Source organism: Elusimicrobiota bacterium (assembly GCA_041660925.1).
Classification (GTDB): Bacteria; Elusimicrobiota; Elusimicrobia; order UBA1565; family UBA1565; genus JBAZUV01.
The window spans coordinates 115,343-173,013 of record JBAZVI010000008.1 but is presented as its reverse complement, the minus strand read 5'-3'; the positions used below and the strand labels follow the sequence as shown (position 1 = coordinate 173,013).

Sequence of the window (57,671 nt, the reverse complement as noted above, 5' to 3'; positions counted from 1 at the left end):
GGGCCAGTTCCAGGAGGTCCTGCCGGCGCCGGGGGCCCGGAAGACCGAGCCCCGCCGCGCGCACCGGCCGCCCCCCGGGGGGGCCTCGGCGCCGCTGGTGCTGCGCATCGCGCTCGAGCCCGCGCCCGAAGGGGTCCCCGCCGGGGAGCTCAAGGCCGGCGACCTCGTCTACACGACCATCACCGACGGGCGCGACGTCGCGCAGTACCTGGCCAAGCTCATCAGCACCCGCGTCGGCGAGGGTTCCGCGCCCCTGCCCGCGCCGGTGGAGGCCATCGAGCGCGGCCGCAAGGGGGAGTGCCACCTGCGCGTGCGCTTCTCCGCCGGGCTCTGCGGCGACGTCACCCTGCCGCCGGACGTCCGCATCAAGGTCACTCGCCGGGGCGCTCGCTCGCCCTGGTGGAAGCGCATCTTCGGGGGGTAGCCGGGAATCCCCGGAGGGGATTCTCGGCGGGGTTAGGATGAGGAGTTCCCGCCAAGGGAAGGAGTTCTTTATGGGTTCCGCAGGGCTTGTGGTCGTCGGGGCGCAGTGGGGAGACGAGGGCAAGGGGAAGATCGTCCATTGGCTCGCCTCCCGGGCGCACACCGTCGTGCGCTATCAGGGCGGCAACAACGCCGGGCACACGGTGGTCTTCGGCGGCAAGAAGTACGCCCTCCACAGCGTCCCCTCCGGCATCCTCGTCCCGAACTGCCAGGCCCTCATCGGCAACGGCGTCGTCCTCAACCTGGGCTCCCTGCGCGAGGAGGTCCGCGGGCTCGAGCGTTCCGGCATCCGGGTGCGCGGGCGTCTGCGCGTGAGCTCGCTCTGCCACCTCGTGCTGCCGCATCACATGCACCTCGACGCCCTGCGCGAGGAAGGCGGCGCCGGCGTGGGCTCGACGAAGCGCGGCATCGGCCCCTGCTACGAGGATAAGGCCGCCCGGCTCGGCATCCGGGTCTGCGACTTCCTCGACCGGTCGCTCTTCGAGGAGCTCCTCGAGAAGGTCCTGCGCGAGCGCGAAGGCGAGCTCACCCGCGCCGTGCCGCTCAAGACGGCCCGCGCCGAGGCGCTGGAGGGCTACGAAGGCCTGCGCGCCTTCCTCAAGCCCCTGGCCGCCGACGTCTCGCTGCTCGTGTCGGACGCGCTCGACGCCGGGCGTCGGGTGATGTTCGAGGGCGCCCAGGGCGTCATGCTCGACGTGGACCACGGCACCTACCCCTTCGTGACCTCCTCGAGCCCCATCGCCGGCGGCGCCTGCGTCGGCGTCGGCGTCGGCCCCACCCGCATCCGCGGCGTGCTCGGCGTGAGCAAGGCCTATACGACCCGCGTCGGTCTGGGCCCCTTCCCGACGGAGCTCGAGGGGACGGTGGCCCGCTATCTGCGCGAGGCGGGGGGGGAGTACGGCACCACCACCGGCCGGCCGCGCCGCATCGGCTGGCTCGATCTCGTCCAGCTCCGCCAGGCCCTGCGGGCCGGCGGCATCGACCGGCTCGCGCTCACCAAGCTCGACACCCTCGCCGGGGTCCATCCCCTGCGCGTGTGCGTCGCGTACAAGGTCCGGGGCCGCAAGACGACCGAGTTCCCCTGCGCGCGGCGCGACGCGTTCGAAGCCGTGCCGGTCTATGAGGACTTTCCCGGCTTCAGCGGCGGTTTCGAGAAGGCGCGGAGCTTCGCCGCCCTCCCCAAGGGCGCGCGCGACTACGTGCTCGAGATCGAACGGCGCCTGGGCGTGCCCATCCCCATCGTCTCCATCGGCCGGGACCGCGAGCAGACCCTCCTGCGCGGTCCCTTCCGGTGGCCTTCCTGAGGAGCGGATCTTGAGTCCGACCTCCCGCAACGCCCCCTGTCCCTGCGGCAGCGGCCGCAAGGCCAAGGACTGCTGCAGCAGCGGGAAGGGGGCCGCGGCCGGGCCGGACGCGGCCGCGGATTCTCCGCTCCTGCGCGGGGGCCTCCTCGCCGCCTTCGTCGCCTTCCTCCTTTGCCGTCTCTACTTCAAGATCTGGGACCCCGACCTGTGGTTCCATCTGAGCATCGGCCGCTACATCGTCCAGCACGGCCTCATCCCGCATGCGAACCTCTTCTCCTGGACGGACCCTGCTCAGCCCTGGGTCGTCCATGAGTGGCTCTCGCAGGTGCTCTTCTACGGGGTGTACTCCCGCTTCTCCGCCGGGGGCGTCCTCCTTCTGAGGATGACCGTCTTCCTGGCGGTGTTCGGCGTGCTCCTGCGCTCGGTCCGCCGTCCGGGCTGGGAGCTCCTGAACATCGGCGGACTGGCGGTGGCCGCGCATGCCGCCGCCATGCGCTTCAACGACCGGCCCGAGATGTTCAGCGCCCTCTTCATCGCCGTGCAGCTGCTCGTGCTGGAAAGGAGACGCCGGGGGGAGAAGGCTCCGCTCTGGGTGATCCCGCTCATCCAGGCCCTCTGGGCGAACATGCACGGTTATTATCTGCTCGGCATCGCGCTGATCGTCCTGTACTGGGCGGGAACGGCCTGGAGCGAGGGCCTGCGCCGCTCGCGGGACCTCGCGGTGCTGGCGGGAGCCGCTCTCCTCGCCTGCCTCGCGAACCCGCGCTTCGGCGCCTGTCTCCTGCACACCCTCCGCAGCGCCCGTCTCTCCATGGAGGCGAACATCCACGAGTTCGCTCCGACCTTCTCGAGCTGGGCGGACTTCCGGGAGACGGGCTGGTTCGAGATCGAGAAGCTGGCGGTCTGGCTCCCGGCGTTGTGCCTCCTGTCGAACCGCCGGCGCGTCCCCGCCGCGCACTGGCTGGTCTGGGCGGCGTTCCTCGGCATGTACCTCCGTTCCCAGCGCAACCTGCTCTTCATCGCCGTGCTGGCGTTTCCCATCGCTCTGTGGAACCTGCGCGAGGCGCTGGAGGAGTGGGTCGGCGCGCATCCGTCCTTCGCGCCGCGTCGGCTGAAGCCCGTCCTGGGGGTTCTCCTCGCGGGGGCCCTCCTCTGGAGCGCGCAGGATTTCGCGTCGGGCCGTTTCTATCGGAGAGGAGGATACTTCCTCGCGCCCGGGACGGGCTTCTCCTCCCTCCATTCTCCCGTCGGAGCGTGCGACTACGTCGTCGACGCGGGGCTCCAGGGGCCGGCCTTCAACAACTACGTCGCGGGGAACTATCTTCTGTGGCGCTTCCCGGACCGGAAGGTCTTCATCGACGGACGGGGGGTGGAGGCGTACGGCCGCGCGTTCTTCTCGTCGTACTGGGACATCGCCGGCGGGAAGGTCCCCCTGGCGGCGTTCACGGCGCGCTACCCCGTCCGCTACTTCCTGATCGACCCCTTCCAGGACCCCGGCGTCGTCCCGCTTCTGCGCGCCCTGGGGCGCGACCCGGCCTGGAAGCCCGCCTATATCGACCATGCCGGCGTGGTCTTCGTCCCCTCGTCCGATGAGAGGCCGATGACGCTCCGGCGGCCGGGAGGCGCGGGAGGGTCGCGCGAGCCGCGGCAGCTCGTCTGGGAGCACTACAACCTCGGCTCGATCCTGCTCTGGCTGGGGAAGGACGCGCTCGCGCAGAAGGAGTTCTCCGAGGTGTTCCGGATGGAGCCGGATTTCAGCACATGAGCGCCGCGAAGAACGCCCCCTGTCCCTGCGGCAGCGGACGCAAGTTCAAGAGCTGCTGCATGTTCCGCGCGCCGGAGTCGTCCTCGCCGGAGGGGGGGGTGTCCCGGTGGGCGTTCAGGGCCCTTTTCGGGGCCCTGGCCGTCGTCTATGTCCTGGCGCTGCGCAGCTACTTCGTCGGCTACTTCAACGACGACGCCTTCTATCTCATCGGGGCGAAGTCCCTGCTCCAGGGGCGCTATGTCCAGCTCCACGCCCCGACCGAAGCGGCGTTCATCCAGTACCTGCCGGGCTACCCCCTGCTGCTCGCCCCCCTGCTCGCGTTCTTCGCGGAGACGTCGGTCGTCCTCCAGCTCTACTCGATCCTGCTGCTCTGCGCGGCCCTCGTCCTGCTCGAGCGGCTTTGGCGCGCCTCCTCCTCCTCGGGGGTCCGCTTCGCCGCGCTGGCGCTCTTCGGCGCCAGCCCGATCGCCGTCTCCCTGTCGGGCGCCGTGCTCGCCGAAGGGCCCTATCTTCTCTGGACGGCGCTCGTCTTCACGGCGCTCTCCAGGGTCTGGGAGAGGGACGATGCGAAGACCTGGCTCCTTGTCGGGGCGCTGGCCGGCTACGGCGCCCTGCTGCGTCCCAACGGGATCTGTCTGCCCGTCTCCGCGGCCCTCGCCCTGCTCTTCTCCGGCCGGTTCCGCTCCGCCGCGGTCTGTCTCTCCGCCGGGCTGGCGCCCGTCGGCGGCTTCTATCTGCGCAACGTCTTCCACGCGGGGCTCGGGACCGTCTACCTCGGAGAGCTTCGGGCGCCCTTCGCGGGAGGGGAGGCGGGGCTGGCGCAGGCGTGGACGCTGGTCGGCGGCAACGCGTGGTTCTACCTCCGGGCCGTGTTCGTGAAGGTGTTCCTCTCCTGGCCGGAGCCGTTCGCGAGCGGAGTCCTCGGCGCCCTGACCGTCGCCGTCGGCGCCGCGGCGGCTCTCCGGGGTGCCCGTCGGGAGGGGGAGGCCGGCTGGGAGCGCTGCGCCCGCATCCATGTCGCGCTCTACGCCGCGGTCCTCCTCGTGTGGTTCAAGCAGGCGCCGAGGTATCTGCTCCCGATCCTGCCCTTCGTCTTCCTTTACCTTTTCCGCGGGCTGGAGTCGTGGACGCGCAGGCTGCCGGCGCGGGCGGCCTCCTCCGTGCTCTGGGGCGCGCTGGCGGCGGGACTCCTGCTCTGCGCCCCGCTGAACGTCCATCACCTGCGCGCCTCGCTGTACTGGGCGACGCCCGTCAACACTCCCGCGCTGAACACCTTCCGCTGGATCCGCGAGAACACGCGCCCCGACGAGGTCTTCGCCGCGGAGATGCAGGGACGGCTCTACCTGTACACCGGGCGACGGGGCTGGCGGATCCCGAAAGTCGAAGCCCCGCTCGAACTCGCGCGCTGGGCCCGGGGGTCCGGAGTGACCCGCATCCTGTCGGCCTCCGCGGACGCGTCCATGCCGACGGTGACGCGGACGGCTTCCGGTGAGGCCCTGGCTCAACCGCTCCTCGAGAGGCTCCTCTCCGACTCCCGCTTCTTCGAAAAGGACTTCACGGACGCGAGGGAGCGGACGGCGGTCTACCGGGTGCTGCCGTAGCCGCACGCCCGCGCTCATCGACGAGAAAACAGCTCTGAGCGAGGCGTTTCGGGTTTGGGTCTTGACAAATCAAGCGCCGGGGTTATACTAGTCGGGAAGGGAAGTTGCAGCGACAATGGCAAACCCGCACCTGAACAGGGTGCGTGCCGGACCTCAGAGCATCGAGGATGCGGCACGGCGCGAGCCGGGGGCGCAAAGCCAAGGGGCGTCACGGACGCAGCCCGGCTGCCGAAAGCAGCGGACCTGGCACGAGAAAGATTTGGCCCGGCCTCAGCTTGCTATCTTCGGGATAGAGGGGTAAGATAGTTGGCGAGGCCGGGCTCCTGTTTGGGCATGAAAAACATGGACGCCGAGAAGAACGCCGGCAAGCTCTGGGTGCTTTTGGGGCTTCTGGCGTTTTGTCTTATCGCGGCCCTCCCGCTGTTCGCGAGCCCCGTCGCGGAGGCCGCGGACGACGGGATCGAGTTGCGCGACATGTATAACCGGCCCGTCTCGCGCGCCGCGCTCGGCCGCGAGTTCCGCGCGGGCCAGCGCGCGCTCCTGCGCGAGGCCTCCCTGTCCAGCCGTGCCGAAGGCCGTCTCCTCGACCTGCTCGAACGGGGGGGGGTGCTCGACAGCGCCCTGAGGGTCCCGCACACTCCGGCTCCCGCACGCGACGCCTCCTCCGCCCTGGCCCCTTTGCGCGAGCCCCGGGTCCAGGCCGTCGTGCCGCCCGCGCCGACCGTCCTGCCGGTCCGCGCCGCCCGCGCCGAGCCCTCCCTCTCCGCCTTCCGTTCGCCGGACGCCCGCCTGTCTCTGCCCCTGCGCTGCTGAGGCCCGAGGCCTCCCCGGGCCTCCCGGCCCGGTCCCGCGCCCATCCTCGCCATACGGCATCGCGCCGGGCGCGCTCCCGAAGGCACGCACAGCCCCAGGGACAAGCCGCAGGACGACGCAAAAGCGTAACCACTATGCCACGCCGAGGCCTTATCATTTGCGCGCACGCGCGTATGGTAACGATCGCCCGATTGTTCCTCCTGGCGACCCTGGCCTCGTCCGTCCCCGTCCGGGCGGAGGAGCCCTCGGCGTCTCCCGTCGTCCCGGCGGCTGCGGCGCGGTCCGCGGCCCAATGGCGTCTCCTCGCGCGCGACCTCGCCCGCCCCCAGGGTCCGGAGCGCGCGGCGGCCGAGAAGGCCGTCGCCGGCCTCAAGGACGCCGACGTGAAGGCCCTGGTCGGCGCCATGCGCGGGGACCGCGACCGCCTCATCGCGGGGTCCATCCTCCACGGCATGGGCCGCCGCGCGACGGCGCCGCTCTTCGGACTGCTGGACGACCCGGACCTCTCCGTGCGCGCCGCCGGCCTCGTCGTCGACGCCGCCGGGCCCGGCATGGTCGAGGACGCCCCCCGGCTCCTCGCCTGCCTGCGCGGCCGCTCGGACGTGCGGCTCTACTGCGGCCAGGCCCTCGTCAAGCTCTCCGGTCCCGCGGCGAGGAAGCACGTCCCCGCGCTCGCCGAAGCGCTCTCCGACCCCGACGCCGACGTCCGCGCCTACGCCGCGACGGCGCTGGGCCTGGTGGGGAAGGGCGCCTCCGGGGCGAAGACGGCGCTCCAAGCCGCGGCGAAGGACGCCGACGCGTCGGTGCGCGCGGCGGCGAAGACGGCGCTCGGGAGGCTCCGTGGCTAACGGGACCTCCCGCCGTCCCGTGCTCCTGGCCGCGGGGCTGCTGCTCCTGTCGGCGCTCCTCTCGGCGCCCGTGCGCTCGGCCGTGCGCGTGCTCGGCACCGGCGGCTCGAGCGCGGGCTATGCCGGCCAGCACAACCTCATCTACGTCCCCGGCGTGGGGTACTGGGCCTTCTTCCGCATGGCCATCCCCTCGGACCGCGCGGTGTGGCGCTTCTCGAGGGACGGGCTGGACTGGAAGGGCCGGGACGAGAACGGCGTCTGGGGCGACCAGGCCGACGTCTTCCCGTTCCTGCAGATCGCGCCCGACGCGGCCTGGGGCAACCCGAGCATCTGGTACGCGCCCAACCTCAACCGCGTCTACGTCGCGGCCGCCGACGCCAACGTCAACATCGGCGGCGGCGGCTCGCTCGTCAGCGGCCGCGCCAACGACACGACCGGCAACAAGCTCTTCCTGCGCTGGGGCACGCTCGGCGCCGACGGCTCCATCACCTGGAGCCCCAACGGCATCCGGCGCCAGAGGATGGCCATCCGCGCGAACACCTGCCAGAGCGTCGAGAGCGGCAGCTCCCAGACTTGGGACCCGATCGCGCAGAGGACGGCGCTGGTCGTCTACTCGAGCGCGGCGGTGAACAACGACCAGGTCATGCTCTTCGCGGACGCCAACCGCAACCTCGCCGCCCTCGACGGCATGGGCACCGTCGTCCTGACCAACCTGTCCCGGGACGCCACCGACTACCTGCCGGGCGGCGCCTCTCCCGACCCCATGCACATCTACACCTACTGCAACGAGGTCACGGCCGGCTCCTCCGGCGTGGATATGTCGCTGGACACCCTCTCGCAGCCCGTGGCGGTCCCCGTCCTTCCCAGCGGCACGATCCCGCAGACCCTGTTCCTCTCGCGCCTCGACAACATCTTCGGCGACAACGGAAACGGGCAGGACGCGTCGTACCTGCGTCTGGACCGGACCCGCTATCATGTCACGCCGGCCGCGATCGAGATGGGCGACGCCACGAACACGGGCGTCAACCCCGACACCGTCGGCACGAACCCGCCCTACCTGATGGCCAACATCGACCAGCAGGACGGCTACAGCGCCTCCGCCGTCAACGAGGTCAACAGCGACTATGTCCACTTCGTCTACATCAACAACAACGGCCGGGTGACCTATCGCCGCCGCACCGCTCCGGCGACCTTCAGCACGATCACCGAACTGGACACCAGCGGCACGGGCGGCGTGGGCGCGCTCCCGCTGCTCTACCCCGAGGTCGGCATCACCTATCCGAACACGGCCTCGGTCGCCAAGCAGCTCTACTTCTTCTGGGTGAACAACAACCAGGACACGATGCGCTACATGGTCTGCGGCAGCACCTTCACCGGCACCAACCAGTGCACCGCCATCAAGACCTTCGTCACCGGCGCCGACCTCGCCTTCCCCAAGCTCGGCTTCTGGGGCGAGGCGAACGACCCGATGCCCATCATGTGGAACGACACGAACAAGGTCTACTTCGACAAGGTCATCACCTCGACCTTCCCCATCCCCACCGTCACCGTGCGCACCACCGAGCAGCTCTCCGCGCGGGACGCCTTCCTTAGTAGGCCCACCTTCGACCTCACCTTCACCGGGACCAACCTCGGCTACGGCATCATCCCCGCGCAGGGGAAGGTCCCGAAGTTCATCCTCCTCAAAAGCAGCGAGTCGCAGACCGAGATCGCGAGCACCTTCACTTATGTGAGCGACACCCAGTTCCGCGCGACGCTGACCCTTTCCACCTATGTGGCCGCCGGCTTCGACTACGACCTGCGCCTCATGATGCCGGACGGCCAGGAGTATCCCTCGCGCTACGACAAGGACCGCGCCCTTACCTCCGACGACCCGCTGTCGCTGGCCATCAACCCGCCGAGCATCACCAGCGTGGGCGACCTGGACCCGGGGACCAACGGCTACGTCTCGGGCGGCTCGATCCTGCGCAACGAAGGGACCGAGGGGATGTCCCGTTCGCTGCGCATCGCCGGCAGCGGCTTCATGAACTGGACCGGCGAGACGACGGCGCCGCTGAGCAGCGCCACCATCCGCCTCAATTTCATCAACACGGGCACAGGCCTCATAGAGCCCGACATCGCCGTGACCTCCATGACCTACTTCGGGGCCACCGGGGTCACGGCCTTCCTGCGCATCTCGACCGCGGCGGCGGCGGGCGCCTACACCATCGAGCTGGCCAACCCCGCCTCGGGCTACTCGCTGAGCGCGGCGAACACCTTCTACGTCACCGTGCCGACCGCCACCATCACCTCCCCGCCGCCCGGCGTCAGCCTCGGCTTCGACGTCATCCGCGGCACGGTGGGCTTCAACAACGTCGGTCAGTCCACCATCTCCGCGGCCGACGTGCGCATCATCAACACCCAGACGGGGCAGATCTGGAACGGCTCGGCGTTCCTCGACGCGTCGTCGTTCCTGACGCCCGAGACCATGTGGATCCCGGCCCAGCTCTCGGCGAACGCCACCGCCTACTGGCTGCGCAAGAGCGATCCCGGCGGCTTCGACGGCTTCACGGCGGGAGCCGATGGTCCCTACGAGATCGCGGTGCGCGGGCGCACCAACGACGGCGGCATCGGCGACCCCTACCGGACGGGCTTCGTGAGCACCTGCGCGGTGACCCTGGACCGCAACGCCACCACCATCAGCGTCCTGCGACCCGTGGCCGGAGCCACGAACACCGTCAACTCCATCGCGGTGGAGTTCAGCGACCTCGGCACCGGTCTCTCCACCGGCAAGCTCATGGTCCAGGACGCCACGACGAACCCCTCCGACCCCACGACCTGGGTCGCCTTCAGCACCGCGGGCAACAAGGGGCCCGTCGGTTGGCAGATCTGGATGTCCACCGATGCCACGGGCTCGCCGCAGAGCGTGTTCAGCCCGCCCCAGGTCGGCGAGACCATCGTCACCATCGACGGAACGGCGGGGGGCGGCACCAAGATCAAGCTCCCGGCCTGGGAGAACGGCCACCGCTACCGGCTCTCGGCGTTCGCGGCCGACGCCGCCGGCCACCAGGTGGACCAGTCCACGAAGGGGACGAGCGGGTACACCACCTTCATCTACGACATCAGCTGTCCCACCCTCACGCTGACCTCCCCCGCAGGGCTTTCCGACACGCGTGCGGGCGCCACTTGGGTGCGCAGTTTCTCGAGCATCGGCGGCGACATCCAGGACAACGTCGCCGATTCCTACGACCTGCCCCACATCTTCTCGCGCATCACCGAGGTCGATGCGGTGGGCACGCCGCTGCGCTACCTGCGCCCGAACGACCTCGCGCTCGTCAGCGCCGGCGGCGCCGACCCCGAGGCGATGTGGAAGGAGGTCGTGGTCTCGCTCGTCAACCCCATGGAGGACAAGTCCTGGAGCTGGGACTTCACCGGCGCCGCCTTCCAGGACGGCCTCATCTATAAGATCGAGAGTTACGCGTCGGACTCGGCCGGGAACTCCACCGGGACGAACACCGGGCCTCGCTACACGAAGTACCTGCGCCTCGACCGCACGGTGCCGAACATCCTCCAGGTCAAGATCAGCACGAAGGGGGTGACCTTGGCCCAGGACACGAGCGTTCTGCTCGACACGAGCTCCACGGTCGGCCTCTGGAACTCCTCGAACCCCCTGACGAGCATCCGCCTCTACCTCAACGACGGCACCGGCTCCGGCATCAAGGTCGCCTCCTACACCCTGACCTACAACGGCTCCTCCGGCAACCGCCAGTACAACCCCTTCGACGTCGCCAACGCCTCCTGGACGAGCCAGCCCGGCCACATCCTGCTGACCGCCGGCACGACGAGCTCGTACGCGGTGGCCTTCGCCTCCGCGGTGCCCTGGATCAACGGGCGCGACTACTTCTTCCATGCCCTCATCGAGGACGTCGCCGGCAACCAGACCGCCTGGGACTGGGGATTCATCTTCGACTACTCCGCGCCGATGCTCGACAGCAACGCGGACCTCAAGACCGACTTCAGCGTCAGCTCCGGAACGACTTTCGGCGGCCCCGTCGTCACCCTGCCCAACAACTTCACCGGCTACGTCGTCGACGAGCCCAACGTCATCGGCGCGCAGGTCGCCGGGGTCAAGGAGGTCCGCATCGGGGTCCAGCGCCAGAGCGACTGGAAGTGGTATCAGGAGCCGCCGATGAACTGGCAGGCCTCGCGCGCCGACCTCGCGGCGACGAGCATCGTGGGCACGACCTGGAAGCTCGACCCCCTCGGCGCGACGGGCGGCGACTTCTGGAACAGCCGCTCGACCGACACCTTCTACGTCTACGTCTGGGCCTTGGACAACACCAGCGCCACCTACGTCAACCAGACCTCCTCCATGACGCTGGCGACGGTGTTCCAGTGGGAGACGCAGGCCCCGACCTCGACGCTCATCATACCGCTCGAGGACACCTGGTACTCCTCGCACACGGGCTACAGCCTCCCGGTCATCATCAGCACCGCCGTCGACCAGCCGACCACGGGCCTGGGCTGGGGCACCGACACCTCCTGCTCGATGAGCGGCGGACCCTCGGGCGGCTGGCCCGGCGGGGCGCCCAACGTCTGTCTGGAGGAGGTCCAGATCGAGGACAGCGACGACACCCAGTCCTGCTGGGGCGGCACGTCCTTCGACAAGACCTGCGTGCAGGAGGCGTCCTGGCTCCCGATGTCGGTCACCCTGGGCAGCTACACCTACAGCACCGACATCGGCGTCGCGGGCAAGCTCTGGGAGTCGCTCATTACCGGCCGCAACTATCGCGTGCGCGTGCGCGGGAAGGACGCGGCGGTGGACTCCGGCTTCACCTGGAACCCCAACAAGGAGAGCCCGCCCACCATCATCAAGGCGCAGTGGAACGCGGGCTACCGCTCCACGCGCTTCTTCAAGGTGGACAAGCAGGCTCCGTCGACGGCCGTCACCTCGCCTCTCAACAACTCCCAGGTCACCGGCGTGCCCAGCATCACCGGCAACGCGAGCGACACGCACGCCGGGCTCGGCAAGACCTTCGTCGCGATCTGCCAGGATGACGGCGCCGGGAACCCGGGCACGAACATCTGCCTCACGGACCCCAGCGGCGGCTCCTTCACCGGCGCGCGCAAGTTCTTCGAGGTCTCCGGCGGCGTCTGGACCCTGCCGCTGACGGTGAGCTTCACCCCGAACCAGTACTACCACGTCATCGTCTACTCCTCCGACACCGTCAACAACGTCGAGAACCCGCTCAACGCCTACAGCGACAACAGCAACCACATCCGCTTCAAGTTCACCAACGTCGCCCAGTCGGGCGCGATCCAGACCCCCTCGCCCGCGCCTACGGGGCAGGCCTCCTATCCCTTCTACGCTCCCGCGGGCCTCTCCGCCCTCGTCGGCACGGCCAACGGCGACACGCACGTCCAGCTCCTCATCCAGGAGACCGACGGCTCCTGGGACTTCGACGGCGCCGGCTGGACCCAGGCCTCCTACGGAACCCACTGGATCCCGACCCCGGTCCCGCTCGTCCTCGTCGGCGCCGACTGGAACTACACCTTCCCGACGACCTGGCGCGTCAACCACAACTTCCGCGTCTCCCTGCGCGTCTGCAACAACGTGGCGGTCTGCGGCGCGGCGGTGGACAACCGCACCTTCGTCATCGACTCCTCGGGCCCGGTGAACACGCTCGTCCTGCCGGACGCGGTGAGCTCCGGCTACCACGGCAGCCAGCTCACGGCCCTCACCGTGAACATCAACGACCCGACGGCGCCCGCCCAGGGCGGCAGCCTCGACGCCTCCCAGACCTACTTCCGCATCATCCGGGAGAAGGACAACCGGGAGTGGTCCACCGTCTTCTCGACCTTCGTCACCCCGCCCGGCACGAACCTGCTCGCGGCCGACCAGGGCGGCGGCAACTGGACCTACTACGACGCCAAGCTCACCGACGATTCCCTCTGGGAGAGCGGCCTGCGCTACCGGGTCCGCAGCTACGCGAAGGACAAGGCGGGCAACTCCAACACGAACGCGGAGTCGGACACCCCGTACTTCCGCTTCGACGTGGACAAGCCGACCGCCGCCATCACCTCCCCGAAGTCGCACTCCATCATGAACCTGCTCGGGACCATCCGCGGCACGATGGCCGACTTCGACCCCGTGCTCGGCAACAGCGACTACGACCCCTCCGGCATCGCGGGCGTCGACATCTCCATCCAGAGCCAGCAGAACGGCAACTGGTTCAACGGCGCCAACTTCGGCGAGCTCAACCCCGCCAACCAGTGGCTGTCGGCGGGCGTCGACGTCGTCTACGGGACCTGGAGCTACACGAACGGGAACCTCGACCTCCAGGCGGGCAGCGGCTTCTACACGATCAAGGTCCGCGCGCGCGACCTCGCGGGCAACGTGCAGGCGGAGTTCGCGACCAACGGCTCCTCCTACACCTTCATGGTGGACAAGACGCCGCCCTCCATCTCGGTGACCCAGCCGGCTGCGGCCGCGCTGACCCCGGCCGACGCGGAGACCACGGGCATCCAGGGCGTCTCGCTCGACCCGCTCACCAACGGCACCTCGGCCGGCCTTCTCATCGGCGGCCTGGACATCCACCTCTGGTACCTCCAGGGCGCGACGAGCCACTACTGGAACGCCGTGGACTGGAACAGCGCTACGCCTCCGGACCCGCCGCTCCACGGCAACGGCACGAACTGGGTGCTCGCCCTCAAGCCGCTCGCCGCCGACTACCTGAGCCAGGGCGACCGCACCTTCTTCGTGACCGCCCGCTCCCACGACGCCACGACGCTCGCCGACGGGAACGTCTCCGTCTCCACCGGCAACGCGAGCCGCTGGACCTCGGAGCTCGCCGGCTCGACCTGGAGCTTCATCGTGGACGGCACGCCGCCGGTCTCGACGGTGACCTGGCCGATCAACGGCGGCTACGCGAACAGCGTCTCCTCCATCACCGGCACGGCGAACGCCGCCCTCTCGGGCCTGCAGACGATGTACGTGCGCATCACGACCGACCCCGCGACCGGTCCCGACTGGGACGGCTCCGCCTACTCCTTCGTCGGCGTGCCGAACTGGCGGCAGGCCCACGTCGTCGACGCGACGCACTGGGACTACCCCGCCGGCACTCCGGATACCCTGGCCGGCGCGTTCCAGAACGACACCCGCTACTTCGTCTACTCGAAGGCGAAGGACAACGTCAACCAGAACGAGACGGCGCCGCCCAAGTTCTCCTTCACCTTCGACAACATCCCGCCGACCCTCGCGATCTCGCGGCCGGCCTCCCCGCCGCCGAACGCGCCGTACTCGAACGTCCCGGCCGACCCCGTCCGCCAGCTCAAGCTGGCCTCGGGCACGGTCTCGGACGTCGGCACGCTCGCCTCGGGCGTCGCCGAGGTCTGGATCGCCGTCTCCTCGGGCACTTCCGAGACCCTGTGGTGGAACGCCGCCACCGGCCTCTTCGACCTCGGCAACGCGGACATCCAGTGGACGACGAACGTCTACACCGGCGGCGCCTCCTGGAGCACCTCGCCCGTGACCTGGGCCTCGACCGCGTTCCAGAACGGGGCGAGCTACCGTCTGCACGTGCGCGCCCGCGACCTCATCGGCAACTGGACCAACAACACCGTCAACCCCGCGGCCTCGACGCACTACCAGTACTTCCGCTACGACTCGGCGAAGCCCGCGGCGGTCGTCAACGTCCCCGGCAACAACACGAGCCAGGGCAACTCCTTCACGACCTTCTCCGGCGACGCGACCGACCCCAACGGCGGCGTCCGCTCCGTCTACATGGCCATCCAGCACATCTCCGGCACGGGCGGCCTCATCGGCTGGTGGAACTGGGGCACCGGCGCCTTCGACAGCGGCTTGACGCCCTCCGACCCGCCCGCCTCCCCGGGCTGGGTGATGATCTCCTCGAACTCCCTGTGGGACCAGATGTCGGTGACCTGGTCCACGCCCATCCCCGCGGGCCTGCTGACCTCCTCGAACACCTACCGGGTGGTGAGCGCGGCCTACGACCAGGCGAACAACCCGGAGAACAATCCGCTCTCCGGCGGCAACACCTTCCGCTACGACACCCAGCTGCCCTCCGCCGCGGTGACGGCGCCCGGCATCGACGGCTACTACAACGCGGTCGGTCTCGGTCAGCTCGTCGGCACGGCCGACGACGAGCTCTTCGGCGCCTCGGGCCTCGCGAGCGTCCAGATCCTCCTCAAGCTCGACGCCCTCCAGTACTACTGGAAGGGCACGAACCTCAACGGCGGCGCCCTCGGCGACAACTGGGACTCGGACTCGGTCAACAAGTACAGCAACTGGCAGGGAGTGGGGAGCTCGAAGGATTGGACGAAGGCCTTCCCGACGCTGCCGGCCCCCGACCTCGAATCGCGCCGCTACCGCGTCTGGGTCCGCGCGACCGACAACGCCGGCAACCCGAGCGTCACGCCGACCGACACCCGGCTGGACAACGGCTTCCGCTTCGAGACGGGCCCCGAGCCCGCGCACAGCTTCGTCTACGACAACGCCCAGCCCTTCTCGCGCGTCACCTACCCGCCGACCTACATCGGCCACGCGCCCACGACCATCACCGGGACCTCGGCCGACGACTTCGAGGGCGTCGGCGGCCGCGAGCCCTCGCTCGTCAACGACGTCAAGCTCATCGTCAAGCGCTCCGACAGCTGGTACTGGTCGCTCGCCAGCGGCCTCTGGACCGGCGTGCAGTCGTTCTCGAACGCCAACCGCGTCGGCCTCATGCCCTGGACCTTCACGGGCTTCTCGGGCTTCCAGGACGGCTACAAGTACGACGTCAACGTGCAGGCGCGCGACACGGCGGTCAACCTCGAGAACGCCTACAGCACCTACACCTTTACGGTCGACCTGACGACCCCCGTCGCGAAGGGGACCTTCCCGGCCGACAACGGCTACGCGAGCGTCGCGCTCACCCAGATCCAGGGCACGGCCGAGGACCGCTTCTGCTTCCTCCTCAACCAGGTCGACGCGGCCAATCCGCTCTGCGACCAGCCCACCGGCGGACGACACTTCCAGTCGGGAATCGACGCCTCGAGCGTGACGGTCGCGATCCAGGAGATGGTCGGCTCGAACCTCTACTGGGACGGCGCGGCCTTCTCCGCTTCGCTCCCGGTCTGGTCCACGGCGGCCTTCGTCGGAGACTCGAGCGGCACCTGGACCTACGCCTTCCACGCCAGCGCGCTGACCAGCCCTCGCCAGTATAAAGTCTCCTCGCGGGTGCTCCACGACCGGGCCGGCAACGTGCAGACCGTCATCACGACGACGAGCTTCATCTACGATACGACCCCGCCGACCTCGATGGCGACTTCCCCGAGCGGGTACCAGGCCAACATCTCGGCCATCACCGGCACCGCGCAGGACGACTCGCCCGGCACCCTCGACCACGTCAACCTCGCCATACAGGAGACGGAGTGCAGCGGCAACCCCTGCCACGTCGGCATGTACTGGGACGCTGCCGGCGCGAAATGGGACGTGCCGAAGGTCTGGAACCCCAACGGCGTCATCGGCGCGAACGTGAGCGGCACGACCTTCTCCTGGAGCTACGACGCCTCGGCGGTGCCCTTCGACAACCGCTCGACCTTCACGGTCATCACCCGCGCCGTGGACAAGGCCGGCAACGTCCACGACGAGGGCTCGGGCGTCGAGACGACCTTCAACCTCGAGACTCCGGCCCCCGTGCTCATCCTCACGAGCCCGCCCGGCCCCGACGGGATCAGCTACGTCCGCGGCGCGCCGGTCATCACCGTCATCCAGGGCACGGGCTACAACCTGCGCCAGATCGGCGGCGTGCGGCTGCAGCTCAACCGCCTGAGCGAGCCCGCGAGCTACTGGTACGACTCGGCGGTCAACCCGAGCTGGAACAACGATCCTTCCACTTATACCCCGGTCAACGTCAACATCGGCGCGAGTCCCATGACCTGGTCCTTCACGCTGGGCAGCCTGCTCGTGCCCTACCACACCGGGAACTCCTCCTACTCGCTGACCGTCACCGGCTACAACAGCGCCGGCGTCACCACGGTCCCCATCAACCGCCGCTTCATCGTCGACGACACCAAGCCGGTCGGAACGGTCACGAGCCCGGCGGCGGCGGCCTGCCCGACGGCTCCGGGCGTCGACGCATGTCTCAGCAACCTGCCCGGCCTCGGCGGCGCCCTCACCGACCCCGGCAACGTGGACGCGCTGCCCTCCATCAACACGGCGAAGATCCGCATCAAGCGCTACGACGGCAACTACTGGGACGGCGGCGGCTTCAACGTCTACAACGCCGTCACCAGCGAACTCTCCGTCACGACCACCCCGCTCGGTCTCGGCTTCAACTGGAGCACGGCCACGCTGGTGAACCCCGCGCTGCAGGACGGCGTCGACTACTACATCTACGTGTGGGGCCGCGACAAGGCCGGCAACCAGGAGAGCGTCGAGGGCTCGATGGGACAGTTCCACTTCGCCTACGACAAGAACCCGCCGACGGGCTACCTCCTGCACCCCTCCTCGGGCGAGGTCTACCTCAACCTCGACACCCTCAGCGGCACCTCGGCGGACCCGCCGGGCGCCTTCGGCAACAACATGCGCTCGGGCGTGGCGAGCGTGAAGATCCAGGTCATGTACCCCGACATCAACACCTGCTTCACGGGCACCGGCTTCACGAAGCTCTGCTCCGACCCGACGACGCAGCTTTCCGCCACGGGCCTGACCCCCTGGTCCTACACGAACACGAACCTGACCGGCAACCTGACCTCGGGCGCCACCTTCGTCGTCCTGGCCATCGCGGAAGACGTCGCCGGCAACGCCCAGACGACCTTCGGCATCCCCATCTCGAGCCGCACGGTCAAGGTGGACCTCAACCCGCCGACGGCGTGGTTCGTCCAGCCCATCCACACGAAGGCCTATCGCCCCGCCGACCTCAACGGCGGCAGCGCGCTCTCGGGCGCCGCCTCCGACGCCGAGGCCGCGCTCTACCCCTCGCGCGACGCGCTCAGCGGCGTCGAGTACGTGCTCTGGTATCTGCAGGGTTCGACGAGCTACTACTACATCGCCGCCTCGACGAGCAACGGCACGAAGTTCTCCTCGACGACCTTCGAGAGCGTGAGTTGGCAGGCGGCCAACAGCACCTCCGCCTGGACCTCCTATTTCAACGGCGCCGACTGGCAGTACGACAGGGCCTATCGCGCGAAGGTCCGCGCCCGCGACCGCGCCCGCAACTGGAACGGCGTCGTCGTCGGCAACCTCTCGGTCCCGAGCAACCCGGGCGGCGACACCATCGACTTCACCGTGGACGGCACGCCGCCGGCCTCGAAGGTTCTCACGCCGAAGAACGGCGAGTACATCCAGAACCTGAACACGATCAGCGGCACCTCCAACGCCGACCTCTCGGGGGCCGCGACCTACTACCTGCGCATCACCACGGGCCCCGTCGGCAAGGAGTCGTACTGGAGCGGGGCCGGCTGGGTCCTGGCCCCGGTCTCGCTGCCGGTCAAGATCACGGGCTCGACGGGCACCCTGCTCTGGGAGTACCCGCCCGGCGACGGCATCCACTTCGCGCCCTCCATCATCGAGAACGACGGCACGGTCTACACGGTCGGCTTCCAGGCCAAGGACAACGCCGGCAACCTCGAGGCGGGGAGCACGGTGACCATGGTCCTCGACCGCAACGGCCCGACCGTGAAGATCTCGACGCCGATGCTGGGCTGGCCGGCCTACAGCGCGACGCGCGGGCTGGCCCAGCTCAAAGGCACCTCGGTCGATTCCCCGGCCGGCGTCGACCGGGTCGTGCTCCAGCTCACGCAGACCGACGACGTTCCCAACAAGGTCTGGTACGCGGGTTCGGGCTGGATCGTGGCCGCATCGAGCTATCAGATCGTCAGCGGCACCGACAACTGGACCTTCACGGCCCCGACCTGGCAGGACAACCACACCTATAAGGCGGAGTCGCTGGCCTACGACATGGCGGGCAACCTCTCGGCGGGCGGCGGGCAGAGTCAGTCCGTCATCTTCATCTACGACGTGAACAAGCCCTCGAGCTCCATCACGACGCCGATCAACAACACCTTCTACGGACGCAACACCCTGCCGCAGATCCTGGGCACGGCGCAGGACTGGCATCACGGCGGGACCGAGAGCAAGTCCAACCTCGACCGCGTCGAGCTGGCCATCCTCGACGTCAGCAACAACTACTATCAGGGCACGCAGGCCGGGGGCTTCACGCCGACCCCCAACTACCGCGTCGCCGGCGGCATCGGCGGCAGCACCTCCACGGTGCTGAGCTGGGCCTATCCGAGCGGGACCGACCAGATCCCCTCCTGGGCGCACGGCATGGTGTACACGGTCAAGAGCCGCGCGGTGGACCTCGCCTGGAACACGGAGAACCCCGAGCAGTCGCTGACCTTCACCTACGACGCCTCGGCGCCGACGACGACGCTGCTCTCTCCCGCGAACAACGAATACGTCGCGGCGTTCTCCTCCATCACCGGCTCCTTCAGCGAGCTCGCGCCGCCGGCCGAGTCGGGCATCTCCGCCGTCCAGGTCGCGATCAAGTTCGGCGCGAACTACTGGAACGGCGCGACCTTCAACGCCTTCGACGGCAACACCGCCTGGCGCCCGGCGACGCTCGGCGCCGGGACCTTCACCTTCACCGACGCGACGCTGGCCGCCACGCTGGCCGCCGAGACCGCGCCGCGCACCTATACGGTGTTCCTGCGCGGCGTCGACAACGCCGGCAACGCGAACCGACACCAGTTCTCCGCTCCCACCGGCCCGAACGGACTCTTCTTCGTGGACTTCTTCCCGCCGGTCTCCAACTCCACGCGTCCGGTCGGCGGGCTCATCTATCGCGGCGGGCTCACGCCGCTCGCCGGCCAGGCCGACGACCAATCCGCGCTTTCCCCGCAGGGCGTCGGCCTCAACACGGTCGCCCTCAAGGTCTGCCGCATCACCTCGGCGGGAGTGAAGACCTGCTACAACGGCGCCAGCTGGGTCGCCAACGACGGTCCCTTCTACCTCCAGACCGACCTCTACGGCGGCGCGCAGACGGTCGTCAACTGGACGAGCCAGAACGCCGTGGTGACCCCGGCGCTCTTCCAGGACGGCTACCGCTACGAGGTCGCGACCCAGGCCGACGACGTCAACCTGAAGAACACGGCCGTGACCGTCTCGACCGCCAACTTCCTCGTCGATCGCTCGACGCCGACGGTCACCATCAGCCAGCCGCTGCTGGTCTTCGTCAGCACCGCGGGTCTGGCGATGTCCTCGGGCACCTTCACGGACATCCTGACCGGCGGAAACATGATCAGCAGCGTGAGCTACGTGAGCGTCCAGCTCCAGGACGTCACCCTCGCCAACACCCCGGCGGGCAGCTGCGTCGGCGGCAACCACACGCTCTTCGCGGCCAACGCCTACTGGCGCCAGGGCTTCGGCTGGGGCACCAACAGCATCGCCCAGTATCAGTCCACGGCCACCCTCGCCGGGAACGTCTGGACCCTCACCAAGCTGGCCACCGACTATGTCCGTTCCGACGCCTGCCCCAGCGGCCCCGACGGACGCCGCTACACCCTGCGCGTCGGCGCCACCGACTACGCGGGCAACTTGGGCGTCTGGCCCCTGACCAACACCCAGGTCATCAGCATCCGCTTCGACGGGACGCGGCCGAAGACGGGCGTCTCGAGCCCGGCGAGCGTGGACGGGTCCATCGTCTCCTCGCTCGGGAGCCTCGGCGGCACCTCGGTCGACCCGGTCGTCAACCTCTCCTCCTCGGGCCTGCAGACGATGTGGGTCGCCATCCAGAGCGACGCGGGCAACCCCTCCCCCGACTGCGACATCAGCCATGCCGGCTACTACTGGAACGACGTCATGAACGCGTGGCAGTCGTCGATAGACCCGATCCTCAACCTCGCGTCGCTCGACACGCTCACCGGGAACTGGACCTTCAACTCGGCGGGCATCGACTCCCAGCTCGGGGTCAACTGCGCGTACATCGTCATCTCGAGCGTGACCGACGCCGCCGGAAACTGGTCGACCCCCGCGTTCACGGGGTCGACGAGCCGCGTGCGCATGATCTTCCAGCCGCCTCCGGCCACCACGACCCTCGCCGCGCCGCTCGCCATCCCCTATAACGACCTGAAGACCTTCCAGGGCCTCGCGAACCTGGACACCGCCCGCGTCGAGATCCAACTGAAGCGCGCCGATACGGGGAAGTGTTGGGGCGGCACCGTCGGGATGGGCTGGGTGGACTGCACGGTGGACGCCGCGACCGCCACGCGCACCGGCTATCCGGTCGGCGGGAACTGGGGCTATCCGGTCGTCGGCGAGGCCACGCCCTACTGGATCAACAACACGACCTACACCGTCTCCATCCGCGGCTTCAACGCGGCGAGCATCCAGGAGCTGCCGCCGCCCTTCGCGCACTCGGTGACCTTCTCCATCGATCAGACCTCGCCGACGACGACCATCACCTACCCCTCGGCCGGGGGCTTCGTCAACTCCGCGCCCAAGCTCGACGGCGCGACGAGCGACCCGGTCATCGGCGCCGTCACCTCGAACATCAAGAACCCCAACGGCGTCCAGGTCTTCCTCAAGCGCATGGACGCCGGGCACGTCGGCGAGGCGTGGGAGGAGGCGAGCGCGACCTGGCAGGTCGGGACCTTCTACTCGACCGCGACCTACTGGACGATCGGCTCGACCTGGAGCTGGCAGACGCTCACGCCGAACAAGGTCTGGCTCGACGGCGTGGGCTACCAGCTGCAGGTCTTCGCGCTCGACAACGCCGGCGGCGGCCTCAACCCCAACATCGAGGCGCCCGCCGCGCCCATCAGCTTCAACTACGACATCTCGTATCCGACGGCGAGCATCCTGTCGATGTGGGCCGGCACGACCTACTCGGTGGTCAACGCGACGGGCACGGTCTACGAGACGGCTCCGGGCCAGCTCAACTACGTCTCCCTCGAGATCAAGGACCACGGCACCCCGGCCGCCCCGCTCAACCCCCCGGCCTTCTGGGACGGCACGGCCTGGCAGCAGCCCGGACCCGCCTCCACGAAGGCGGTCGTCGGCGGTACGGACTGGGCGGTGACGGCGCTGCCGCCGCTGCTCGATCAGCACTTCTACACGTTCGTCTCGAGCGCGGTGGACAAGGCCGGCAACCCCCAGAGCCAGATGAACAGGGTCGTCAACAAGTCCTCGGTGAGCTTCTACGCGGACCTCACCGCGCCGACCATCGTCTTCACGAACCCGCCCTCCGACAACTACTACACGCGGAGCATCGGCGACGTGCTCGGTTCCGTGACCGACCTGAACTCTCCGCAGGGGGCGGGCATCCCGGCGAGCATCGCCGGCCGCTTCTACGTGAAGGTGCAGATCAAGTACCTGTTGGGGGGCGCGACCTTCTACTACAACAACAGCGGCGGCTTCTCGAACGGGCTCACGGAGGACCTGGGCAGCTCCTGGTTCAATCCCGCGGGCTACGCGTCGCTCAGCAACTGGTCGGGCAACTGGTCGTACTCGAACGGCGGCCTCTCGACGAGCTGGGTCCCGGCGAGGAGCTACCGCATCTCGGTCATCGGCGGCGACCAGGCCTATCCCGTCCAGAACTGGTCGAGTTCCTTCACCCTCGCCAACGTGACCTACGACATCGCGACGCCCACCGCGGCGGTCACGGGCCCCTCGGACCAGGCGCCGTATCGGACCGTCGCGCAGACGAGCGGCACGGTGATCGACAACTTCGACGGCGTCAACGCCGTCAACCTCGTCATCTCCTACGTGCAGAGCGGGACGACCTATTACTGGAACGAGGGCTCCTCGACCTTCACCGTCGCCTACGCGCAGGCGCCGGCGGTCGTCGCCGTCCCCGGCTCGAACGCGACGACCTGGTCCTATACCCACCCCTCGCTCACGGGCGCGGGAGGGGACTGGATGAACCGCGGCATCCTCAGCCGCGTCTACCGCGTCTACGCGTTCGCCGCCGACCGCTGCGGCAACGTCCAGACGAACGCCTCGACGGCGACCTTCGTCATCGACAACTGGGCGCCGGCCGGCGACTCGAACCGGCCCGTCGGCGGCGCGCTCGTCGCCAGCGGCAACAACTACTACGGCCCGGCCAACCCGCTGGCGGACATGACCGGCACCTCCTCGGACCTGCCCGCCTATCCCTCCGGCTTCCCGACCGCCCGCTCCTCGAAGGTCGAGGTCCGGGTCAAGCGCAGCGTCGGGGCCCCCAACTACTATTGGGACGGGGTCGCGGCGTGGGGCAGCGTGGCCGAGACCTGGACGACGGTGACCGGCAGCGACACCTGGAACTACGGCATCGCGAAGCTCCCGGACTTCGGGCAGGGCGCGAGCCTGGGCTGGGACGACAACGCCCTGATGACGGTGAACACGCGCGCGACCGACCTCGTGGGCAACGTCTCCGCGATGTCCACGCAGACCTTCACCTGGGACTCCACGCTGCCGCTGAGCTACATCGTGAACCCCTCCTCCACCCATGTGCGGGTGCTGACCCAGATCGACGGCACGGCCAGCGACGCGAACTCCGTCCTGGCGGGTCTGGGCCGCGGCGCCGGCGTCAGCAAGATCGAGCTCGCCGTGCGCAACAACAACCCGGCCATCGAGTCCTGGTGGGACGGCGCCGGCTTCAACGTCAACGACGGCGACCACACCCTCGGCTCGGGCTGGCTGCAGACCTCGAGCGCCACGGAGGTCGCGCCTCCCACGGGCGCGCCGTGGTGGTACAACTCGGCCGGCATCCCCTTCCTGACGAACACGGGCTACACGGTGCAGGCGCGCGCGCTCGATCGCGCGGGCAACTACGCGAGCCCGGTCGCTCAGTGGAGCTTCACCTACGACAACGTGAAGCCGAGCATCACGCTGCAGCGCCCGGCCATCGCCGCGAACCTCACGCTCAGCCGCCTGCCCACCATCAGCGGCGTCGCCACCGACGACGTGCTCCTCGCCACGGTGCAGGTCCGCATCCGGCGCAACGACATCAACAGCTACTGGCTGCCGGGCAGCTACCCGCCGAGCTTCAGCATCGCCGAGGGCGCCGCCGGCACGGCCTGGTACGACGTCGGCGGGACGCTGAACTGGTCCACGGGCCCCTACGCGAACAACTTCTTCGCGGACTCGGTCAACTATTCGATCCACGCGCGCTCGATCGACAAGGCCGGCAACATCGCCGACTATACGGCCTCGACCTTCACCTTCACGACCCAGCTGCCGCAGTCCTTCGTAGCCTCGCCGAGCACGTACGCGCTCTCCTCCTTCGCCTCCATCCAGGGCACGGCCTCGGACCCGGTCTCGACGATCGACGCCACGCGCTTCTACATCGGCATCCAGCGCACCTCCGACGGGTGGTGGTACGACGGCGCCGGCTTCAGCGTCAACCAGCCGACCCCGTTCTGGCTCATCGTCCCCACGGTCAACAACACGCCGCCCTACGACTGGTCCTACGTGGACCTCACCGAGGGCAAGCTTCAGAACGGCGTCGAGTATCACATCGTCACCCTGTCCTCGAACACCGCGGGCAAGGTCGAGGAGCTCGGACTCGGCAACGGGGACACCGGCCGCGACCGCTACTTCATCTACGACCACGTTCCGCCGACCTCGAACGCCGCCTTCCCCGCGGAGGGAGCGGTCATCAACGCCCTCGCCGCCATCCAGGGCACGGCGAAGGACAACTATCCCGGCGCCGGCATCTCCGGGGTCTCGAGCATGACGGTCTCCATCCAGGAAGTCGCCCCGGTCGTCGCCGCGTACTGGAACGGCGGCTCCAGCTTCACCCTCTCCAGCGAGCGCTTCTGGGCGGTGGACCAGCTCGTCGGCACGACGAGCAACACCTACACCTGGAACATCACGGCGAACCGGCCGGCCCTGGTCTCGGGCAAGACCTACCGCATCCGGATGAACTCCGCCGACGACACGCGCCCGGCCTCGAACGTGCAGACGGTCATCTCGTCGGTCACCTTCAGCTATGAGACCTCGCTGGCGACCGCGATCGTCACCGTCCCCACCAACAACAGCTATCGCAAGACGCTGGGGAGCATCGTGGGAACCGCCCTGGACGTCTTCGGCGTCAGCGTCGCCTCCATCGCCATCAGCACCTACGGCGGCCAGTACTGGGACGGCAACAACTACAGCTCGGTGCCGCCCCTCTGGTTCACCGCCCAGACGACCCCGACCGTCAACGCGACGGTCTCCGACTGGAGCTTCACCTCGGGGACCTTCAACTTCCAGGACAACAAGCGCTACCAGATCCGCGTGCGCGTGAAGGCCCGCTCGAGCCTCTCCAGCGAGGGCGACCCCGTGGTCTTCACCTACGACACCACGGACCCGAACTCCGACATCACGGCGCCGACCCGGCAGAGCCACCCTCAGAACTCGAACGCCACCGGCCTCTTCCTCAACACCCTGGCCAGCATCACGGGCACCGCGGCGGACCCCAACGCCCTGGCCTCGGGCGCCAGCGGCGGCCAGTTCTACCTGCGCGACCTCAACAGCGACCTGTACTGGACCGGCTTGGGCTGGTTCAGCTACAACGCGAACACCGCCTGGCTCTCGACGACCTGGGAGACCGCGCCCTGCGGCATCGGCTTCTTCTGCACTTCGGCCGGTCTCCCTCCCGCCACCGGCCCCGACCGGCTCACCAACGGCCACATCTACGAGGTCAAGGGCCGCGCCTCGGACTCGGCGGGCAACGTGCAGAGCGCGCTCGCGCAGGGCACGACCTTCACCTTCGACAACTCGGCGCCCGCGGTCTCGGTCAACGCGAACGTGCTGCCCCCCGCGGTCGGCGAGAACCCCGGCGCCGTCAACGACGACCTCGTCCCGGAGACCCCTCCCAAGTACCTCAACGCGCTCACGAAGATCGGCGGAACGGCGCAGGACAACTACAACGTGGCCCGCGTGCAGTACCGCTTCTATCAGCGCATCGGCGCCGGCGGCAACTGGTGGCACAATGCGCAGCAGACGAACCCCGGCTTCAACGTCGCGAACCTGCCCGAGGACTCCTGGCAGGTCGCCGTGGGCTCGACCCCCGGCTCGGCGTCTCTGCTCTGGACCTCGACCTCCATCCCGAACTTCGCCGGCAACCCCGGCCGCTACCAGGTCATGGCGCGCGCCGTCGACACGGCGGGCAACACCCTCATCTACTCCACCGCCTCGTTCACGCTCGACGACGTGCCCTCGATCTCGAAGTCCTCGAGCGTCATCGACACCGAGGTCCTCAACCGCCTCACGAACATCTACGGCACCGCCTACGACGGCAACGGCGTGCAGACCGTCTTCATCAAGATCGAGCGCAAGTCCGACACGAAGTGCTGGAACTGGCAGACCCCCGGCGTCTTCGGCGCCGACTGCAGCTTCTTCGCCCAGATGCCGGTCGTCGGCGCGGCCCCGGACTTCACCTGGGAGCAGAACGCCGACATGCCGCCGCCGAACAACAACGTCACCGGCCTGCAGACGGGCGCGACCTACTACCTCACGACTCGCGCGCGCGACGTGGCCGGCAACTACGAGGCTGCGCTGACGACGATCAGCTTCGTCTTCGACAACACGCCGCCGACCATCACCATCGACACGCCCTCCATCGGCAGCTATTGGGCGAGCATGGCCAACCCCGGCAACGGCCCGGTGCTCAGCGTCCTCTCGGGCCGCATCTCGGACTCTCCGGCCGGCGTCGCGCAGAACATCGACGACTCGACCTGGAGCGTCCGCTTCAACATGCAGGACGTCAACTCCACCAAGTGGTTCGATGGTTCGACCTTCACGCTGACCGGCGAGCCCGTCCCGGCGCTCCTCACCGACAACTCGAACTGGCAGCAGGCGGTCGGCAGCCCCGGCTTCGCCTTCGCCGACGGCCACACCTACCGCATCAAAGCGGTCGCGCGCGACCGCATCGGCAACGCCGAGGACCAGGCGACGAAGGGGATGCAGCAGTTCCTCATCGACAACACCTTCCCGACGGCCTCGGCGATGACCCCCAACGGCCTGGGCAACACCGAGACCGACAACGTCACCCTCTCGGGCAGCGCGGAGGACGTCACGCCCGGCGGCGGCCTCTCCCAGTCCTCGGTCGCGCTGCCGACCGACGTGCTCCTCTCCATCCGGCAGGCGTCGACGACGGCGAAGATGGTCCCCGACACCGACGACTATTACTGGAACGGCGCCTCCTTCATCCTCAACGCCGACGCGCTCAACGACAACACGTCCATCTGCACGGCCCCCAACGTCCCGGCCAACTGCCGCTGGGTCAGCGCCACGACCTACAATCCGGCGACCCACGGCTGGACCTACACCGGCCTCGGTTCGGGCGGCACGGCCTGGACGCGCGGCAAGGCCTACTTCGTGCGCGTGCGCGCCCGTGACCGCGCCCAGAACCTCTCGACGCCCGCGAACGTGCCCATCCCCGGCTACTATTTCAAGGTCGCCGCTCCGGCCGCGAAATTCAAGATCGACACCTCCCAGGGCCCGTACACGGCCGGCACGGCCCAGACGGTGACGGTGACCGCGCTCGACGACCTCGACCAGGTGGCGAGCAACTTCACCGGCACCATCGTCTTCTCCTCACCCGACCCCGGTGCGCCGGAGATCCCCGGGAACGGTCTGCCCTCGAACTACGCTTATCAGCCCTCCGACAACGGCGTGCACACCTTCGGCCTCGGCATCCTGCTCCGCAAGTCCGGCACGCGCTCGCTGAAGGTCGAGCAGGCGGGCAACCCGCTCATCAACGGCACGACCGGGAACATCGTCGTGAACACCGACGTCGCCGACCGCATCGTCGCCGTCCTGCCCGGACAGCAGCTCGCGCCCGGCACCGGCAGCGGCCGTTCGGGCGGCGTCCAGTCGAGCACCGCGGGCGTCACCTTCTTCACGACCCTCTACGTCACCGACCAGTTCTTCAACACCGTGGTCACGAGCGCTCCGCTCAACGTGAGCATCACCCACAACGACGCCAACGCGGCCGCCATCGTCCCGACCGTCTGGAACAGCGGCAGCATGAGCGTCTCGGCGACCCTCAAGTCCAAGCGCGGCAACTGGACCATCCCCGGCCCCACGACGAACGTCACCCTCACCGTCGCCGGCGCCGGCGTGCCCGGCGTCTGGAACCAGGGCTCGGTGCCCGTGCTCGCGAACACCGGCTCGCCTCAGAAGAACCTCCTCCTGCGCTTGCCCGGCGAGAACCTCAACCCGGGCTCGGCGACGGGCAAGACGACGAGCATCCCCACCGTCCAGCAGGCGGCGTCCACCTTCACCGCCACCGTCTACGCGTCGGACGGCTTCTTCAACCCGTACGAGCCCTACCAGAACCAGCAGCCCAACGTCTGGCTCGAACTCAACACCTCCTTCGGAACCGCCGACTCGACGAAGACGCTGACCCAGGCCGCGACGACCTACGCCGTCTACGTCCTGGCGGCCTCGACCGGCATCCAGGTCGCGGTGCGCACCGACACCCCGGGCTTCCTCGAGATGTCCACCGGCGTCGTCGTCGTGCCCAACATCCCCTGGCAGATCCAGCTCCTGCTGCCGGGCCAGCAGTCGCTGCCCGGCTCGCTGAGCGGCTTCTCCGGCGCGCTCGTCCCGCTCACCGCGGGTACGACCTACAACGCCACGGTCAACCTCGTCGACCAGTTCTACAACGTCGAGTCCGCGACCTCGGTCTACGTGCCGAGCATCACGAACCCGATGGTCCAGCTCGCTTTCTCGGACGTGCAGATGGTCGGGCGCGGGCTCATCGCCGACCCGTACAAGCTGCCGCTCATCAGCGGCTCGAAGCTCTTCCCGTTCACGCCCGCCGCGCGCACCTGCCCGCTCTGCGTCCCCTCGCTGGCCATGCTCACCGTGCAGGCGATGGACACCGGCGAGAACGGCGGCACGAGCTACCTTTCCACGACCTCGCTCAACGTCCAGGTCGACCCCGGCCCGGTCACGAAGCTCCAGCTGCTGCTGCCCAGCCACACCGGGGCGGGGGAATACCCGATGGAGGGCTCCCTGCTCGGCAAGGGCGGCACGCCCGGACCGTTCCTCGCCGGCAACAACTATCAGGTCACGATCCGCGCCGTCGATGATTATTGGAACCGCACGATGGACGGCCGCCTCGTCGCCCTGCGCGCCAGCGACCTCTACGCCTCGACCCCGACGGCGCAGTCGCTCTCCCAGGGCCAGATGATCAGCTTCGGCTTCATCCCGCGCACGGCCACCAACGCCCTGCAGCTCGACGCGGTGGATGCGGAGTTCTTCAACATCGCGACGCACACGATCGCGGGCCTCACGACGAACACGCGGCCGTTCTCGAAGCTCATGACGCTCATCCCGGGAGAGGTCTACACGCCGGGCAAGCCGCCCTACGACACCGGCGTCAACGGCGGGCGCGTCGTCCTCGCCTCGACGCAGGTCCCGGCGGGCACGCCCTTCACCTTCACGGTGCGAGGCGTCGACCAGTTCTGGAACGCGGTGGACGTCTCCTCGGCGGTGGGGATGACCGCCTCCGACACGCTCGCGAGCATCCCGACCCCGTTCCTGAGCCTCGTCAACGGGGCGACGTCCTTCACCTATACCCCCGTGCGCGTCGGCGCCCAGACCGTCTGCGGCACGACGACCGGGGTGTTCTCGAGCACCTCCAGCGTGTTCACCGTCGTCGGGGCGCGCCTCTCCCTCCTGGTCCAGGGGGAGACGCCGGCGCCGGGCGATGTCCCGAACCAGGGCCGCGCCGGGACCCCGGACGGGAACCTGGGGATGCCCGCGGTCCAGAACTTCACCGCCGGCGTGCCCTTCAATTTCACGGTGCGGCTGACCAACGCCAACTTCTTCCCGATCGCGTCGGGCTCGCCGTTGATGCTGCGCTTCTATTCCGACGACCCGTACGCGACGCTGCCGGCGGACACCATCCTCGACTCCGACGGCGAGACCGCCTTCACGGCCACGCTGGCCTCGGCGACCTCCGCCGGCAACCGCGTCTGGGCCGTGCCGCTCAACAATCCGGACATCCTGGCGTCGACCTCGACGCTGGTCAGGGTCGATCCCAACGCGCCGGCGAGGATCATCGCGCTCGCCCAGGGGATGGGCCTCGAGAAGGGCTCGCCGACCGGCTTCACCGGCGCCGCCGTCTCGACGGTGACCGGGAACAGCTATCCGATCGCCGTCTACGTCACCGACGCCTGGTACAACCCGGTGACCTCGCTCTCCCCCACGGCGAAGATCCGCGTCACCGACCCCAACGCGCCCTCGGTGGCGAACCTCGTGCTCACGGCGGGAGCCGCGACGACGAACGTCCAGTTCTATTCGAACACCGTCGTCGACCCCATGGGCGGGCCGTGGAGGATCGAAGTGTCCACGGCGGACGGCTCGAACCTCTCGTCCTCCACGATCTACGGGATCGCGGTGAATCCGGGGCCGCCGTACCAGTTCCAGGTCCTCGTGCCTACGGAGACCGCGCGCGCCGGCGACGTCGCCCTCCTCGGCCGCTCGACCCATTCGGCCATCTCGCAGCTGGCCGGCTCGACCTTCTCGGTGACGGTGAACCTCGTCGACCAGTACTACAACCGCGTGCTGCCGGGCTTCAACAGCGCGTACCGGCTCTACTCCGACGACCCGAACAACCACCTCGCCTCCCTCGGCGACTTCACGACCAACAACGGCCAGTACGTCACCACGCACACCTACCTCATCACGCAGAGCACCGTGACGGGCTGGACGATCTGGGCTTCGACGAGCACCGGCGACAACGTGCAGACCGGCGTCTCCACGCGCTTCATCGTCAACCCCTCGACCCCCACGAAGCTCGTCGTGGTGCTCCCCAACCAGCTCCGCACCGACGGCGTCGGCGTCACCGGAGTGCCCAGCGCCCAGATCGCCGGCGAGTCCTTCAAGGCGACGGTGTACGCCGTCGACCCCGGCTTCAACTACGTCGAGGGCATCTTCAAGACGAACGTCAAGATGGTCTCCAACGACACCTTCGCGCAGAGTTCCTGGACGCTCACGATGATGAACGGCGTCGCCATCACGACCGTGACCATGCGCACCGCGGGGACCCGCTCGCTGACGCTCACCGACCAGAGCGGCATGCAGCCGCTGCTCGCCGGCGTCGTCTCGAGCACCTTCTCGCTGACCCCGAGCAACCCCACGCGCCTGCGCGTGCGCCTGCCCAATGAATACGCGGTCCCCGGCTCGACGACCAACGGCCGCGGCGGCTCGGTCTCCGATCAGCCGGCCGGCTCCACGGTCACCATCACCGTCGAGATCACGGACTCCTTCTGGAACCTCACGCCCGGCGCCAGTCAGCAGGTGCGCATCGTCCCGACCGACCAGTTCGCGACCGTGACCCCGGCGACCTTCACGCTCGAAGGCGTCTGGCTCGTCGACATCGTGTTCAAGCGCGCCATGGCCAACCAGATCCGCGCCGAGATGAAGACGACCCCGCCGGACTGGGGGCAGTCGCTCGCCACCGACACCAGCACGCCCGTCAACGTCACGGCCGGCCTGCCGAAGAACCTCATCCTCATCCTCCCCGGAGAGACCTTCGACCCCGGCTCGGCCTTGGGCAAGGCCGGCGCCCCGGCCACGAACCTGCGCGCGGGACAGCCGTTCTACGCCAGCGTCGGCATCGTCGACCGCTTCAACAACCTCGTGCCGGGCCGCGCCGCCGACATCCGCATCAAGACCCCGTCGGGCTTCCCGTTCTCGGTCAGCGCGCCTATCGCGCCGATCAACACCTCCTTCGGCATCACGGACCCGACCGCGATGCCGACGACGCTCTTCGCCGCGGCGACCTGGCACCAGCTCATCGCCGAGGACTACAGCGCCTCGGGCCTGCAGGATTCGCCCTACACCTCCACCTTCACCATCCGCGCGGACGCGCCCTACGGCCTCCAGGTCCTGCTGCCCGGCGAGGTCCCCATCCCGGGCGCGATGAACTATCCGGCCGGCGGCAAGGCCGGCACGGTCTCGACGCAGACCGCGGGCGTGCCGTTCCTGGCCACGGTGAACCTCGTCGACCGCTACGGCAACGTGAACGGCGAGCAGGGCAACGGGCCCAACGTCTATCTCAAGACCACCGACATCTACGACGTGGAGCCCGCGACCGCTCCGCTGGCTTCGGGCAGCCTGGCCCTGCCGGTGGCGCTGGTGCAGAAGACGACGGGCGTCACGGTCGCCGTCTACCCGCGCGAACAGCTCGTCGACAAGATCTGCACGGCCAACCCGCCCAACAACGACTGCGTGGTGCAGCCCCCGGCCTCCGCCTCCCCGCGCTTCAAGGTCTTCGCCTCGACCGCGACCGCCCTGCAGGTCCTGCTGCCCGGCGAGACGCAGGTCCCCGGCAAGTGCAACACGGCCCCGTACTGCGCGGGCCTGCTCCCGACCGACACCCCCGGGAAGACCGGCACGCCGCTGCCCTTCACGATGACGATGCCCCAGTCGGCGTTCCAGGTCACGGTGAACCTCGTCGACAAGTACTTCAACACCGCGACCGAGATCTCCTCGGCGAGCGTCAACTGGGACACGAACCCGACGGCGACCATGCCGGATGTCCAGCTCACGATGCCGGCCGACCCGGTGGCGCTCCTCCCGCCGGCGGCCCCGCTGCAGCTGGGCAACTGGACCTACACCGTGACCCCGATCGTCTCGCTGACGACCTACAGCGTCGTCGCGGCCACGACCGCGGCCTCCACGGTCGTCTACAGCTCGGCGACCTCGGCGCAGTTCCCCGTCCACCCGGGTCCCGCGCACCACCTGCACTTCTCGAACGTCCCCTCGAGCACGACCGCGGGCAACCCCATCAGCTTCACGCTGACGGCGCACGACCAGTTCCATAACCTGCTCTCGACCGGGCCGAACCTCTACACCCAGACGGTGCTCTTCACGGCCGAGCTCTTCGACCAGCCCCAGGACGCGAACTTCATCCCGCCGCAGTACACCTTCCAGTACGCCGACCAGGGCATGAAGACCTTCAACTCCGCGGCCACCCTCAAGAAGGCCGGCACGCGCTGGATGCGGGCCGAACAGCAGTCGGACTGGACGGTCAACAGCGACGTCGCCGGCTACTCGACGAAGCCCACCATCGACGTCAAGCCGGGTCTGGCCGGCGCCGTCACCGTCAAGCCCGGTCCGCCTTCGACGACCATCAACGTGCGGGCGGGCAACCTGCTCGCCTACGGCTACGTCCAGTTCAACGGCCAGCTCTCGGACATCTACAACAACCCCCTGGTCTCGAGCGCTCCGGTCTACCTCGACGTCTGCAACGTCATCGGCTCCTCGGGCACGCTGTCCTGGTACGACGGGACGAGCTGGCACCCCATCGGCGTCTCGACGAGGATGTACACCGACGAGGTGGGGCGCATCGGCTACAACGGCGATCTCGACAACTTCAACGTGCCGCTCGCCTATTTCGTCTCCAGCAAGGCCGGCGACTCCGCGCGCGTGTGGATCGGCACCGCCACGGCCCCGGCGAACCTCACGCCCTACATCATGACCCAGCGAAACGTCACGGGCTCGCTCTTCACCATCGGCGGCGACGTGCGCCAGATCGTGCTCGTCTCCACGACCGCGTCGGCCCCGGTCGGCGACGACCCGGCCAGCGGCGGCGCCTTCGCCGTCGAGCGCCGAGACGACTTCGGCAACTCGACCGACCTCGGCCAGACCGACATCCTGCTCTCGCTGCCCGCCGACCAGGTCGCCGTGCACACCGGCAGCGGCTTCCGCCCCGGCATCCCCAACAGCGTCAGCGGCGACTACGGCTTCGCCGAGCCCAACTCGCCGTACAACTATCTCGTCAGCGTCTCGATCCCCGACGGGCTCAAGCAGGTGGACTTCCGATATCGCGACAAGATGAGTTCGTACGCGGGCCCCGACCCCGGGACCAACAAGGGCAACCGCGGCCGCCCGGGCTACTGGACGCTGCGCGTCATGCCGACGGGGACCGACGTGAGTTCCGCCACCTTCAGCATGCAGCTCGACCCGCTGGCGTCCGTCACCATGGGCTTCGGCAACCGCGTCAACAGCGAGGTCGTCGGCAAGGTCTACGACATCGGCGGCGTCACGCTGCGCTCCTTCCAGGCGCAGACGCAGGACCGCTTCAACAACCCGGTGGCGAACGCCGTGCCCTTCGTCGTCAGCCTCACGACGGTCTCGCGCCTGAGCGCGACCTACGACGACGCCTTCTCCTTCTCGCACTCCAGCGACATCGCCGCGGGCAGCCCGCCGCGCTTCCTCGCCGAGGTCAGCTCGGTGACCATCCCGGCGCTGCAGTTCGAGACCACGTTCTTCTACCTCGACACCCGCGCGTCGACCTATTACCCGCCCGCCCTGTCGAGCCGTCCGGTCATCGGCATCGCCGACTACAACGCCGTGCTCTTTAGCTCGGCCCAGTTCGTCAACACGATCCCCGACGTCATCAGCAAGATCGCGGTGCCGCCGCTCGCGAACCCCGTCCTGATGGCCGGCACGACCAGCGACGTGCTGGTCTTCCAGGTGCAGGACCGCTTCGGCAACCCCTCGGCCATCAAGCCCGGCCAGGAGGACGTCGGCTTCCCCTACGTGGAGTTCAGCATCAAGTCGAACTCCTTCGGGCGCACGCAGTTCTCGAGTCCGGACCCCGGCGAGTTCATCGAATCCACCGGCGTCGCGCGCCTCAACGTCGGCCAGTCGGCGACGACCTTCTACGTCATCGACACGCTGGTCACTTCGAGCACCCAGACCCTCACCGTGGACTCGGTGCAGAACCGCTTCTGGGAGATCGTCACCGCGACCTACTCGGTGGCCCCCGGTCCGCCGACCTTCGCGCGCTTCACGTCGCCCAACCGCTACCTCATCGCGGGCACGACCGTGCAGTTGAGCACGACGACGCTCATGCCGATGCCGACCTACATCGACGTCGAGCTGCTCGACGAGTTCGGCAACGTCACCTCCTCGAGCTGGGCCTTCCACACGGTGCTCATCAACTCGCAGAACTCGCCGACGACCCGCGGCGGTCAGGACCCGCTGAAGACGGTCAAGGACGGCTCGGACTGGCGCAAGATCGGCCCGGCGGACTCCCCGCTGCCGATCACCATCGACATCGGCTCGCCGCGCGCACGCTTCTACGTGTGGGACACGAAGGTCGGGACCACGACCCTGCAGGCCTCGGTGGTCCGTCAGGACGGCTACTCCATCCCGCTCATCACGCAGGACGCCTACATCACGCCGAACAGGGCGGACTACATCACCCTCTATCACCCGTTCACCATCGCGGCTCCTCTGCGCGTGGGCGTGCCCGGCGTCATCGCGCGCAACGTGGGCGGGCGCAATCTCGGCGTCGTCCTGCGCGACAAGTACGGGAACATCGCCGCGGGCCACCCCTACAACAAGCAGTACTTCGAGGGCTTGGTGACGTTCTTCACCTCCGGTTCTTCCGAGAGCGTCCAGCTCATGGACCTGGGCAACAGCACGGACGTGCCGAACTCCCACTGGTTCAAGGGCGAGCTTGATTCCAACCCGGGCATCTTCACCGGCCTGCAGCTGCAGGACTCGGTCGTCGAAGAGCTCGTTCTCTCGGCGACCGCGACGGCGATGCCGTGGATCTGGGGCCGCACCAGCGACGCGGGCCGCGCCTTCAACGACGCGAGCTACACCCCGACCCTGCTCTCCGACGGGAACATCCAGACCGCCGGCATCGTGGTCTTCCCGCAGGACCTCGCTCCGGAGAAGAACTTCGACGGGACGGTGAAGACGATCAAGGCGATGGCGGGTCAGACGCGGCCGGTCATCCGGCAGGGCGACGGCCGGACGGTCACCTCGCCGCGCGCCGTCGAGATGCTGCGCATGTCGGTCAAGGTCGCTCCCTCGAGCGCCACGCTGCAGGCCGACATCGCCGGCCTCCAGGTGCAGAAGCTCGGCCTCCTGGACCCGCGGCATGTCGACGAACTCGCCCTCTACTTCGACGAGAACGGCGACGGTCTCTTCGACGAGGACGTCGACGTGCTGGTCGCCACCGCCGCGCTCGACACGGCGAACAACCTCTGGGTCTTCGGCGACCCGAACCAGAACCAGACCGAGCTCTACGTCGCCGACCCCGGGCGCATGAAGGTCAACACGAACGTCAAGAACATGTTCATCACTCTGCGCATGGCGGCCACCGGGTATCTGGAGAGCGAGCTGCCCTCGAACCTGGGCATCACCATCCCCTCGCCCTCGTTCTTCCGCCTCTCCCCGGCCAGTCAGGTCGGCGTGGCGAGCAACTTCTTCGCCATCAAGACCGCGACCTCCCCGGTCGAGCGCGAGGCCGCGCGCGTAAACGTCATCGGCTCCGACATCGGCGCCTGGTGGTCGCCCAAGAACGAGCTCGGCGTCCAGCAGCCGCTGGCCAGCTACAGCTACGTCGACCAGGGCGCGAACTTCGTGGGCATGCTCAAGCTCCAGCTCTGGACCGACAACCATACCGGCACCGTCGGCAAGGTCCGCGTCGCGCACAACGGCAGCGGCGCCGACGGCGACATCCGCGGCGTGCGCATCTTCTGCGACACCGGTCCCGACGGCAACCCGGCCGGCGGCGACGGCGTCTTCCAGTACTCGATCGACAAGGAGCTCACCGTCACGAGCGCCCCGATCACCTTCGCGAACCGGTCGGTGAGCCTCGGCCTGCGCATCCTCACGCCCGACATCGACCCCTACAACGAGGCCCAGCGCACGGTCTCGCCCTCGACGATCACCTACTTCGTCGTGCTCGACGTCGCGGCGGGCGCGGCGCCGACCTATACCCATGGGGTGCAGATCAGCGGACCCTCGGACATCATCCCGTTGCTCGGCAACGGCAACGTCCTCTCCTTCTCGCCCATCGTCTCGACGAACGCGGCGGTCCACGCGACCTCCGATCTCGCCTACGTCGACAAGGTCGACGCCGAAGGCGACGGCGGCATCGGCGCGGTCGCGACCTCGATCACGCAGAACGACGTCAACGCCCCGGTCTCCAAGCTCACGCTCAGGACCTACACCGGCTCGGCGGTCTGGTCGGGCATCATGTTCGACCGCTGGATCCATTCGAACGCGACGGGCGGCTACCTCAAACTGCTCAACCAGGCCTCGGACGTCCTCGACATCAAGGTCTGGTCCGACGTCAACGGCAACGGCCTGCTCGAGGCGACCCCCGATCTCTTCGGCAACACGACCGACCAGATCGTCTCGCCGCAGTCGGGCATCGTCCATAAGTTCCCGACCGGCAAGCTGCGCTCGCCCATCGATGCGGCGACCCCCGGCCCCATCGACGTCTTCGTCACCAACCTCGCCGACTTCTTCCCGACCGACGACGTCATGCCGGCGACGCCCGAGCGCCTGGTGTTCAACGACGCCCAGGCCGATGAGAACCAGAAGGAGGTCATGCTCTGCCTCGACGTCGACTTCTCGTCGAACGCCTGGCGCAACTGCACGCGCGCGATGGACGGCACGGCCCAGCTTTCCTTCGCGACCAACACCGTCATCTCCGGCCCGGCGCGCATCCCGATCACCGGCGTGGGCGGCGGTCAGACGCTGACGGGCGGGCCGCGCCACTTCTTCGTGACCTTCGACGTCAACCCCGAGGCCACCGTGGGCCCCTCGGCGAACCTCGGCGTCATGGTGCCGAACACGCACTATTTCCTCATCCAGATGCCGAAGGCCATGTCCACCTTCAACGTGGGCCTGCCCCCGCTCGGCCTGACGCGCTCGCTCGTGCCCAACGTGCAGGAGTTCCCGGACAAGGTCACCGTCGTCTCGACGAACACGGTCGACGACGTCAACCTCGGGCCGTTCCTGCAGCAGCTCTCGACGGGCGCGGTGCTCTCCTTCACGCTCAAGACGGACGTCGGCGACGCGCTCTGGCGCTGGTTCGTCGTCACCGCCACCGGGACTTCGGCGGATGTGGGCGCCCAGCTCAACGACGTCCAGCTGGTGTCCGTCTGGAAGGACGTCAACAACGACGGCATCTTCCAGCAAGGCCAGGACGTGCTCGTGGGCACCGGCACCTTCGGCAACGCCGGCAATCCGCAGCAGGCGCGCGTGAACCTCTTCGACTGGTACCGCGTGACGACGGTCGGCAAGGCCAAGGACTCCCAGCGCTTCTTCATCGCCTATCTGCTCTCCAACAACGCCGAGACCAACGACCCCGTGACCCAGCAGCCGCGCACCCTGGGCGCCATCCTCAAGGCCGACGCCTTCCCGCGGAACAACCCCTCGGTGGATGAGCCCGCGGCCAACGCCTTCTCGCTGCCGAACTACTACGACGGGACCTCTCCGCTGCCCTATGCCGGAAAGACGCGCGAGATGATCCCCTCGCCGCAGAAGATGTACCTGCGCATGGTGCCGATGTTCTCCGCCGCCCACGGCACCTTCGAGGCGCCGACCGTGAGCTCTCCGGTCGCGACGGCTACGGGCACCGGGGTCGTGGACACCTACTGGCTCATCAGCTCGACCTCCGGTCTGCCCACGGGCGGCGCGACGACCTACCTCACCGTCGACGAGGAGATCGTCTCCTACGAGTCCGTGGGCTTCGTCGAGTATCCGCCGGGGCTCGGGATCTTCATCCCCGCGCTGCTCAACGTCCACCGCGCGCTCGTCGACACGAAGCCGCAGCCCCATTCGGGCGGCGCCGTCATCGCTCCGCCGCTCGAGCAGGGGACGATCAACAACGCCGTGGCCCGGATGGAGGCCTACTCGGGCGGCTTCCAGGTCCAGTGGAACCGTCTGCGCATGCAGTTCGAGGTTCCGCCGGGCATCAACGTCCGCGACACGGACGTCACGACGGTCAAGCTCTGGCGCTCCTCGAGCACGGGCTACGCGCCGGACTTCCATCGCGACCCGACGACGATGCTCAACCAGCAGGACATCATGCTCGGCAAGGGGACGATGCAGAACGGCGTCGTGGTCATCAACATCAAGGACCCCTCGCTGCTGAACACCGAGTACACGCTCGTTCCGCGTTCGACGCAGACCTACTACATCTCGATCGACATCGACCAGGCCGCGCACTTCACGCATAAGGACCTGCCGACGCAGCGCAACGAGTCCATCGGGCGCTACCAGCCGGTCGGCACCGACTTCTCGCTCGGCCCGGCGGGCGCCGGCCACCAGACCGTGGTCACCAGCGGCAAATTCACGCCGCCGTTCCCCGTCGTGCCGACGGTGAACACCCTGACGCTCACCTTCGCGCGCTTCTCTCCGAACAACGCGATGCAGAACGACGTCAACGTGCCGATCGCGAAGGTCACGGCGAGGACCGACCGCAACACCGTCCGCTGGCAGAAGCTCGCCTTCGACCGCTCGGGCTCCGCCGATGCGCTCGACACCGACATCACCCTCGTCCGCGTCTGGAAGGACGTCGACGACGACGGGCTCTTCACCGACCTGGACCGCGCGACCGACGCGGCCGGCGAATACTCGAACATGATCACCTACGGCAACGAGACCTTCTCGTCGGGCACGGTGAGCGCGAATTTCAAGGCGGTGGTCACGGTCAGTACGACGCCGCAGACCTTCTTCGTCAGCTACAACATCTCGCAGTTCGCCGGCGTCGGGACCTCGGAGGGCCTGCGCATCCCGAGCACGAGCTACGTGACGGTCGAGGTGCCGCACTCCGTCGCCCTCACCTCGGCGCCCTTCGAGACGAGTCCGCAGGTCATCATCGACAAGGTCCCTGCGAAGCTGACCCTCGGCGTCAACGACACCATCTTCAACAGCGCCGTCCAGGCCGTCGGGCAGGCCCAGCAGAACGTCAACTTCCTGCGCATGAACCTGCGCACCGACATCAGCCTCGCGACCTGGCAGAGCCTGCGCGTGGCGCGCAGCGGCGGAAGCCAGGACCCCGACAAGCTCTTCGGGCGCAACACCGACGTCGGCTTCGTGCGCCTCTGGAAGGACATCAACCAGAACGACGAGCTCGATGAGGCGGACCTCAACATCTCGGAGGCCGGCACCCTGCTCATGCAGGTCGTCTCCTCGTCGGCCGCCCCGCCGTTCCAGCTGGTCCTGGGCTCGACGACGGGCTTCCCGCTGAGCGGCAAGGGCCGGGTCTATGTCAGCGACGCCGAGCTCATGACCTTCAGCGGCGGCTACGGGAGCACGCTCATCGGCGGCACCACGTTCCCCACGCTCACGGTGGTCTCGCGCGGCGACGCGCTGGGCACGGGCCCCACCCCGGCCATCGGCCACGGTCTGGGGACCAACGTGCGCAAGGTCGACCTCTTCAATCAGACCAACGACGTGGACCTGCAGACCATGGTCGAGCTCTCGGCCCCGCAGATCCTCTCGCCGACCCCGGCCGTCTTCTTCCTCACCTACAACATCGGCGCCACGGCCGTGAAGAACGACGAGGTCTCCGTCGAGATCCTCGACAAATCCTGGATCGGGCTGAAGCTGCCCGACGAAGCCGGCACGGTCGTCAGGTACAACGTCTCGAAGACCCTTCCCAACGGGTCCCTCGTGGGGACCTATCCCTTCAAGGGTACGAAGGTGCACATCACTCCGCTGACCCTCAAGTTCCAGACGCGCAACATCGCCCCCGCCGCGGCGACGGCCGGGCAGACCAACGTCCCGCTCATGCAGTACACGATGAAGGTCAACTCGGACTTCGTCCGCGTCGCTCAGCTCAAGCTCAGCCAGGCCGGCACGATCTCCGAGTACCCGGCGCCGGTCGCCCGCGGCGATGCGCGCGCCGTCACCGTCTGGCTCGACGACGGAAACGACGCGTTCACGCCGAACACCGACAAGCTCATCGGCAACCTCACCCACAACGGGTTCGCCGGCGGGCTCCCGCAGTTCGACGACGGCACGGCGCTCGTCAGTCTCTCGGTCTCGAGCATCCCTTACCTGACGATCACGACCACCCCGGTCAACATCTTCATCGCCGTGGACATCTCCACCGTCGACCTCGCCGGCCGCAGCACGCTCGGCGACCGCGTCGGCTTCGCGCTCAACAAGTTCGCGGACATCATCGGCCCGAACTCCGCCGAGCTGACCGCGGCTTCCGACGTCTCCAACGAGCTGCAGTTCCCCGCGAAGTCGACGCTCGTGCGGATCTCGACGGCCATCATCCCGCTCTCCAACGTGCTGCCCGCCATCACGGTCGCCGACAACGGCTACCCCGCCTTCGCGCTGCGCGACATCGACGGGAACGTCATCCTCTCGACGGCGACCGGCCGTCCGCTGCCCGATCCCACGCGCTGGATCATGACGAAGCCGATCGGCAAGGTCGCCGCCGTTCCCGCGCTCGCCGAGGAGCCGCTCATCGACCTCAACGGCGACGGCGTCCCCGACAACTTCGACTTCCTGAGGACCGGGCAGCGCCAGTTCGTCAGCCTCATCGGCACGGACAAGCCGTCGCAGGACATCGACGGCGACGGCATCCTCGACATCGACATCAACAACGACGGCATCCCCGACAAGGTCGCCGACGACGGCAAGGGCAACCCCGTCTACTTCATCGTCGACAAGGACGGCAACCAGCTCCCGCTCTCCGACCAGGGCCTGGCCATGTCGGCCTGGAACGCGAACAGCACCAACATCAACATCGCCTGGGCCCTGCCCTCCTCGACGGGGACGCTCGGCGGCTACCAGCTTGCCGTCGGCGACAGTTTCGAGAAGCCCGAGAGCTTCACCTTCGGCTGGAAGAACGTGGGCATGGCGACCTCCGGCACCGTCTCGGGCCTCGCGCTGCCGGTGCCCAAGATCACACGCCTCACCGCCTCCTTCGGACCCAACGACGCGACCATCAGCGTCGAGGACGCCACCATCTTCTTCGACCAGGGACGCATCTCGGTGGGCTCCGAGATCATCGGCGTCAAGCGCGTCGACAACAAGACCTTCGAGGTCGTCACCGGACAGCTCAGCTGTCCGGTCAGCACGGGCCGCGGCTGCGCCGGCTCCCTGCCGCAGCAGCACCTGAAGGGGGAGACGGTCTCCGACGGGATGGTGCTCATCTCGGTGCGCGGCTTCAGCGGCGACGTCAACGCGCCGTCGAGCTATATGCCCTCGCAGGGCGGCCGTCCGCTGGCCGTCTTCCGCATCGACCCGACCCCGCCGACCTCCCCCGGCACCGCGATCCCCCAGGTGCCGCCCGGACAGCCCTCGGGCTCGAGCTTCGTCGTCGCCTGGTCGCCCGCCGGCGACGGGGAGTCGGGCATGATGGCTTATGAGGTCCAGGAGCGCAGCGGCGTCGACCCCGTCTGGCACTCGCTCGGCATCATCCCGGCCGTCAAGACCGGGGGCGTCGTCAACAACTCCTTCAACGTCGGCAACGCGGCGACCAGCCCCGCGGAGAAGCCGCGCATGGCCAACCAGTTCCTCACCTACCGCGTGCGCGCCTACAACTACGCGGGCCTGCCCTCGCCGTGGTCGTCGGAATCCGCCTCGGTCGCGACGACGCTCGCGACCACCGTCATCGAGAACGTCTCGAACTTCCCGAACCCCTTCGACTCCCGCAAGGGCGGGCCGGAGGGGAAGACGCAGATCACCTACACCCTGGGCGCCGACGCATCGGTGGACATCACGATCTACGACCTCCTCGGCTACGTCGTGCGCACCATCCACAAGAACCCCGGCGACATGGGCGGCCGCCTCGGCCCGAACTTCGTCGAGTGGGACGGCAAGAACGGCATGGGCCGGCTCGTCTCGAAGGGCGGCTACATCGCCCGCATCAAGGTCGGCTCCTCGCTCGGCACGGCCACCGTCATCCGGAAGATCGGCGTTATTCACTAAGAGTCGTTTTCCTCAACTCCTTCCCCTGCGGGGGAAGGTAGGAAGGGGGGGGATTTCTACTTTTTGGGAGCTCCCCCCTCTGTGTCTCCCCCCTGAAGGGGGGAGAGGGCGGGAAGATTCGGACGTCTGGGTCTTGACCTAATAGGGTCCACCCGTAATCCTTCCTTAACAGGGCCCAGGTATCCTGTCCGCGCCGGGGGAGGCTCCCCCGGGCGGAGGCGGGAAAGGCCTTGACAAGTCAAGATGCCGGGTCTATACTATGGGCGTAGCAGACCGGATGGCGGTCTCGGCGCGACGGCCCGGGGATGTTCGGCATGGGCGCGCGGAGCCGGCCTTCCGGCGACAACGGCAAACCCGGTGAAAGCCGGGGGCGCAAAGCCTGGATCCCCGCAGCGGGCGGGGAGGTCTGGCTACCGAACATGAAGGCCATGCGGCTCGTCGTAGACAGGCCCTTTTGGGCGGCGCTCTCGGGCGCCGCGCTGGGGCTTTCGCTTTGCCTGCCGGCGGACGCCGCGGAATCGGGCGGGCGCCCCGGCGCCTTCCTGGAGTTCGGCGTCGGCGCCCGCGCGCTGGGGATGGGCGGAGCGTTCTTCGCCATCGCCGACGACGCCACGGCCGCCTATTGGAACCCCGCCGGCCTCGCCTACCTGCAGCGCAAGGAATTCACGACGATGCAGGCGACGCTCTTCGAGCAGACCTCCTTCAACTACATGGGCTACGCGCACCCGACCGCCACCAAGGGCACCTTCTCCCTCGGCATGACCCAGCTGACCTCGGGCGGCTTCGAGAAGGTCGACGCGGTGTTCGACCCCGCGACCGGCGAGCCCACCAGCGTCACCAAGGGCGGCACCTTCGCCGACCAGCAGCGCGCGACGGCCTTCTCCTGGGGCAAAGAGGCGACCGAGACGACCGCCTTCGGCATCTCGCTGAAGCAGATCACCCGCCAGCTCGCCTCCTCCGCCGACAGCACGATGGCGCTCGACGTCACCGCGATGCGGCGCATGAGCCCCTTCTACAACCTCGCCCTCGGCATCCAGAACGTCTACAGCAAGACCGGCGGCGACACCGACGACAAGTTCCCCGTCATCGTGAAGGTCGGAAACAGCCTGCGCCTCTTCAAGGACCGCCTCCTCATGGGCTTCGACATCTCCAAGCCGCAGTACGCCGACGTCAACTGGCGCTTCGGCGGCGAGTACTGGGCGGCGCGCTGGTTCGCCTTCCGCTTCGGCCTGCTCGCCGCGCCGCAGATCCAGGAGACGGACTTCGGCTTCGGCTTCCGCTTCCAGCGTCTCCAGATCGACCTTGCGCAGGGCATCCACGACCTCGGCGCGAGCACGCGCATGTCGGTGACCTTCCGCTTCGGCCGCTCGCGCGACGACCGCTCCGCCGACCAGGTGAAGATCCTCGTCGAGCAGGGCTATCAGGCCTTCAAGGACGGCGACTTCCAGCTCGCGGCCCTGCGCCTGAACCAGGCGCTCGACGCTTCGCCGAACAACAAGCAGGTCAAGGCGATGCTGGTCCGCCTGCAGACCGTCGTCACCTACGTGCCCCAGGCCCAGGGCGGCGAGGAGTTCCAGACCTACGTCCGCCGCGGCGTCATCTCCTACGTGGACGGCCGCGACCTGCGCAGCTCGGTCAACGCCCTGCGCTACGCCTACAACAAGAATCCGAAGGACGAGAAGACGCTCACCCTGCTCAACGTGGTCGAGAAGGAGGCGGGCGTCAGCGAACTGACCCGCCGCGCGGACGGCCCGGAGCAGTTCACCTTCGTCGACCAGAAGCTCTACGACGCCCGCCAGGCCATCTACGACGGCAAGTACGACCTCGCCATCCGCCGCGCCCAGGACGTGCTCGACCTCGAGCCCAACAACGTCACCGCGCTCGAGATCATGGGTTCGGCGTTCTTCATGATGGAGGAGAAGTCGAAGGCGAAGGCGGTCTGGCGCCGGGTCATCGAGATCGACCCGAACAACAAGGTCGTCGGCGAGTTCATCAAGCGTATCCCCTGAGCGCGCGGGACGCGCTCAGGGGCGGCAAGGGTTTGAGGCCGGGGGGGACGCCGAACGGCCCGCGCAGAACTGAGGCTGCGCGGCCGGGCCCCCGGCCTTCATTTTTTTACGGCCCGATGTCAGACGAAAGGTGCGTTTAATCGGCGATTCGATGCCGGGAATAGCTTGTGCTATGCAGAGTACTTCCGGGGTGGCCCACGGAAGTACCCGTAATAAACGCGCTTTCTCGACTTGAATTTGTAACAGGAGGGCCTTACACTAGGGACGATGAGCGGCACTATGGGGAAAAGTATCGTTCTATCCGCATTCCTCGCTCTCCCGGGCCTCGCCCGGGCGACGGACGTCGTCCAGGTCCCGCCGCTCACCCTCGTCGACCAGCGCGAGCAGATCATCAAGGACGCGGAGACCCGCATCCAGAAGGACATCCTCGACCCCCTCTTCGGCAAGGACCGCGCGGCCGTCTTCGTCGACGTGGAGATCGAGATGCGGGCCCAGCGGCGCGAGAGCCTGCGCGAGGGCGCCGGCATCGCCGAAAAATACAAAGAGAAGGGAGAGAAAGGGCAGGCGGTCTTCGGCGACTGGGCGCTCCCGGGCGTTCCCAAGCCCAAGAACATCTCCAACCTCTCCGACAAGGGCAAGCCCGAGGCGGCCGTGGGGCAGGCCGCCCAGCAGTCGAAGACCGAGCAGGAGGAGTTCTACGCGCAGGAACTCGTGATGAAGAAGTTCCAGACCACGGTCTTCCACGACGAGAAGGCGCCCGCCGCGAAGCTCAAGGAGATCCGCGGGCTCATCGTCGACGCGATGGCGCGCTACAAGATCAAGCCCGAGGACGTCTTCTTCAAGCCGATGAAGTACCAGTTCAAGGAGCACGACTGGCGCGACGACTTCAAGGAGCCCCGGGTCTATCTCCCGCTGCTCTATGCGACCCTCCTCCTGCTCCTGCTCCTCTTCCTTTTCGGGCCTTTCGCGCGCTTCCTCCGCCGCTACGTCGAGGCCCTCGTCCAGAAGCCGGCCGCCGAGATCAACGTCGAGTCCAACATCGAGCCGCCGGAGGAGGAAGAGGGCGGAGGGGGCGGCGGGTCGGGCGCGGAGGAAGGGCTGCTCGACATCCTGGTGGGCAACAAGCCCCCCGAGCTTCCGCCGCCGCCGCCGCCGGATGATGAGGAGGACGATATGGCCAAGAAGATGGAGCCCTTCGCGTACATCAACGAGACGAACCTCAAGCGATTGGCGAACCTCTTCCAGATCCGCCGCGAGGAGCCCTGGCTCATCGCCGTGGTGCTCAGCTACCTGCGCCCGGAATACGCCCGGCAGGTCCTCACCGCGCTGCCGCTGGAGCTGCAGGCCAAGGTGGCCATGGAGGCCCTCACCGTCCGCCAGGTGACCCGCGAGCAGGTCGCGGCCATCGACGCGGAGATCAAGGAGAACGTCGAGTTCGTGGTCGGAGGCATCGAGCGCCTGACTCAGATGCTGGAGGAGGCCGACGGCCAGACCCGCACGAACATCCTCGAGTATCTCAAGAACGACAAGCCCGCCGTCTACGACCATGTCCGCCGCCTCATCCTCCTCTTCGAGGACATCGCCGGCTTCCCCGACCGCGACATGCAGGTGGTCGTGCGCGAGCTCAAGACCGAGAGCATGGCGCGCGCCCTGACCGGCGCGGCGCCCGAGGTCGTCAACAAGTTCTTCAGCAACATGTCCTCCGGCGCCGCCTCGCTGCTCAAGGAGTCCATGGAGTACACCCAGGGCGTCTCACCCCAGCAGATCGAGGAGGAGCGCGCGAAGATCATGGACCAGATCAAGGCCCTCGACCGGCAGGGCAAGATCGCCGTGCGCAGCGGCAAGGACGAAGGGGGCTTCCAGCAGGTCATCGCGCCCCTCGCGCGCGCCGCCGCGGCGCGCAGGGACGAGAAGGAGGGCGCCGGACCCGCGGCCCCGTCCATCGAGGACGCGGTCCGGGCCCGCATCGACCCCGAGGAGGCGAAGCGCTACTTCGACGCGGGCGTCGCCAGCCACGAGGCGGGGAACACCGACGAGGCCGTCAAGTATTTCCAGCAGGCCATCGAGTTCGACCCCGACCTGTGGCAGGCCTATCAGTATCTGGGCTCCGACCTCTTCCAGATGGGCCGGGCCTCCGAAGCCCTCCTTTATTATGAGAAGTCCCTGGCCCACAACCCGGACCCCCAGCTGCAGGCCTGGGTGGACGACTACAAGGCGCAGAACAAGCCCGCATGATCTCCACATGAAGCTCCCAATGGGTGAACATCATGGCTGAGCAACCCGAGAAGAAACCCAACCTTCCTCCTCTTCCCCCGTCCGGGGCGGCGAAGCCGCCACTGCCCGGGGCGAAGCCGCCTCTGCCGGGGGCGCCGCCCCTGCCCGGGGCGAAGCCGCCTCTGCCCGGGGCGAAGCCGCCCCTGCCCGGGGCGAGGCCTCCCCTGTCGGGGAACGCCCCGCCGCCTCCGCCCGCGGCGAGCGCTCCTCCGTCCGGCTTCGGCTTTCCCGCCCCCGCGGGGGGGATGCCGGGGATGGCGATGTCCCCCATGGCGGGGATGCCCATGATGGGCCCCGGGATGATGCCGCAGATGCCCTTCATGGCCGCCCCGATGTGGGCGATGCCCGCCGCGCCGGCGGCCGCTCCGGCTCCCGCGGCTCCCGCGGCTCCCCCGGCTCCGCCGCCCGTCGATTACGAGCGCAAGATCGCGCTGCTCGAGCGCCGCCTGCAGGACGAGCGTGAGAAGGTCCTGCTCGCGAGCCTCAAGTCCAAGGAGGAGTCCGAGATCGCCTCCCGCGTCGAGGTCTCCATCAAGGACGTGCAGGACAAGCTGCGCCGCGACCGCCGCGAGGGGGAGATGGAGGAGACGCGGCTGAAGCTGGAGGCCCGCGTCCAGGAGCTCGAGGCGCGCCTCGGGCAGGAGCGCGAGACCTGGGTCCACACGCTGAAGGGGCAGATGTCCCAGCGGGAGGCCCAGGACCGCGACATCGAGGGGCAGTTCACGCACCGCATCCAGGAGATCGAGCGCCGCTGGCTGGAGGAGAAGGCCCACTGGCAGCGCCTCATCCACGCGCGCGAGGACGAGCTGCGCCAGGCCAAGGGCGCGGCCGAGTCCCTGAAGGGCATCGAGCTCGAGTTCCGCAAGCTCGACGTCGACAAGAAGTCCGTCGACGAGAAGCTCGCCCGTCTCGTCCAGGAGAACGCCGCCCTCCAGGCCAAGACCCAGGGGGCGGAGGAGCGCGAGCGCGAGTTCTACCGCGTCAAGGCCGAGCTCGAGAAGTCCCAGGACCAGCTCCATGTCCTGCACGAGCGCCTCGAGCGCGAGCTGCAGGTCGAGCGCGCGGGCTCGAAGGAGCGCGAGCAGCGCCTGCTCGAGGACAACGAGAAGCTCCAGAACGAGCTCATGTCGCTGGCCCAGCGCCTGCGCGCCGACTACGAGTCGGAGATCCGCCGGGTCAAGAGCGAATCCGAGGGGGAGACGAAGAAGGCCAAGGCCCAGGCCGATCTGGCCGGGGCCGCCCTGCAGCGCATGCGCGCCGTCGCCGGCGCCATGGAGAAGCAGCTCGCCGCTCTGCGCGTCCAGGCCGGGGAGGCCCAGAAGCTCAAGGACGAGGTCCTGCACCTCAACGAGCGCTACAAGGCCGAGTTCCTCGTGCTCCAGCGCCGGTGGCAGGACCGCGAGCTCGAGCTTCGCAAGAGCGCCGAGGTCGAGGCCGCCAAGCGCTTCGACGCCGAGAAGTCGCGCCTGAAGCTGCGCGCCCAGGAGGAGCTGCAGGCGCAGGTCGTCCGCGTGCAGGGGGAGGCCCGTACGGAGATGGAGCGCGAGCTCGCCGACCGGCAGTCCCGTCTGCGCGCCGCGATGGAGGAGGAGATCGCGCGCCGGCTCAAGCTCGAGGCCGAGAAGGCCGCCCAGCAGTCCCAGGGCGCGGACCAGGCCCGCCGCCGGCTCGAGGAGGAGCTCCACGCCTCCCGCCAGGAACTCGCCAAGCTCCAGCAGTCGCACGACGAGATGCGCGGGCGCTCCGCTCTCGACGAGGAGTGGCGCTCCGCGCATGCGCGCGAGCGCGGCGAGCAGGAGAAGGCCCTCATCGCCCTGCGCGAGCAGGTGCGCCGGCTCGAGACCGTCGCGGGCGAGGCCCAGGCCCGCGCCGCGGCCGAGGAGCGTCGCTTCGCCGCCCTCTGCGCCGAGCGCGACAACTGGAACCGGCTCAAGATCGCCTACGAGGTGAAGGACCGCAAGAACGCGCAGGACCTCGAGGCGCTGAAGGCGGGCAACGCCCGCCTTCAGGCGCAGCTCGAGGAATGCCGCCGCGGTCCCGGAGCGGGAGGGGGGAAACCGTGATCAAGCTCACGCGACTCAACGGATCGACGATGACCATCAACGCCGAGCTCATCGAGACCGTGGAGGCCTGTCCGGACACCGTCATCCACCTCGCGACCAACAACCGCTACGTCGTCCGGGAGAGCGTGGACGTCGTGGTTGAAAAGGTGATAGAGTACCGAAAGCGGGTCAACGCGGAACGGCCCGTCGTGAACCCCATCGAGGGCTTCAAGCGGGAGTGATTCTCCCCGCACTTTTAATGTAAAGGAACTGCCATGGACATTGCCACAGTAATGGGCATTTTCGTCTTCATCGGGCTCGCGATCGCCGCGATCCTGCAGGCCGAGGGCGTCAAGGGCTTCGTCCCTTTCCTCAACATGGAGGCCCTGCTCCTCGTCATGGGAGGGACCTTCTGCGCGACGCTGGTGAACTACCCGCTCAAGCAGATCGTGGGCCTGGGCAAGATCCTGCGCAAGGTGCTGCTCCAGGGCGGCGTGGACACCACCGGCATCGTCGGGACCTTCGTGACGCTCTCCCAGAAGGCCAAGCGCGAGGGCTTCCTCGCCCTTCAGGCGGAGGTCGCGGCCATCCCCGACGACTTCATGCGCCGCGGCGTGCAGCTCGTCATCGACGGACAGGAGGCCGAGTTCATCCGCAACATGCTCGAGACCGAGCTCGGCTTCATCCGCGAGCGCCACAAGATCGGGCAGGAGATCTTCAACTCGATGGGGACCTACTCCCCGGCCTTCGGCATCATCGGCACGGTCATGGGCATGGTGCTGATGCTGAACTCGATCGACGACATCGCGGCCGTGCCGCGCCGGATGGCGCTCGCGCTCGCCGCCGCCTTCTACGGGCTGGCCTCGGGCTACCTCCTCTTCCTCCCCATGGGCGGCAAGCTGCGCCGCCGCTCCGAGGAGGAGCTGCTCGTCAAGGAGATCGTCATCCGGGGCGTGCTGCTCCTGCAGAGCGGCGCCACGCCCAGCGTCGTCGAGGCCAACCTCAAGGCGTACCTCGAGCCCTCCCAGCGCGTGCTCGTCAAGGGGCAGGAAGAGGCGGTCCCCGAGGCGCCGCCGGAGGCGGGGAAATAGCGGATGCCGATCAAGGCCCCCAAAGGCTTCATCGACGAGAGCGACCCGAAGGTCTGCCAGATCGGCCATCCGGCGCCGCCGTGGCTGGTCAACTACGCGGACCTCATGACCGAGCTCGTCTGCTTCTTCATCATCCTCTATGCCCTCTCGGCCTCCCTCAACAAGGGCGTCCAGCAGGCGGCCCAGGAGGTCAAGGAGGTCATGAAGGAGCAGAAGGTCGCCGGCGAGGTGAAGATCGACCGGGAAGGGCTGAAGATCAGCATCGAGGAGAACGGGGACATCGCCTTCTTCAACAGCGGCAAGGCGGACATCACCCCGGGCATGGCCGCCCTGCTCGACAAGATCGCCCCCAAGCTCAAGGACCTCTCCCAGAAGTACGAGATCGTCGTCGAGGGACACACCGACAACATCCCCATCAACGACGAGTACTTCGCCTCCAACTGGGAGCTCTCTTCGGCCCGCGCCACCGAGGTCGTCGACTATTTCATCCGGCAGAGGGGCTTCTCGCCGCTGGCGATGGCGGCGATGGGCTATGGGGAGTTCCGCCCCGTCGCGCCCAACGACACGGCGGCCAATCGCGCGCGCAACCGCCGCGTCGTCTTCTTCGTGAAGACGGTCGTCCCGCGCGCCCAGACGCTCCCGGGCCACGCCTCGACGGCCCCCGTGGCCGGCGTGCCCATCGCTCCCGCCGGGACCCCCGTCGCGGAGATCTCGGCGGCGGGCGCGACGCCCACGGCCGCCGCGCCGCCCGCCGGAGAGCCGGCCCCCGCCGCGGCCGTCCAGGAGAACAACCCATGAGACGCCTCCTCGCGCCCGCGCTCGCGCTCACGCTCTCCGGCTGCGCCTTCCTCACCGTGGGAGGCAACAAGGGGGGGAAGAAGGTCGTCCTCCAGGATTTCGCGGAGGGGCGCATCGCCTCCACGGTCATCGTCGACCGCCTCACCGGCGCCAAGGAGATGCTCTTCGTCTCCATGCCGCAGAAGTCCAACTTCCTCGAGGGCTACGTCGTCGGCGTCGTCACGGACTACGAGGACAACCCCATCCAGGGCGTCGTCGTGCGCGCGACGGCCGAAGGCGAGGAGAAGTTCGTCGAGAAGAGCCAGGCCGCGTTCCAGACCTCCTCTTTCGACGCCGGCGTCAGCGATTCCAACGGCGTCTACCGCATCCGCTTCAGTCTCCCCATCGTCAAGAACCGCATCGACGTGCGCGGCAAGCTCGTCTACAACCCGGGCTGGGAGCAGGAGCGCGACAACCTCGGCAAGGCGTACTCCCCCCAGCTGAAGGAATCCCCCTTCCGGCTCTATTTCGACCAGAAGAGCGGCCAGCTCATCTTCGCCGAGGGCGTGCGCAAGCTCATCGTCCAGCCCATCGAGGGGAAGAAGGCCGCCAAGTCGAAGGAGCTCCCCGGCGCGAAGCCGCCGGAGGGCGACAAGCCGGCGGCGAAGGGCGACGAGGACCTGCTCAAGAGCTTCTTCGGCGGACCATGACGCCGGTCGTCTACCTCGACCACAACGCCACGACCCCCGTCCGTCCCGAGGTCCTGGAAGCCATGCTCCCCTGGCTGCGGGACCTCTACGGCAACCCCAGCAGCGTCCACTCCTTCGGCCAGCGCGCGCGCCGCGCGGTCGAAGAGGCGCGCGCGGCCGTCGCCCGCCTCCTGAACGCTTCGAAGCCCGAGGAGCTCGTCTTCACCTCGGGCGGCTCGGAAGCCCTCGCCCTGGCCGTGCTGGGCGCGGCCGAGGGCGCCCGGCTGGCGTCCGGCGGCGCGAAGCGCCGCGTCGTGACCACGCGCGTCGAGCACGAGGCGCACCGCGGCCTCGGCGCGCTCCTCGAGGGGCGCGGCTTCGAGGTCGTCGCGGTCGAGGTCGACGGGGAAGGCCGGGTCGAGCCCGCGGAGGTCCTCGCCGCGCTGCGGCCCGACACCGCGCTCGTCTCGGTCATGCTCGCCAACAACGAGGTCGGGACCCTGCAGCCGGTCGCCGAGCTGGCCCGCCTCTGCCGCGAACGCGGGATCCCGTCGCACACCGACGCGGTCCAGGCGGTCGGCAAGGTCCCCGTGGACGTCCAGGCCCTCGGGGTCGACCTCCTGTCGCTCTCCGGCCACAAGTTCAACGCGCCCAAGGGCGTCGGCGCGCTCTACGCGCGCCAGGGGACCGCGCTCGTCCCGGTCGTCGCCGGCCACCAGGAGCGCAACCGGCGCGGAGGGACCGAGAACGTCGCCGGGATCGTCGGGCTCGGCGCCGCGGCCCGGCTCGCGGGCGAAGGTCTGGCGCCGCACGCGCGCGAGCTGGAGGCGCTGCGCGACCGGCTCGAGGAGGGCCTCGCGCGCGTCCCGGGCTCCCGGCGCATGAGCCGCGCCGCCGCGCGCCTGTCCAACACCTGCCATTTCTGCTTCGAAGGCCTCGACGGCCACGACCTCGTCATCGCGCTCGACCTCGAGGGCGTCTGCGCCTCGAGCGGCTCGGCCTGCGCGGGCGGGCTGGCGAGGGTCTCGCACGTCCTCGAAGCCATGGGGGTCCCCTCCCCGCTCGCGCGCGGCGCGCTGCGCCTCTCGCTGGGCTGGGGCTCGACGGCCGCCGACGTCGCGCGCGTCCTCGAGGTCCTGCCCGGCGCCGTCGAGCGCCTGAGGAGCAGCCGCGCATGAGCCGGGTGGCCGTGGCGATGAGCGGGGGCGTCGATTCCGCGGTCGCGGCCGCGCTCTGCCTCGAGGCCGGGCACGAGGTCTTCGGCGTCACCGCGAAGCTCGGAGGCGCCCTCGCGTCGGGCTCCGGCTGCTGCGGCGCGCCCAGCGACCTCCTCGAGGCCCGCCGCGCCTGCGAGAAGCTCGGGCTCGCGCACTATGTCGTCGACCTCGCGGAGTGCTTCGAGAGCACCGTCGTCGCGCCCTTCATCGACGAGTACCTGCGTCAGCGCACCCCCAACCCCTGCGTGGAGTGCAACCGGACGCTCAAGTTCGGCCGGCTGCTCGAACTCTGCGCGGCCTGGAAGGCGGACTATCTGGCTACCGGCCACTACGCCCGGCTCGAGCGGGGAGAGGACGGGGTCCGGCTCCTGCGCGGGGCGGACCCGGAGAAGGACCAGAGCTATTTCCTCTGCCGGCTGGGAGTGCGGGAGCTCTCCCGGGCGCTGTTCCCGGTCGGAGCGCTCTCGAAGGAGGAGGTCCGCGCGAAGGCCCGGTCGCTCGGCCTCGCCAACGCCGACCACGCGGAGAGCATGGAGATCTGCTTCGTGCCCGGCGGGGACTACCGCACCTTCCTGCGCGCCCGCCGCGGCGACGGCGCCTTCCAGGAGGGGGAGATCCGCGACCTGCAGGGCCGGCTCCTCGGCCGCCACCGCGGCCTGCCCGCGTATACGATCGGCCAGCGGCGCGGTCTGGGCCTGAGCTCGAAGAAGCCGCTCTACGTGGCGGGCCTCGACGGGACGACGAACACGCTGCTCGTCGGCACCGCCGAGGAGACGCTCAAGAAGGTCTTCACGACCGGCCCGGCGTCCTGGACGCGCGCGCCGGTCGCCGGGCCGGCCGGGGTCCGCGTGCGCCACCGCGGCCGCGTGCTCGACGCCGTCCTCGTCGCGCTGGACGGCGGGCGCATGCGCGTCGAGCTGTCGGCGGGGGAGCGCGCGGTCTGCCCCGGGCAGACCGCGGCCTTCTGCCGCGGCGACGAGGTGCTGGGCGGAGCCGCTATTGAGGAGGTACAATGAACGCCATGTTCGACCGGAACGTCCTTCGCAAGGGGTTCGTCTGCGTCGCGGTCTGGGGCCTGTGGGCCGCCGCGCTCGCCCTCTCCGGGTGCTCGTCGATGGGCCTGCGGGAGGAGTCGGTGTCGCGCGAGGGCTCCGACGAGGTCCGGCGCTCGGAGCGCCTGAGCGTCGAGAGCCACACCCTCTCCCGCTTGGCCGCCATCGAGCGCAGCCTCGACGACTTCATCAAGGCCGAGAAGCGCGTCCCCAAGACGCTCGACGAGCTCGTGCCCAAGTTCCTCGCCGAGATCCCCGAGGTCGAACTCGGCCTGCGCGGGCACCGGGACAACGCCGCGGTCCGCTACTATCCCGCCGCCATCATCCTCGACGACCAGATCGACGGGACCCGGCTGAAGGACACCGGCGGCTGGGGCTACGTCTACAACGAGCACCGGGTCATCGTCTTCGTCGACTGCGTCCATAAGATGATGAAGGGTTCGTACTGGTATCAGGCGCGGGGGGTGTTCTGATGCGCGTACTCGTCCTCTTCGGCGGGCGCTCGGCCGAGCGCGAGGTCTCCTGCGTCTCGGCGCAGTCCGTGCTGCGGAACCTCGGCCGTCATCAGCCGATCCTCGTCTGGATCGACCCGCAGGGCCGCTGGTGGCATCAGCGCCGCGTGAAGGAGTACCTCGCGCACAAGAAGCCCGCGCGCTTCCCCTTCGAGCGCGTCGCCGCCCGCCTCGAGCCGGGGCCCCGCCCCGCCCTCGTCGCCGGCGCGCGCCGCTTCTACCCCGACGTCGCCTTTCCGGTCCTCCACGGCCCCTTCGGGGAGGACGGCACGATGCAGGGGCACCTCGAGATCGTCGGGCTCCCCTACGTCGGCTGCGGGGTGCTGGGCTCCTCCGCCGGCATGGACAAGGCGGTCACGAAGGTCCTGGCCGCGCGGGCGGGCCTGCCGCAGGTGCCCTACGCGCTGCTCAAGGACCCCCGCGACCTCGTCGCCGCGCGGCGGCTCAAGCTCCCGGTCTTCGTGAAGCCCTCGCGCCTGGGCTCGTCGGTGGGCGTCTACAAGGTCAAGAAGTCCTCGGAGCTCGCCGCGGCGGTGCGCAAGGCCTTCCGCTTCGACTCCGAGGTGCTCGTGGAGCAGGGCGTGTCGGCGCGCGAGATTGAATGCGCGGTCATCGGCGAGGGACGGCGGACGCGGGTGGCGAAGACGGTCGGCGAGATCCGGCCGAACGCCGAGTTCTACTCCTACGAGGCCAAGTACCTCGATCCCGACGGCGCCGAGCTCATCATCCCCGCGAAGCTCTCGAAGAGCGCGGCGGAGACGGTCCGCGCGCTCTCGCGCAGGGCCTTCGACGCGGTCTGCGGCTTCGGCATGGCCCGGGTCGACTTCTTCCTCGACAAGCGCACGGGGCGCTTCTACTTCAACGAGGTCAACACCATCCCCGGCTTCACCTCCATCAGCCAGTTCCCCAAGCTCTGGGCCGAGTCGGGCCTGGCGTTCCCGAAGCTCGTCGACGAGCTCCTGAAGCTCGCCGTCGCTCGCCACCGGGACCAGGCGAAGCTGAGGATCACGAGGGACTAATCAGGGCTACTCGGAGCCGTCCCCATTAGGGTTCGTTCTTCCTTAGCTCCCTCCCCCTCGGGGGAGGGTAGGGAGAGGGAGAACTGCGATGCTCGGCACCGAATCGAGCGGTGCCAGACACCCAGGGGTGCCGGGTATCAGGCACCGAGTTGACGGTGCCGAGCACTCAGTAACGCTCGACTCGGCGCCGAGCGATGATAACAACAAAAGAGAGGAGCCCGCGCCTCAAGACGCGGGCTCCTCTCTTTCCCGGTTCTACGCGGACTCGGCGTCGCTTCCGGGCTCCTCCGGGGCCGACAGGGTGCCGGCGATCTGGAGCGCCGCGACGGGAGCGATCGGCAGGCAGAGGCGGAAGAAGTTGCTCCGCCAGAACTCCGCGGAATGGTCACGGAGTACCGCGTAGCCCGCGGCGATCAGCGCAAGATAGGCCAGCACCGTCGCCGCGAGGCGGAGTCCCTGCGCGTCGCGGCGCCGGGCGCAGAGCGCCGCGGAGAAGAGGAAGACCGGCCAGAAAAGTCCCCAGAGGAGCCTGTTCCCGAAGGGGTCGGCCTCCGTCCCCAACAGCGCGCCGAGGCAGAACGCGGCGATCCTCCCCCCGTCGAGGCCGACTCCCGGCTGCAGGAGCGCGAGCTGGAAGACGTCCGTCGTGTCGGTGGGGTCGAGGGGAAGGCGGCGGACCAGCAGGAGCCAGGGCAGGACGACCGCTCCGACGAGCGGCAGCCGCGCCGCGGCGTTCCTCCAGCCGCGTCCGGGGAAGGCGATGAGGACGAGCGTGAGGGCGGCCAGGAGCCCTCCCTCGTTCTTCACCAGGGGCAGGGCGCCGGTCAGGAAGGCCGAGAGCGCCAGCCAGCGCATCCCGCCTTCGCGGCGCCACAGGAGGGTCGTTCCGAGGGCGAGGGCATAGAGCGCGGCCAGAGGGGTGTCGGCGTAGCCCGAGAAGGCGCTCCCGTCCGACAGAAAGAAAGCCGGGAGGACGGCGATCAGGGCCGCGGCCGTGAGGGCGGCTTTCCGGTCCGCCAGCAGGATCCGGGCGAGGTCGTAGAGGAAGGAGACCAGCATCGGGAAGAACAGGCCGATGAGGAGCATCACCGCCCGGTCGTCCGCCTTGCGCGCGCAGGTGAACACGAAGGATTCGGCCATGGGCAGCAGGAGGGGATAGCGGAAATGCGGATGGACCCGGTGAGGGTCCATGAACTCCGGGGAGAACAGCGTTCCCGCGTGGAAGAGCATCTTGGCCTTGGCTCCCCAGATGGCGCGGGAGTCGTGATAATGGAGGGGGTAGAGGACGGCGAGGAGCAGTGCGCTCAGCGCTCCGAAAAGGATCGCCGCGAGCAGGAGGCGCTCCGTCGCGTCCAGGGCGGGGGGGCCGCCGGCCGCGCCGGTCTCGAAGAGCCGCTCCGCCGGGGCTCCTCCCCGCGGGCGCGCGCGGGCCCACGCGAGCGCGCAGAGGACGGCGAGTCCGCCGTAGGCCCAGGGCAGACGGAGGCCGGCGAGCATCGCCAGGTTCCCGGCGGCCGCCAGGGCCGCGAGGCCCACTCCGAAGCACAGCGGGACGAGCCCGAAGAGCGAGAAGGGCTGGCGGCCGGGGATGAGCGCGCGCAAGAGGGCGAAGCCGCCGGTCAGAAGGAGGAGGACGGCGCCGGCCGCGGCGAGGAAGGGGAGGAGGACGCTCATCGCGCGAGGGAGTCCGTCCGGAGGAGACGGGCCTGCCCGTCCGGACCGAAGAAGAGCGTGAGATCGGTCTTCCCCGCGAGCTCCGGCGGGAGCTTCGGGAGGTCCCGCTCCCGCTCGACGCCGACGGCGTAGAAGGACGCCCTCGGCAGCAGGTAATAGCTCAGGAACCAGGGGAGCCCGGGGGTGACGAGGAGGATCCTCGCGTCGAGAGGGAGACCGCCCAGCTGCTCCGCGAGACGGTATTCCGGCCCGCGCATCCGCGCGAGCGCCGCGTCGCGGGAGATCCGCGGGTCCAGGGCCGCCCGGAGCTCCGAGCGCCCGAACACGTGCATCCCGGTCATGGCCAGGCCGGCGAGGATCTGGCAGACGACGAGCGAGGCCAGGAGGCGCCGTGCGTTCTTCATGCGCCGCTCAGCATACATTTTTGAATGCGCCTGCAGATTCGTATGATAGGGCTCGATGAGCGGATCCCGGCCGTTCGCCGCGCTGGCCGCCGCGGCGCTCTTCCTCCAGGGAGCGCTGGGCCTCTACGCGGCCCGCACCCATTCGGCGGTCTACGACGAGCCGCTGCATCTCGCGGCGGGCTGCGTCCTCTGGCGGCTCGGGGACGCCCGTCTCACCGCGAAGAACCCTCCGCTGGCGGTCCTGCTGCTGAGCGCGCCGCTGCGCACGATGCGCGTCGAGCTCCCGCTGCAGAGCCCGGAATGGGCGGGGAGCTTCGGCGTCGCGTTCGCCGAGCGGATGCTGTTCTGGAGCGGGAACGACGCCGACGGCCTGCTCCTGCGCGCGCGCGCGGTGAACCTGCTGCTCTCGCTGCTCCTCTCGGC

The 57,671-nt window shown here is 68.8% G+C and carries 21 protein-coding genes and 1 riboswitch (2 of these 22 running past the window's edge); of the genes, 19 read left to right on the top strand and 2 right to left on the bottom strand.

The window, feature by feature from the left end; all coding sequences use genetic code 11:
• The 18 genes from WC969_12215 to WC969_12130 form a co-directional block, all read left to right on the top strand.
• A protein-coding gene (locus tag WC969_12215; GenBank protein ID MFA6030612.1) for a hypothetical protein crosses the window boundary here: on the top strand, window positions 1–424 show its 3' end. The gene continues 515 nt to the left of window position 1, outside the view; the window shows 424 of its 939 coding nt (coding positions 516–939); its start codon lies beyond the left edge, outside the window; it ends in the stop codon at window positions 422–424.
• A 70-nt stretch (window positions 425–494) separates the two neighbouring features.
• Complete coding sequence (locus WC969_12210) at window positions 495–1,787, top strand: adenylosuccinate synthase (GenBank protein ID MFA6030611.1); 1,293 nt, start codon at window positions 495–497, stop codon at window positions 1,785–1,787.
• Between the two features lie 10 nt (window positions 1,788–1,797).
• Entirely contained in the window at window positions 1,798–3,552 is a 1,755-nt protein-coding gene (locus WC969_12205; GenBank protein ID MFA6030610.1) for an SEC-C domain-containing protein, read from the top strand.
• Window positions 3,549–5,153, top strand: coding sequence for a glycosyltransferase family 39 protein (locus WC969_12200; GenBank protein ID MFA6030609.1), 1,605 nt, complete (start codon window positions 3,549–3,551; stop codon window positions 5,151–5,153). Before WC969_12205 ends, WC969_12200 begins: the two co-directional genes overlap by 4 nt.
• A 333-nt stretch (window positions 5,154–5,486) precedes the next feature.
• Window positions 5,487–5,966: a hypothetical protein gene (locus tag WC969_12195; protein ID MFA6030608.1), complete on the top strand. Its 480-nt coding sequence runs from the start codon at window positions 5,487–5,489 to the stop codon at window positions 5,964–5,966.
• A gap of 173 nt (window positions 5,967–6,139) precedes the next feature.
• A complete protein-coding gene (locus WC969_12190; protein ID MFA6030607.1) occupies window positions 6,140–6,814 on the top strand; it encodes a HEAT repeat domain-containing protein in 675 nt (224 codons plus the stop codon).
• Window positions 6,807–42,488, top strand: coding sequence for a hypothetical protein (locus WC969_12185; protein MFA6030606.1), 35,682 nt, complete (start codon window positions 6,807–6,809; stop codon window positions 42,486–42,488). Before WC969_12190 ends, WC969_12185 begins: the two co-directional genes overlap by 8 nt.
• 337 nt (window positions 42,489–42,825) lie before the next feature.
• Window positions 42,826–42,906, top strand: a riboswitch (cyclic di-GMP riboswitch).
• 1 nt (window position 42,907) lies between these two features.
• Window positions 42,908–44,497: a PorV/PorQ family protein gene (locus WC969_12180; protein ID MFA6030605.1), complete on the top strand. Its 1,590-nt coding sequence runs from the start codon at window positions 42,908–42,910 to the stop codon at window positions 44,495–44,497.
• 267 nt (window positions 44,498–44,764) lie between these two features.
• On the top strand, window positions 44,765–46,732 hold the full coding sequence (locus WC969_12175) for a FliG C-terminal domain-containing protein (protein ID MFA6030604.1): 1,968 nt from the start codon (window positions 44,765–44,767) through the stop codon (window positions 46,730–46,732).
• A 293-nt stretch (window positions 46,733–47,025) separates the two neighbouring features.
• Window positions 47,026–48,834: a hypothetical protein gene (locus tag WC969_12170; GenBank protein MFA6030603.1), complete on the top strand. Its 1,809-nt coding sequence runs from the start codon at window positions 47,026–47,028 to the stop codon at window positions 48,832–48,834.
• Entirely contained in the window at window positions 48,831–49,055 is a 225-nt protein-coding gene (locus WC969_12165) for a flagellar FlbD family protein (GenBank protein MFA6030602.1), read from the top strand. Before WC969_12170 ends, WC969_12165 begins: the two co-directional genes overlap by 4 nt.
• A 51-nt stretch (window positions 49,056–49,106) precedes the next feature.
• A complete protein-coding gene (locus tag WC969_12160) occupies window positions 49,107–49,904 on the top strand; it encodes a MotA/TolQ/ExbB proton channel family protein (GenBank protein ID MFA6030601.1) in 798 nt (265 codons plus the stop codon).
• 3 nt (window positions 49,905–49,907) lie between these two features.
• The gene (locus tag WC969_12155; GenBank protein ID MFA6030600.1) at window positions 49,908–50,702 is read left to right on the top strand and encodes an OmpA family protein; all 795 of its coding nucleotides are present in this window, start codon (window positions 49,908–49,910) and stop codon (window positions 50,700–50,702) included.
• Window positions 50,699–51,391 carry a hypothetical protein gene (locus tag WC969_12150; GenBank protein ID MFA6030599.1) on the top strand — a complete coding sequence of 231 codons (693 nt, stop codon included), beginning with the start codon at window positions 50,699–50,701 and terminating at the stop codon, window positions 51,389–51,391. Before WC969_12155 ends, WC969_12150 begins: the two co-directional genes overlap by 4 nt.
• Entirely contained in the window at window positions 51,388–52,548 is a 1,161-nt protein-coding gene (locus tag WC969_12145) for an aminotransferase class V-fold PLP-dependent enzyme (protein ID MFA6030598.1), read from the top strand. The genes WC969_12150 and WC969_12145 overlap by 4 nt, the downstream gene beginning before the upstream one ends.
• The gene (gene mnmA / locus WC969_12140) at window positions 52,545–53,603 is read left to right on the top strand and encodes a tRNA 2-thiouridine(34) synthase MnmA (protein ID MFA6030597.1); all 1,059 of its coding nucleotides are present in this window, start codon (window positions 52,545–52,547) and stop codon (window positions 53,601–53,603) included. The genes WC969_12145 and mnmA overlap by 4 nt, the downstream gene beginning before the upstream one ends.
• A gap of 5 nt (window positions 53,604–53,608) precedes the next feature.
• On the top strand, window positions 53,609–54,112 hold the full coding sequence (locus WC969_12135; GenBank protein MFA6030596.1) for a hypothetical protein: 504 nt from the start codon (window positions 53,609–53,611) through the stop codon (window positions 54,110–54,112).
• A complete protein-coding gene (locus WC969_12130) occupies window positions 54,112–55,170 on the top strand; it encodes a D-alanine--D-alanine ligase family protein (GenBank protein MFA6030595.1) in 1,059 nt (352 codons plus the stop codon). The genes WC969_12135 and WC969_12130 overlap by 1 nt, the downstream gene beginning before the upstream one ends.
• 255 nt (window positions 55,171–55,425) lie before the next feature.
• On the opposite strand, the gene WC969_12125 is transcribed toward WC969_12130, so the two are convergent.
• Window positions 55,426–56,844 carry a glycosyltransferase family 39 protein gene (locus WC969_12125; GenBank protein ID MFA6030594.1) on the bottom strand — a complete coding sequence of 473 codons (1,419 nt, stop codon included), beginning with the start codon at window positions 56,842–56,844 and terminating at the stop codon, window positions 55,426–55,428.
• Window positions 56,841–57,248 (bottom strand): hypothetical protein, encoded by a 408-nt coding sequence (locus tag WC969_12120; GenBank protein ID MFA6030593.1) that lies wholly within the window; start codon window positions 57,246–57,248, stop codon window positions 56,841–56,843. The genes WC969_12125 and WC969_12120 overlap by 4 nt, the downstream gene beginning before the upstream one ends.
• 55 nt (window positions 57,249–57,303) lie before the next feature.
• Between WC969_12120 and WC969_12115 the strand changes: the two genes are divergently transcribed.
• On the top strand, window positions 57,304–57,671 hold the 5' portion of the coding sequence (locus WC969_12115; GenBank protein ID MFA6030592.1) for a glycosyltransferase family 39 protein. It continues 1,288 nt past the right edge of the window; 368 of the gene's 1,656 nt are visible here — the first part of the coding sequence; the start codon lies at window positions 57,304–57,306; its stop codon lies off the right edge, out of view.

Bases quoted from the DNA above. Each gene is read 5' to 3' on its own strand.
- WC969_12210 (MFA6030611.1), top strand. From the start codon at position 495: ATGGGTTCCGCAGGGCTTGTGGTCGTCGGGGCGCAGTGGGGAGACGAG.
- WC969_12200 (MFA6030609.1), top strand. From the start codon at position 3,549: ATGAGCGCCGCGAAGAACGCCCCCTGTCCCTGCGGCAGCGGACGCAAG.
- WC969_12195 (MFA6030608.1), top strand. From the start codon at position 5,487: ATGAAAAACATGGACGCCGAGAAGAACGCCGGCAAGCTCTGGGTGCTT.
- WC969_12190 (MFA6030607.1), top strand. From the start codon at position 6,140: ATGGTAACGATCGCCCGATTGTTCCTCCTGGCGACCCTGGCCTCGTCC.
- WC969_12180 (MFA6030605.1), top strand. From the start codon at position 42,908: ATGAAGGCCATGCGGCTCGTCGTAGACAGGCCCTTTTGGGCGGCGCTC.
- WC969_12175 (MFA6030604.1), top strand. From the start codon at position 44,765: ATGAGCGGCACTATGGGGAAAAGTATCGTTCTATCCGCATTCCTCGCT.
- WC969_12170 (MFA6030603.1), top strand. From the start codon at position 47,026: ATGGCGATGTCCCCCATGGCGGGGATGCCCATGATGGGCCCCGGGATG.
- WC969_12160 (MFA6030601.1), top strand. From the start codon at position 49,107: ATGGGCATTTTCGTCTTCATCGGGCTCGCGATCGCCGCGATCCTGCAG.
- WC969_12155 (MFA6030600.1), top strand. From the start codon at position 49,908: ATGCCGATCAAGGCCCCCAAAGGCTTCATCGACGAGAGCGACCCGAAG.
- WC969_12150 (MFA6030599.1), top strand. From the start codon at position 50,699: ATGAGACGCCTCCTCGCGCCCGCGCTCGCGCTCACGCTCTCCGGCTGC.
- WC969_12145 (MFA6030598.1), top strand. From the start codon at position 51,388: ATGACGCCGGTCGTCTACCTCGACCACAACGCCACGACCCCCGTCCGT.
- mnmA (MFA6030597.1), top strand. From the start codon at position 52,545: ATGAGCCGGGTGGCCGTGGCGATGAGCGGGGGCGTCGATTCCGCGGTC.
- WC969_12135 (MFA6030596.1), top strand. From the start codon at position 53,609: ATGTTCGACCGGAACGTCCTTCGCAAGGGGTTCGTCTGCGTCGCGGTC.
- WC969_12130 (MFA6030595.1), top strand. From the start codon at position 54,112: ATGCGCGTACTCGTCCTCTTCGGCGGGCGCTCGGCCGAGCGCGAGGTC.
- WC969_12125 (MFA6030594.1), bottom strand. From the start codon at position 56,844: ATGAGCGTCCTCCTCCCCTTCCTCGCCGCGGCCGGCGCCGTCCTCCTC.
- WC969_12120 (MFA6030593.1), bottom strand. From the start codon at position 57,248: ATGAAGAACGCACGGCGCCTCCTGGCCTCGCTCGTCGTCTGCCAGATC.